Annotated in this window: 47 protein-coding genes and 1 pseudogene (2 of these 48 running past the window's edge); 27 read left to right on the forward strand and 21 right to left on the reverse strand. The window is 64.3% G+C overall.

The annotated features are described in order from the left end of the window. A protein-coding gene (gene tarD, locus IVB36_RS36385) for a D(-)-tartrate dehydratase (protein WP_085361487.1) crosses the window boundary here: on the forward strand, nucleotides 1-556 show its end. It extends 614 nt beyond the left edge of the window; only the last 556 of its 1170 coding nucleotides appear in the window; its start codon lies beyond the left edge, outside the window; it ends in the stop codon at nucleotides 554-556. A 189-nt stretch (nucleotides 557-745) separates the two neighbouring features. On the opposite strand, the gene IVB36_RS36390 is transcribed toward tarD, so the two are convergent. Further along, nucleotides 746-2098 (reverse strand): malonyl-CoA decarboxylase, encoded by a 1353-nt coding sequence (locus tag IVB36_RS36390; RefSeq protein WP_247394783.1) that lies wholly within the window; start codon nucleotides 2096-2098, stop codon nucleotides 746-748. A gap of 171 nt (nucleotides 2099-2269) precedes the next feature. After that, nucleotides 2270-3121 carry a helix-turn-helix transcriptional regulator gene (locus tag IVB36_RS36395; RefSeq protein WP_026232669.1) on the reverse strand — a complete coding sequence of 284 codons (852 nt, stop codon included), beginning with the start codon at nucleotides 3119-3121 and terminating at the stop codon, nucleotides 2270-2272. A 59-nt stretch (nucleotides 3122-3180) separates the two neighbouring features. On the opposite strand from IVB36_RS36395, the gene IVB36_RS36400 reads away from it, so the two are divergent. Further along, a complete protein-coding gene (locus IVB36_RS36400) occupies nucleotides 3181-4353 on the forward strand; it encodes an MFS transporter (protein WP_018454089.1) in 1173 nt (390 codons plus the stop codon). Nucleotides 4354-4785: 432 nt separating this feature from the next. Continuing rightward, entirely contained in the window at nucleotides 4786-7053 is a 2268-nt protein-coding gene (locus IVB36_RS36405) for a cation:proton antiporter (protein WP_247394786.1), read from the forward strand. Here IVB36_RS36405 and IVB36_RS36410 read toward each other — a convergent pair. Continuing rightward, the gene (locus IVB36_RS36410) at nucleotides 7050-10208 is read right to left on the reverse strand and encodes a multidrug efflux RND transporter permease subunit (RefSeq protein WP_247294998.1); all 3159 of its coding nucleotides are present in this window, start codon (nucleotides 10206-10208) and stop codon (nucleotides 7050-7052) included. The two genes, IVB36_RS36405 and IVB36_RS36410, sit on opposite strands and share 4 nt — an antisense overlap. 15 nt (nucleotides 10209-10223) lie before the next feature. Beyond that, nucleotides 10224-11417 (reverse strand): efflux RND transporter periplasmic adaptor subunit, encoded by a 1194-nt coding sequence (locus IVB36_RS36415; RefSeq protein WP_247294996.1) that lies wholly within the window; start codon nucleotides 11415-11417, stop codon nucleotides 10224-10226. Between the two features lie 255 nt (nucleotides 11418-11672). Here IVB36_RS36415 and IVB36_RS36420 point away from each other — a divergent pair, with 255 nt between their 5' ends. Beyond that, complete coding sequence (locus IVB36_RS36420; RefSeq protein ID WP_247394789.1) at nucleotides 11673-12467, forward strand: ABC transporter substrate-binding protein; 795 nt, start codon at nucleotides 11673-11675, stop codon at nucleotides 12465-12467. Between the two features lie 36 nt (nucleotides 12468-12503). On the opposite strand, the pseudogene IVB36_RS36425 reads toward IVB36_RS36420, so the two are convergent. The 5 genes and pseudogenes from IVB36_RS36425 to IVB36_RS36445 all read right to left on the reverse strand — a co-directional run. Next, nucleotides 12504-13112, reverse strand: a pseudogene (locus IVB36_RS36425) (YncE family protein); the annotation flags it as partial. A 24-nt stretch (nucleotides 13113-13136) separates the two neighbouring features. Then, complete coding sequence (locus IVB36_RS36430) at nucleotides 13137-13634, reverse strand: hypothetical protein (protein WP_231190411.1); 498 nt, start codon at nucleotides 13632-13634, stop codon at nucleotides 13137-13139. 199 nt (nucleotides 13635-13833) lie between these two features. Further along, nucleotides 13834-14907 carry a hypothetical protein gene (locus tag IVB36_RS36435; protein ID WP_018454095.1) on the reverse strand — a complete coding sequence of 358 codons (1074 nt, stop codon included), beginning with the start codon at nucleotides 14905-14907 and terminating at the stop codon, nucleotides 13834-13836. Between the two features lie 102 nt (nucleotides 14908-15009). Next, nucleotides 15010-16500, reverse strand: a complete 1491-nt coding sequence (locus IVB36_RS36440; protein ID WP_085351881.1) for an NAD(P)/FAD-dependent oxidoreductase — start codon at nucleotides 16498-16500, stop codon at nucleotides 15010-15012. A gap of 106 nt (nucleotides 16501-16606) precedes the next feature. Beyond that, complete coding sequence (locus tag IVB36_RS36445) at nucleotides 16607-17056, reverse strand: cupin domain-containing protein (protein ID WP_018454097.1); 450 nt, start codon at nucleotides 17054-17056, stop codon at nucleotides 16607-16609. Nucleotides 17057-17243: 187 nt separating this feature from the next. On the opposite strand from IVB36_RS36445, the gene IVB36_RS36450 reads away from it, so the two are divergent. Continuing rightward, nucleotides 17244-18263 (forward strand): AraC family transcriptional regulator, encoded by a 1020-nt coding sequence (locus IVB36_RS36450; RefSeq protein WP_018454098.1) that lies wholly within the window; start codon nucleotides 17244-17246, stop codon nucleotides 18261-18263. 176 nt (nucleotides 18264-18439) lie between these two features. Here the strand turns inward: IVB36_RS36450 and IVB36_RS36455 are convergent, their stop codons facing one another. Next, nucleotides 18440-20299, reverse strand: a complete 1860-nt coding sequence (locus IVB36_RS36455; protein ID WP_247294990.1) for an ATP-binding protein — start codon at nucleotides 20297-20299, stop codon at nucleotides 18440-18442. Nucleotides 20300-20441: 142 nt separating this feature from the next. Next, complete coding sequence (locus IVB36_RS36460) at nucleotides 20442-21074, reverse strand: cupin domain-containing protein (protein ID WP_018454100.1); 633 nt, start codon at nucleotides 21072-21074, stop codon at nucleotides 20442-20444. A 216-nt stretch (nucleotides 21075-21290) separates the two neighbouring features. Here IVB36_RS36460 and IVB36_RS36465 point away from each other — a divergent pair, with 216 nt between their 5' ends. From IVB36_RS36465 to IVB36_RS36495, 7 genes are all read left to right on the forward strand, one after another. Beyond that, nucleotides 21291-22982 (forward strand): peptide ABC transporter substrate-binding protein, encoded by a 1692-nt coding sequence (locus IVB36_RS36465; RefSeq protein WP_085351879.1) that lies wholly within the window; start codon nucleotides 21291-21293, stop codon nucleotides 22980-22982. Between the two features lie 27 nt (nucleotides 22983-23009). Further along, nucleotides 23010-23960 carry an ABC transporter permease gene (locus IVB36_RS36470; RefSeq protein WP_204512119.1) on the forward strand — a complete coding sequence of 317 codons (951 nt, stop codon included), beginning with the start codon at nucleotides 23010-23012 and terminating at the stop codon, nucleotides 23958-23960. 2 nt (nucleotides 23961-23962) lie between these two features. After that, nucleotides 23963-24838, forward strand: coding sequence for an ABC transporter permease (locus IVB36_RS36475; protein WP_085361475.1), 876 nt, complete (start codon nucleotides 23963-23965; stop codon nucleotides 24836-24838). A 58-nt stretch (nucleotides 24839-24896) separates the two neighbouring features. Next, nucleotides 24897-26225 carry an FAD-binding oxidoreductase gene (locus IVB36_RS36480; protein WP_247294987.1) on the forward strand — a complete coding sequence of 443 codons (1329 nt, stop codon included), beginning with the start codon at nucleotides 24897-24899 and terminating at the stop codon, nucleotides 26223-26225. 13 nt (nucleotides 26226-26238) lie between these two features. Then, nucleotides 26239-27165 carry a glyoxylate/hydroxypyruvate reductase A gene (locus IVB36_RS36485; RefSeq protein WP_204512117.1) on the forward strand — a complete coding sequence of 309 codons (927 nt, stop codon included), beginning with the start codon at nucleotides 26239-26241 and terminating at the stop codon, nucleotides 27163-27165. A 9-nt stretch (nucleotides 27166-27174) separates the two neighbouring features. Further along, complete coding sequence (locus IVB36_RS36490; RefSeq protein WP_204512116.1) at nucleotides 27175-29043, forward strand: ABC transporter ATP-binding protein; 1869 nt, start codon at nucleotides 27175-27177, stop codon at nucleotides 29041-29043. 270 nt (nucleotides 29044-29313) lie between these two features. Next, the gene (locus IVB36_RS36495; protein ID WP_085385352.1) at nucleotides 29314-30240 is read left to right on the forward strand and encodes an AraC family transcriptional regulator; all 927 of its coding nucleotides are present in this window, start codon (nucleotides 29314-29316) and stop codon (nucleotides 30238-30240) included. A 2-nt stretch (nucleotides 30241-30242) separates the two neighbouring features. On the opposite strand, the gene IVB36_RS36500 is transcribed toward IVB36_RS36495, so the two are convergent. Next, nucleotides 30243-31169: a catalase family peroxidase gene (locus IVB36_RS36500; RefSeq protein WP_085361470.1), complete on the reverse strand. Its 927-nt coding sequence runs from the start codon at nucleotides 31167-31169 to the stop codon at nucleotides 30243-30245. Nucleotides 31170-31739: 570 nt separating this feature from the next. On the opposite strand from IVB36_RS36500, the gene IVB36_RS36505 reads away from it, so the two are divergent. Continuing rightward, entirely contained in the window at nucleotides 31740-32255 is a 516-nt protein-coding gene (locus IVB36_RS36505) for a hypothetical protein (protein WP_204512115.1), read from the forward strand. 317 nt (nucleotides 32256-32572) lie between these two features. Further along, nucleotides 32573-35902 (forward strand): adenylate/guanylate cyclase domain-containing protein, encoded by a 3330-nt coding sequence (locus tag IVB36_RS36510; protein ID WP_247294985.1) that lies wholly within the window; start codon nucleotides 32573-32575, stop codon nucleotides 35900-35902. A gap of 127 nt (nucleotides 35903-36029) precedes the next feature. Here IVB36_RS36510 and phaZ read toward each other — a convergent pair whose 3' ends face one another. Next, the gene (gene phaZ / locus IVB36_RS36515; protein WP_247394792.1) at nucleotides 36030-37253 is read right to left on the reverse strand and encodes a polyhydroxyalkanoate depolymerase; all 1224 of its coding nucleotides are present in this window, start codon (nucleotides 37251-37253) and stop codon (nucleotides 36030-36032) included. A gap of 169 nt (nucleotides 37254-37422) precedes the next feature. Between phaZ and IVB36_RS36520 the strand changes: the two genes are divergently transcribed. Continuing rightward, complete coding sequence (locus tag IVB36_RS36520; protein ID WP_085395676.1) at nucleotides 37423-38079, forward strand: glutathione S-transferase family protein; 657 nt, start codon at nucleotides 37423-37425, stop codon at nucleotides 38077-38079. Between the two features lie 279 nt (nucleotides 38080-38358). On the opposite strand, the gene IVB36_RS36525 is transcribed toward IVB36_RS36520, so the two are convergent. Next, nucleotides 38359-38583, reverse strand: coding sequence for a hypothetical protein (locus tag IVB36_RS36525; RefSeq protein ID WP_018454113.1), 225 nt, complete (start codon nucleotides 38581-38583; stop codon nucleotides 38359-38361). Between the two features lie 182 nt (nucleotides 38584-38765). Here IVB36_RS36525 and IVB36_RS36530 point away from each other — a divergent pair, with 182 nt between their 5' ends. After that, complete coding sequence (locus IVB36_RS36530; protein WP_085395675.1) at nucleotides 38766-39122, forward strand: hypothetical protein; 357 nt, start codon at nucleotides 38766-38768, stop codon at nucleotides 39120-39122. A 9-nt stretch (nucleotides 39123-39131) separates the two neighbouring features. Here the strand turns inward: IVB36_RS36530 and IVB36_RS36535 are convergent, their stop codons facing one another. Beyond that, complete coding sequence (locus tag IVB36_RS36535) at nucleotides 39132-40235, reverse strand: mandelate racemase/muconate lactonizing enzyme family protein (RefSeq protein WP_085395674.1); 1104 nt, start codon at nucleotides 40233-40235, stop codon at nucleotides 39132-39134. A gap of 177 nt (nucleotides 40236-40412) precedes the next feature. On the opposite strand from IVB36_RS36535, the gene IVB36_RS36540 reads away from it, so the two are divergent. The 4 genes from IVB36_RS36540 (at nucleotide 40413) to IVB36_RS36555 (ending at nucleotide 44682) form a co-directional block, all read left to right on the forward strand. After that, on the forward strand, nucleotides 40413-41246 hold the full coding sequence (locus tag IVB36_RS36540) for an AraC family transcriptional regulator (protein ID WP_162496389.1): 834 nt from the start codon (nucleotides 40413-40415) through the stop codon (nucleotides 41244-41246). Nucleotides 41247-41381: 135 nt separating this feature from the next. After that, nucleotides 41382-42308: an SMP-30/gluconolactonase/LRE family protein gene (locus tag IVB36_RS36545; protein WP_085395672.1), complete on the forward strand. Its 927-nt coding sequence runs from the start codon at nucleotides 41382-41384 to the stop codon at nucleotides 42306-42308. A 117-nt stretch (nucleotides 42309-42425) separates the two neighbouring features. Beyond that, nucleotides 42426-43019: a GNAT family protein gene (locus tag IVB36_RS36550; RefSeq protein ID WP_018454118.1), complete on the forward strand. Its 594-nt coding sequence runs from the start codon at nucleotides 42426-42428 to the stop codon at nucleotides 43017-43019. A 16-nt stretch (nucleotides 43020-43035) separates the two neighbouring features. Beyond that, entirely contained in the window at nucleotides 43036-44682 is a 1647-nt protein-coding gene (locus IVB36_RS36555) for a GMC family oxidoreductase N-terminal domain-containing protein (RefSeq protein ID WP_018454119.1), read from the forward strand. Between the two features lie 408 nt (nucleotides 44683-45090). Here IVB36_RS36555 and IVB36_RS36560 read toward each other — a convergent pair whose 3' ends face one another. Further along, entirely contained in the window at nucleotides 45091-45933 is an 843-nt protein-coding gene (locus IVB36_RS36560) for a MoxR family ATPase (protein ID WP_007600695.1), read from the reverse strand. A 248-nt stretch (nucleotides 45934-46181) separates the two neighbouring features. Here IVB36_RS36560 and IVB36_RS36565 point away from each other — a divergent pair, with 248 nt between their 5' ends. From IVB36_RS36565 to sseA, 3 genes are all read left to right on the forward strand, one after another. Continuing rightward, entirely contained in the window at nucleotides 46182-47357 is a 1176-nt protein-coding gene (locus IVB36_RS36565; RefSeq protein ID WP_018454121.1) for a VWA domain-containing protein, read from the forward strand. A 42-nt stretch (nucleotides 47358-47399) separates the two neighbouring features. Next, the gene (locus tag IVB36_RS36570; protein WP_018454122.1) at nucleotides 47400-47813 is read left to right on the forward strand and encodes a rhodanese-like domain-containing protein; all 414 of its coding nucleotides are present in this window, start codon (nucleotides 47400-47402) and stop codon (nucleotides 47811-47813) included. A 222-nt stretch (nucleotides 47814-48035) separates the two neighbouring features. Then, a complete protein-coding gene (gene sseA, locus IVB36_RS36575) occupies nucleotides 48036-48887 on the forward strand; it encodes a 3-mercaptopyruvate sulfurtransferase (RefSeq protein WP_018454123.1) in 852 nt (283 codons plus the stop codon). A gap of 2 nt (nucleotides 48888-48889) precedes the next feature. Here sseA and IVB36_RS36580 read toward each other — a convergent pair whose 3' ends face one another. Further along, nucleotides 48890-49732: a hypothetical protein gene (locus tag IVB36_RS36580; protein WP_247394795.1), complete on the reverse strand. Its 843-nt coding sequence runs from the start codon at nucleotides 49730-49732 to the stop codon at nucleotides 48890-48892. Nucleotides 49733-50053: 321 nt separating this feature from the next. Here IVB36_RS36580 and IVB36_RS36585 point away from each other — a divergent pair, with 321 nt between their 5' ends. Both IVB36_RS36585 and IVB36_RS36590 read left to right on the forward strand, forming a co-directional pair. Further along, the gene (locus IVB36_RS36585; RefSeq protein ID WP_247394860.1) at nucleotides 50054-51244 is read left to right on the forward strand and encodes a L,D-transpeptidase; all 1191 of its coding nucleotides are present in this window, start codon (nucleotides 50054-50056) and stop codon (nucleotides 51242-51244) included. Nucleotides 51245-51400: 156 nt separating this feature from the next. Continuing rightward, nucleotides 51401-52369: an NAD-dependent epimerase/dehydratase family protein gene (locus IVB36_RS36590; RefSeq protein ID WP_247361146.1), complete on the forward strand. Its 969-nt coding sequence runs from the start codon at nucleotides 51401-51403 to the stop codon at nucleotides 52367-52369. 4 nt (nucleotides 52370-52373) lie between these two features. Here the strand turns inward: IVB36_RS36590 and IVB36_RS36595 are convergent, their stop codons facing one another. After that, nucleotides 52374-53336, reverse strand: a complete 963-nt coding sequence (locus IVB36_RS36595) for a D-2-hydroxyacid dehydrogenase family protein (RefSeq protein ID WP_247294971.1) — start codon at nucleotides 53334-53336, stop codon at nucleotides 52374-52376. Nucleotides 53337-53440: 104 nt separating this feature from the next. Then, nucleotides 53441-53656 (reverse strand): hypothetical protein, encoded by a 216-nt coding sequence (locus IVB36_RS36600; RefSeq protein ID WP_018454129.1) that lies wholly within the window; start codon nucleotides 53654-53656, stop codon nucleotides 53441-53443. Between the two features lie 232 nt (nucleotides 53657-53888). Between IVB36_RS36600 and ettA the strand changes: the two genes are divergently transcribed. Together ettA and IVB36_RS36610 are read left to right on the forward strand one after the other, a co-directional pair. After that, complete coding sequence (gene ettA / locus IVB36_RS36605) at nucleotides 53889-55538, forward strand: energy-dependent translational throttle protein EttA (RefSeq protein ID WP_018454130.1); 1650 nt, start codon at nucleotides 53889-53891, stop codon at nucleotides 55536-55538. Between the two features lie 7 nt (nucleotides 55539-55545). Further along, nucleotides 55546-56772 (forward strand): lytic murein transglycosylase, encoded by a 1227-nt coding sequence (locus tag IVB36_RS36610; protein WP_085351863.1) that lies wholly within the window; start codon nucleotides 55546-55548, stop codon nucleotides 56770-56772. Nucleotides 56773-56859: 87 nt separating this feature from the next. Here IVB36_RS36610 and IVB36_RS36615 read toward each other — a convergent pair whose 3' ends face one another. Together IVB36_RS36615 and IVB36_RS36620 are read right to left on the reverse strand one after the other, a co-directional pair. Further along, nucleotides 56860-57144, reverse strand: coding sequence for a hypothetical protein (locus IVB36_RS36615; protein WP_007613695.1), 285 nt, complete (start codon nucleotides 57142-57144; stop codon nucleotides 56860-56862). Nucleotides 57145-57356: 212 nt separating this feature from the next. Beyond that, on the reverse strand, nucleotides 57357-57671 hold the 3' portion of the coding sequence (locus IVB36_RS36620; protein WP_018454132.1) for a hypothetical protein. 30 nt of this gene lie beyond the right edge of the window; the window shows 315 of its 345 coding nt (coding positions 31-345); its start codon lies beyond the right edge, outside the window; it ends in the stop codon at nucleotides 57357-57359.

Raw genomic sequence — 57671 nt, forward strand, 5'->3', positions numbered from 1 at the left:
CAAGGACGCGCAGCTCGCCGTCGACGCCAACGGCCGCTTCGATCTCGAGACCGGCATCGCCTATGCCAAGATGCTGCGGGATTATCCCTTGTTCTGGTACGAAGAAGTCGGCGATCCCCTGGATTACGCGCTGCAGGCAGCCCTCGCCGAATTCTATCCGGGCCCGATGGCAACAGGCGAAAACCTGTTCAGCCACCAGGATGCCCGCAATTTGATTCGCTACGGCGGCATGCGCCCCGACCGCGACTGGCTGCAATTCGATTGCGCGCTGTCCTACGGCCTGTGCGAATACCAGCGCACGCTGGAGGTGCTGAAAACTCATGGCTGGTCGCCGAGCCGCTGCATCCCCCACGGCGGCCACCAGATGTCGCTCAACATCGCAGCCGGCTTAGGCCTTGGCGGCAACGAGAGCTACCCCGACCTGTTCCAGCCCTATGGTGGCTTCCCCGACGGCGTCCGCGTCGAGAACGGCCACATCACCATGCCGGAGCTGTCAGGCATCGGCTTCGAAGGCAAGTCGGATCTCTACAAGGAGATGAAGGCGCTGGCGGAGTAGGGGGCGCGACGGCCACGCCATGCTTTCCGCTGTCATGCCCCGGCTTGACCGGGGCATCCAGTACGCCGTGGCGAATGTGGCGAGAGCGAGCGCTTCAACGGAGGCCTCTGGAATACTGGATCGCCCGGTCAAGCCGGGCGATGACACCGAGATTGTGGACGAACCAACGCAATCAGCCGAGGTCGTCCCTTACGACAGTCGCATATCCAACAGCCGCCGCCCTTCGCCCTTCAAGAGCTTCTTCACCGCGCTCGAGGCCACGACTTCGCCGTCATTGGCGTAGGCTTCGTGGTTCTTCTCGATGTCGTCGAGGCGGTAGAGGTAGTTGACCATCACGCCGGCGGACTCGCGCACGCCCTTCGGCGAGAGATCGCCTAACCAATTGATGCGCTCGAGGCGGGCGCCATTGCCGAGATGGAAGCGCGCGACGGAGTCGATCAGCTTGCCTTTGGGTGTGCGCGCCTTCAGGAAATAGTGCGCCGCGAGCGGTTCGATCACGCCACGTAGCAGTGTCGTTGTCTCGGGGTTCTCGAACCATTTGGGATCGTCGAGGCGCTTCAGGATCTCGCGGTCCTCGTCCGACAGCGGCAAATCCTTGTCCTGCTTCACCCATGGCATGAAGCCCGGCACCGGCGACAGCGTCACGAAATTGTCGAGCTTGGGCAATTCGCGGCGCAGCTCCTCCACCACCTGCTTGATCAGGAAGCTGCCGAAGGAGATGCCGCCCAGACCGCGCTGGGTGTTGGAGATCGAGTAGAACACGGCGGTACGGGCGCGCTCGATCGGGACGGATGGGCGATCGACCGCGAGCAGCGGCGCGATCGCGCCGGGGATCGTCTCGGTCAACGCGACCTCGACGAAGATCAGGGGCTCGTCCACCATCGCGGGATGGAAGAAGGCGTAGCAGCGGCGGTCGACCGGATCGATGCGGCGGCGCAGATCGTCCCAGTCGCTGATCTCGTGCACGGCCTCATAACGGATGATCTTTTCGAGGATGTTGGCCGGGGTCGACCAGTCGATCCTGCGCAGCACGAGAAACCCCCTGTTGAACCATGACGAGAGAAGATGCGAAACGTCGCGATCGAGTGCGGCGAGATCGGCGTGCCTGTCCATCATGTCGAGCAGGTCGGCGCGCATCTTGACGAGATCGCCGGTGCCGCCGGGTGCGCGGTTGAGGCGGCGGATCAGCTCCTGCCGGCGCGGCTCGGAGGCGAAGTGCAGGGCGCTGGCATCCTCGTCGGCCGGCTTGGCGCGCCATGTCTCGATCGCCTTGGACAGGCGTTCCCGATCCGGGCCGAAATCGCGCACCAGGGCTTCGAAAAAGGCGCGACGTCCCGCCGCATCCAGGTCCTGGTAGATGTCGAGCACCTCACGCGCCATGGCGGTGCCGGAAGCTTCACCCCGGCCCGACAGCAGCGCGCCACAGAGCTCGATCAGCCCATCGGCGTCCGGCTTGGTGTCGGCAGAATCCCCGCGGCGAAGCAGCGTGCGGCCGCGCTCGGAGATGGTAGTAAGTAAGTCGGAGAAGAAGGCGTTGGCCATCGGGGCTTTCGTGTCGGGTTTGTGCGGTGCGGGAATCTTACACGGGATTTGGGCGGAATCCGATCACAATCAAGCGGGGGATTTTGGCAAGTTTAGCGGGGCTATGCGCCCCAAGTGAGTTGTCATGCCCCGGCTTGACCGGGGCATCCAGTACGCCGCAGCTTTTCGCTTCTAGCCGCGCCGTCTCGGAGTACTGGATCGCCCGGTCAAGCCGGGCGATGACACCGAGTGTGTGGCAAACTCCGTCGGCGTCCGTCCCGTCACCTGACGGAACGCGGCCGAAAACGCCGGTACGCTGGCATAGCCGAGCTGGGTCGCGAGCTGCTTCACGGACACATTGGCATCGGTGGACAGCCGCTGGATCGCCGCCGCAATCCTCGCACGCTGGCACCAGCTCTTGAAGCTCAGCTGCGTCTCTGTCGAAAACAGCCGCGACAGTGTGCGCGCGGAGGTTCCGACCTCGCGCGCCAGCGCGTCGATGTCGTGCAGGCCGGTGGGATCGTCGAGCACGATCATGGCCGCGCGCCGGCAGCGCGGCTCGTGTGGCAGCGGCACGAAGGTCGCGGAATCCTCGGCCCGGACCAGTTCCAGCATCACTAGCCGAACCAGCAGATCGGTCCGCTCCTCGGTATTTTGCGCGTCGAACAGCGCGAGGATCGCCTGGTTCAGCAGCGGCGACACCCGCACCACGAATTCCTTGGTCAGTCCCTCATGGCGCTGCGCGCGCTTCAGCCAGGCCAAGTCGAAATACAGCGTCCGCATCTCGATGTCGGCGAGCAGATCGATGGCGTGCTGGAGCCCGGCGGGGACCCAGACCGCGCGGTCCGGCGGCACCAGCCAGCGCCCTCCGGGCGTCGTCACCTGCATGGTGCCCCTGGCGGCATAGATCAGCTGTGCCTCGCGGTGCATATGCGGATCGATCCGCATGCCCTTGGGATAGTCGCGTGCGACCAGATGCACGCCCGCGGGCGAGCGATGATTGCTCCGGACCGCCCGGAGGATTGGCGTCTCGACGACAGTCATTGGCAGCATCCCGTCATGCCCAAGACATATAACTCATTTCGGAGCAGGAGAGGATTCCCATGAACAGCCCCAGCCGGGTGATCAGTTTCGTCAACGCGGGCCATTTCATCGACCATTACGCGATGCTGATTTTCGCCGCCGCGGTGATCATCATGGGACCGGCGCTCGGCATGGCCTATTCGGAACTCCTGCCTTACGCGACGCCGGGCTTCGTCGCCTTCGGCGCGGGCTCGCTGCTCACCGGCTGGCTCGGCGACCGCTGGAGCCGTCGCCACATGATGCTGATCTTCTTCGTCGGCATCGGCGCCTCCATGATCTCGGTTGGCTTCGTGCAGACCCCGGCCCAACTCGGCGCGGCGCTGTTCGCGATCGGCATTTTTGCCTCGATCTATCATCCCGTCGGCACTGCCATGATCGTCTCCTACGCTGACAGGCTCGGCCGCGAGATGGGCATCAACGGCGTCTGGGGCAATCTCGGCGTCGCTTCGTCGGCGCTGGTCACCGGCGTGATCGGCCAGTATCTCGGCTGGCGCTTCGCCTTCATCGTCCCCGGCATCGTCACCATCCTGATCGGCATCGCGTTCGCGACGATGGTCGTTCACGAGGACCGCAAGGGCTCGAAGCAGGCGGCAGCGCAGGCGCGGGTCGCCAAGCAGGACATGTGGCGCGTGATCCTGTCGCTGCTGATCGTGGTGATCGCGATCTCCACGACGTTCAACGCCGTCACCGTGGCGCTGCCAAAGCTGTTCGCGGAGCGGCTTGCCGATCTCACCAAAAGCCCGGCGCTGCTCGGCGTCATCGCGGCCTGCGTCTACGTGTTCGGCGCGATGACGCAGTATACGATCGGCCGGCTGCTCGACCGCTATTCGCTGAAGACAGTGGCGCTGCCGCTGTCCTTCATGCTGGCGCCGTTCCTGTATCTCGCCGCGAGCCTGTCCAATCTGCCGCTGATCCTGGTCTCGATCGGCATCGTCATGGGCGCGTTCGGACAGGTCACGGTCAACGACGCCATGGTCGGCAAATACACCAGCGAGGAATGGCGCTCGCGCGCCTATGCCGTGCGCTATTTCATCGGCTTCACCGCGGCCGGCGCCTCGGTCGGCCTGGTCGCCTGGCTCTACGAGCAGGGCGGCTTCGTCACCATGCTGCATGCCTTCGCCGCACTCTGCCTGCTCGCGATCGCAGCCGCGATCATTCTCCCGCGCGAGATCAGGACACCGCAGGCGGTGTGAGGGATCGGCGTGAGGCGCGCGCCCGTTTCAATCCCGTCATTGCGAGGAGCGTAGCGACGAAGCAATCCAGAATCTTTCGGCGGACGGATTCTGGATTGCTTCCGCCTTCGCTAAAGGTTCGGCTGTCAAGTCGCCGCGCCCGCAATGACGTGGGAGTGGCGGCGGCTCGCGTAGTCTGCCGATGATGCCATCATGCCAGTGTTTTGCCCGACGGGGCAAGCATTTTCGGCAAAGCGAAATTAGATTTCGGCAAAGACGAAATTTTCTCCAGTCTTTTCAACCTCATCTCTACTGTGCATGGGGTTGTTTTCGCGTTTTTTTGTTGAGGCCCCTTACCCGCCGCGAAGTCAAGGAACTCCTGTTGCCTGCCGCGGGTTCTATCCCCGTCATCCCGGCACCTCGCCGGGGCAGATGAAGGGGTAAAATTCCTGCATGCAGTGGAGCCTGCTCCGACCGGTCGGCCTTGTCCCCGCGGCGCTTGTCCTCACCACCGTTGCGGCCAGCGCCGAGGGCGGCAAATCGGCCGGTCCCTCGGAATTCCTGCTGGTGGCCCAGATCGTGCTGTTGATCGCGGTCGGCCGCGGTCTCGGCGAGATCATGCAGCGCCTCGGCCAGCCCTCGGTGATCGGCGAATTGCTCGCCGGCATCCTGCTCGGTCCCTCGCTGTTCGGTTGGGTCTGGCCTGACGCACAGCAGGCAATCTTCCCCAAAACGCCCGAGCAGAAAGCGATGATCGACGGCATCGCGCAGTTCGGCATCCTGCTGCTGTTGCTGCTGACCGGCATGGAGACCGACCTCAAGCTGGTCAGGAAGGTCGGCAAGGCCGCGATCGCGATCTCGATTGCCGGCATCCTCGTGCCCTTTGCCTGCGGTTTTGCGCTCGGCGAATTCCTGCCAGATGCGCTGTTGCCGAATCCGCAAGCCCGCCTGGTTGCGTCGCTGTTCATGGGCACGGCGCTGTCAATCTCCTCGGTGAAGATCGTCGCGGTGGTTGTGCGCGAGATGAACTTCATGCGCCGCAATGTCGGCCAGATCATCGTCGCCACCGCCGTCATCGACGACACCATCGGCTGGATCATCATCGCCGTCATCTTCAGCCTCGCTTCGCACGGCGCGCTGGATATCGCCTCGGTGGCGAAAGCTGTGCTGGGCACGCTGGCCTTCCTCGCGATTAGCTTCACCATCGGCCGCCGCATCGTGTTCCAGCTCATTCGATGGGCCAACGACAATCTCGTCAGCACCGCCCCGGTCATCACGGTGATCCTGCTGCTGATGTGCGCGATGGCGCTGGTCACGCATCTGATCGGCGTCCACACCGTGCTCGGTGCCTTCGTCGCCGGCATTCTGGTCGGGCAGTCCCCGATCCTGACGCGGCAGATCGACGAGCGGCTGCGCGGGCTGATCTCGAGCTTCTTCATGCCGGTGTTCTTCGGTTTGGCCGGCCTGAGCGCCGACCTCACGGTGCTGCGCGATCCCCATCTGCTGATGCTCACCGGCCTGCTGGTCGTGATCGCCAGCGTCGGCAAGTTCGGCGGCGCCTTCGTCGGCGGAACCGTGGGCGGGCTGAACACAAGGGAGTCGCTGGCCCTCGCAAGCGGGATGAACGCGCGCGGCTCGACCGAGGTGATCATCGCCACCATCGGTCTTTCGATCGGCGTGCTCAGCCAGAACCTGTTCACGATGATTGTGACCATGGCGATCGTGACCACGATGGCGATGCCGCCGATGCTGCGCGCCGCGCTGGCAAAGCTGCCGATGAACAAGGACGAGCAAGAGCGCCTGGAGCGGGAAGAATTCGAGAAGCGCGGCTTCGTCGGCAATCTCGAACGCCCCTTGCTCGCCGTGGACGAGAGCGTGAACGCCACCTTCGCTGCCCACATCGCCGGCCTGATCGCCGGCATGCGCGGCTTGCCAATCACCGTGCTGCACATCGGCAAGCGCGCCAAGGATCAGGAGAAGGGCCGCGATGAAGAGGAAAGCGCGGAAACCGTGGTGAAGAAGGCCGCCGAGATCGTATCGGCCCATGGCGATGGCGATGTCGGCAGCGTCGACGTCGTCACCCGGGCAAGGCGTGCGGAGCTCGGCGAGTCCATCGCCGACGAAGCGCGCAAGGGCTTCGATCTTCTGGTCATCGGCGTCGACAAGGTTGCTGCCGCCAAGGATCGCTTCGATCGGAGGATCGAGGACATCGCAGCGAAGTTCGAGGGACCGCTCGCGGTCGTGGCGGCCAAGGGCAAGCACCTGAAGCAGCCGACGCCCGAGGCGCTCAACATCCTCGTTCCGGTCTCCGGCAGCGGCGTCTCCAAGCGCGGCGCCGAGGTCGCGGTCGCGCTGGCGCAGGCGGGATCAGGCTCGCTCCGGGTGATCTATGTCGCGACGACGCGCGACAAGGGCGCGCAGCGCGGCGCCTCGCGTGGTCTGAACCAGGAGGCCGGCATCCTGAAGGACGCCAGCGATCTCGCCGCCCGTTACGAGGTCGACATCACCACGACCTTGCGCGCGAACCGGGCGCCTGAAGCGGCGATCCTGCGCGAGATCGAGACCACCGCCGTCGATCTCGTGGTGATGGGGGTCGATCGCATCCAGGCCGATCATCTCTCCTTCGGCGGCGTCGCCGACGCCGTGCTCAGGCAAGCGAAGGTGTCGGTGCTCCTGGTCTCGAGCGGGGAGGCGCGGCCGACGTCCACGGAGAAAGCCTAGGATTTCACTTCGGCCACTGCCACCGCCTTCGGCGTTTTCTTCGACGCACGCCAGTTCTCGAAGCGCTGCACCACCACGAAGAACGCCGGCACGAACAGCACCGCGAGGCAGGTCGAGGCCAGCATGCCCGAGAACACCGTGATGCCGATCGACTTGCGCGCGCTGGCACCGGCGCCGGTCGCGATCACCAGCGGCACCACGCCGAGGATGAAGGCGAACGACGTCATCAGGATCGGGCGGAAGCGGGCGCGCGCAGCTTCGACCGCGGATTCCAGCACCGGCTTGCCATCGCGGCCGTGCAGCTCGAGCCCGACCTCGACGATCAGGATGGCGTTCTTGGCCGACAGCGCGATCAGCAGGATCAGGCCGATCTGGCAATAGAGGTTGTTGTCGATCTTCAGTGCGTTGAGGATCAGCATGGGGCCGAGCAACGACAGCGGCACCGCCAGGATTACCGAGATCGGCGCGTACCAGCTCTCGTACTGGCCGGCGAGCACGAGATAGACCAGCAGCATGGCGAGCCCGAACACCCAGTAGATCTGGTTGGAGACGGCCTTCTCCTGATAGGACATCGCGGTCCATTCGAAGCCGGTGCCCGGCGGCAGCGTCTTGTCCGCGATCTCCTCCATCAGCTTCAGCGACTGGCCAGAGGAGTAGCCCTGCGCCGGCAGGCCGATCACGGTCGACGATGGATAGAGATTGTAGAGGCTGATCAGCGACGGGCCGGTGGCGGGCGTGATCGTGGCAACCGTGCCGATCGGGATCATGTCGCCGTTCGAGTTGCGCACCATCATGTTGGCGATGTCGCGCTCGGTGACGCGGAAGGCGGGATCGGCCTGGGTGTAGACCTGGAACACGCGGCCGAACTTGTTGAACTGGTTGACATAGGACGAGCCGAGATAGGTCGAGAGCGCCGCGAACACCTGGTCCGTCGTCACGTGCAGCGTCTGGGTCTTGATGCGGTCGATCTCGACGTTGAATTGCGGCACCGAGGAGCGGAACGAGGATTGGACGCGCTGCAGCGCGCTCTGGCTCTGGCCATTGCTGACCATCGCGCCCGTGATGGCCTGGAGCTTGGCGAAATCGCTGTTGCCGTCGCGCAGCTCGACCTGCATCGAGAAGCCGGCCGCGTTGCCGATGCCCTGGATCGGCGGCGGCGGCAGCACCAGCGTGCGCGCTTCCATGATGGCCGCGAGCTTGTCGTTCAGCCCGTAGACCAGTGAGCGCAGATCCTCGCCCGGTCCTTTGCGCGCGTCCCAATCTTTCAGGATAATGTAGGCGACGCCGGCATTGGCAAGGCTGGCGCTGTTGTCCAGCGCGGAGATGCCGGCGATGGTGATGACTTGCTGGACTCCGGGCGTGTCCTTGATCAGCTCGCTCGCTCTGTCGAGCACCTTCTGGGTCCGTTCCAGCGCGGCACCGTCAGGCAGTTGCACGGCGGCGATCAGGTAGCCCTGGTCCTCGATCGGCAGGAAGCCGGTCGGTACCCGGGACAGCCCGTAGCCGCCGATCCCGATCAGCACCAGCGCGATCGCGACCGAGATCGTGCTGTTCCTGCACAGCACGCCGATCAGTCGGATGTAGCCGCGCTCGACGCGGTTGTAGACCGCGTTGAAGCCGCGATAGAAGAAGTTGCGCTGCTCCGGCGGCACCGTCGGCCGCAGCCAGAGAGCGCATTGCGTCGGCTTCAGCGTCGCCGCGTTGATGGCGGACAGAAGCGCGGTCGCCGCGATCACCAGCGCAAATTGCGAATAGATGCGGCCGGTGAGCCCGGCGAGGAACGACGCTGGCAAAAACACCGAGATCAACACCAGCGTGATGCCGACGATCGGCGCGAACAGCTGGTCCATCGCCTTGATCGCGGCGTCATGGCCGTTCATGCCCTGCTCGATGTTGTGGGCCGCGCCTTCCACCACGACGATGGCATCGTCGACGACGATGCCGATCGCTAGCACGATCGCGAACAGCGTCGACATGTTGATGGTGAAGCCGAGCGCGGCCATGGCGGCGAAGGCGCCGATGATGGTCACCGGCACAGTGGTCGCCGGCACCAGCATCGCGCGCCAGTCCTGCAGGAACACCAGGATCACGACCAGCACCAGCAGGCCGGCCTCGATCAGCGTCATGTAGACCTCGTGCACCGAGGCCTGCACGAATTTGGTGGTGTCGAACGGCGTGTCGTACTTCATGCCCTGCGGGAAGGCCTTGGCGAGCTGCGCCATCTTCTTCTCGACAGCCTGCTCGACCTGGAGTGCGTTGGCGCCGGGTGACTGGAACACGCCGATGCCGGTGGCAGGCTGCTTGTTGAGCGAGAAGATCTGGCTGTAGGTCTGCGCGCCCAATTCGACCCAGCCGACGTCGCGCACCCGCGTGACGTCGCCGCTGGTGCCTGATTTGACAATGATGTTCTCGAACTCGGTGGTATCGTCGAGCCTGCCGTTGACGTTGAGGGTGTACTGGAACGCCTGACCCGGCGGCGTCGGCGGTGCGCCGACCTGGCCGGCGGAGACCTGCTGGCTCTGCTGCTGGATCGCCTGGATGACGTCCTGCGGCACCAGGCCCCGGACCTGCAGCTTGTTCGGATCGAGCCACACCCGCATCGAATACTGGCCGGCGCCGAACACGGTGACGTTGCCGACGCCGGGCAGGCGCGAGAGTTCGTCGCGGAGGTTGATGGTGGCGTAGTTGCTCAAATAAAGGCTGTCGAACGTCTTGTCGGGCGAGGTCAGCGTCACGAACAGCAGGATCGACGTCGACCGCTTCTGTACGGTGACGCCCTGGTTCTGCACCGACTGGGGCAATTGCGACAGCGCGCTGGAGACGCGGTTCTGCACCAGCACTTGCGCGAAGTTCAGGTCGGTGCCGATCTTGAAGGTCACGGTCAGCGTATAGGTGCCGTCGGAGCCGCTGTAGGACTGCATGTAGAGCATGTCCTCGACGCCGTTGACCTGTTGTTCGATCGGCAAGGCAACTGTGTCGATCACGGTCTTGGCGCTGGCGCCGGGATAGCGTGTGGTGACCTGCACTGTCGGCGGCACCACGTCGGGATATTGCGCGATCGCGAGGTTGAACAGCGCGACGCCGCCGATCAGGATCATCAGCAGCGCGATGACGTTCGAGAGGACCGGCCGCTCGATGAAGAACTTTGAGATCATGGCAGGCGCTCCTACTTACTTGGCAGACGCCTGCGGCTGCTCGATCTTCGTCACCTGCGGCTCGATCTTCTGGCCCGGAATCACCCGCAGCAGCCCTGCGATCACCACGCGATCATCCGGCTTCAAGCCGCTTTCGATCACGCGCAAACCGTTGTCCACGGGACCGATCTGCACCTTGCGCTGCTCGACAACGTTGTCGCCATTGACGACGAGGAGATAGCGGCCGCCCTGATCGCTGCCGAGCGCGGTGTCGGGCACGAGCAGGGCGTCCTTCTCCTGAGTGAAGGGCACGCGAACGCGGACGAAATAGCCGGGCAGCAGCACCCGCTTGTCGTTGGGGACAAGGCCCCGCACTGCGAGCGTGCCCGTCGACTGGGTGAGGGTCGGGGCGACATAGTCAAGCTTGCCCTCATGCGGATAACCGGCCTCGGTCTGCAAACCGACTTGAATCGGAAATTGCTTCATGTCTGCGGCGGTGAGCCCGCGGCGGGCGGCCTCGGCACGGATGCGCAGCACGTCCTGCTCGTTGACGGTGAAATTCACATAGATCGGGTCCATCGCGACGATGGACGCGAGTTGAGTTGGAGAGGAGACGCCGACGAGTTCGCCGACCGAGACCATGTGAGCGCTGACGATGCCGTCGAAAGGCGCGGTCACGTTGGTGTAGCCGTAGTTGACCTGGGCGAGCTTGGTGTTGGCCTCGGCCTGCTGGAGATTGGCCTGCGCGTTATCGCGCGTCGATGTCGAGGTGTCGAGCGTGGCCTGCGAGACGGCCTGGCGCTGCACCAGCTCAGCCTGCCGTTTGTAGTCGGCTTCCGCCTGCCGGACTGAGGCCTGCGCGCCGGCCTCGGCCGCCCGCGCCTGGTCGAGCTTGAGCTTGTAGGTCTCGGGCTCGATCGTGAACAGCTGGGTGCCCTGCTTGACGAAGGCGCCGTCCTGGTAGTCGATCGATTGCAGGAATCCCTGCACGCGCGCGACGAGATCGACATTCTTGAACGGCGCGGTGTTGCCGGTGGCCTCGACATACCGCGTCACCGGGCGCTGCACCGGCGCGGCGACGTCCACCTTGGGCGGCGGCGGAGCGACGAAACTGTTCTTGTCCTCGCAGCCGGCGAGCGCGGCCACGGCCATCGCGGCGGCCAGTGCCTGCCCGACATGTCTCCACGCTTCGTTGCGCCGTGCGGGAGATGCGGGATTCGCGCAGGTCATTCGGTGGCCCCCGGTTGCTGTCTATCGAGGCGGGAGGCTACCAACAAATGCCCGGACGTGGAACACCATAGCCATGGCAGTCGTCGGCCTTGCGCTGCGGACCGCGCTGTGGCCTTTGGCAGTTTTGCCATCACAAACCGCTTTTTATCGCGCACCCGATCGACCAGAACTATGTCACAGGCCGAGCGACGGCGCGCGAAGCGGTCGGGACGAACAAGAGAAGAATACAAGAAGAAAAGGTCGGGAGATCATGACATGCCCACGTCGGTCCTTAAGTCGGTCCTTGCCGGCCTCATTCTCGCAGCGGCGGTCGTCATGCCCGCGCTAGGCGATGGACTTAAGGACGAGATCGCACCGACCGGCAAGCTGCGGGTCGCGATTGCGATCAGCCTGGCTGGCGGCGCGTTCTGGTCCACCAAGACCGGAGACGGCTATGCCGGCGTGCCGGTCGATCTCGGCAGGGAGATGGCCGGGCAACTCGGCGTGCCCGTTGAATATGTCGTGTACCAGAATTCAGGGCAGATCACTGACGCGGCATCGAACGGCAACTGGGACGTCACCTGGTTGCCCAAAGATCCTGAGCGCGAGAGCAGGATGATGTTCGGCCCGATCTACGAGGTCGCGGACGCCACCTACATCGTCAAATCAGGCTCGAACGTCACCAATTTCGCCACGCTCGATCAGGGGGGCATCAAGGTCGCGGCCGTGAACGCCACGACCACGATGCGCGGCGCGGCCGCGCATCTGAAGAATGCGAAGGTCACGGGCTATCAGACCTATGACGAGATCTTCGGCCTCCTCAGCAGCGGCCAGATCGATGCGTTTGCGCTGTCGCGCGACCAGCTCAACAAGATGGCGCAGAAGATCCCGGGCACGCGCGTGCTCGACGAGACCTTCAAGAAGACCGTCACGGCGGTCGCTGTACCGCTCGGCCACCCCCAAGCGCTGACCTTCGTCACCAAATTCATGAACGAGGCGGTGACGAATGGCACCTTGCGCAAGGCCTACGACAGCAATGGCCTGAAGGACGCGCCGATCTGCACCGAATAGGACGGCGGCGCAGGATGACTGCGCCGCGCTCCGGCCCTACGGCTCCGCGGTGCGGATGCCCGCGGGGCTCACTTGCATCTTGAGCGTGGATGTCTTGTTCAGCGCCTTGCCATCGAACGAGAAGGCGATCAGCTCGTTTTCGACCATGCACTGGGCCACGACATATTTGGACTCCTTGGACCACACCATGCCCTGGCACCAATGGCCGATCTTCGCTTCCGTCACCGGCGTAAGGTCAGTGCCCGAAATCTTGTAGACCTTGAGCAGGCCGAAATCGTTGAAGAACGGCGACGCCGACGGCTTGTTCGAACCGTTCATGACGGTCACGGCCACGTAGTTGCCGTCCGGGGACATCTTCACGGCTTCCGGCGTCTGCCCGACGGTGACTGTCGTGACGACGCGGATCGGTTTCGCCGTCATGTCGATCAGGCTGATCGAGTCGTTGTCGCCGCTGCTGGCGCCGACATTGCCGACGATGGCGGCGGCGCTGCCGGTGACATCGATGTCGTAGGGGCGGATGCCCGCGGAGAGATCGCGCTTGGCGTACTCGACCTTGCTCCCGTCCACAGTCAGAAGCGAGATCTTGCTGTCTCCGTCGCGCGTGACCAGCGCGGTCGCGCCGTCATGGGAAAAGACCGCGTGGCTGGGGCCTGATTTGGCGTCGCCGAGCTAGATCTTGCCGACGGGCGCAAGCGTGCCCCCGCTGATGGTGAAGACCGAGACCGTTCCTTCGCTGCGGTTCGCAACCAGCGCCAGCGTGCCCGCGCGGTTGATCGAAACGCCGGCAGCGCCCGCGCCGGCTTGCAAGGTCGCCAGTACTTTGGGCGGCGTGGATTTCAGGTCGATGACCGAAAGCTTGTCGTCGGGCACCGTCTTGGTCGGATCCGCGGGATCGAGCTTCATCGCGCCGGTAACGAGGGCGAACGCGCCATCCGGCGCAATTGCCACGCTCGGCGGCGGTCCGACGACGCTGGCCGGGGCGGGCACCTCGCCTAGAAGTTTCAAGGCACCGTCGGTGAAGTCGATGACGCTCACCGTGTCCGGCAGTGGTTGCTTGCGCACCAGGGCGCTGCCGTTCTCGAGCACCATCTTGCCGTCATTGGCCGTGACGACGATCTCGGCGTGCGCGGCGAAATTGGCGAGGCCCGCCAGGGATGTTGAGATCAAAGCACATGCGGCACGGCGCGTGCGCTTGCGAAGAGCGGCTGTCATATGTCCCCCCGAGATTTGTTCTTGTCCGGAGAAGCTAAATGCACCGGGCGCAGGACGCAATGACCAGGTGGCGAGCGTTTGCCTTTGAAGACGCCGACGGACGGCTACAAGGCGGGAGCTAGCCTCTCAGTCGCGTGCCACGCGGCGAGGCCCCTCAGCGTGGCTTGATCTCCGCGTATTTCGCCATCGCCTTCTCGAACTTCCGCTTGAACAGCCACATCGCGCCAAGGATTTCCCGGAAGCTTGCCGAGGTGCGCGCCCGGTCGGCCTGTCCGAATGCGAAGATGCTGTTGTTGCGCAGGTGCTTCATGATCGTCGGACTGGACACCCTGTAGTTCAGGAGATCGCCGGACCTGAGCGCCGCCCGCGTCGGCGTGGGAACGATCTGGATCAGCTCGAACAGCTTCATTTGGTCGATCGGGTCGGGCAGCGTCTTCACGATTCCTGGGATCTCCCGGAAAATATCCGCATGCGCGTTCATCAGGCCGTCGCGCACGTTGGTCCAGTGATTGAAGCGATGATCGGTGCCGCGGGCCCGCGCCTCCTCCTTGTCGTCGCGCGCGCTCAACCCGGGATCGGCGGCCGCGATCTCGCCCTTGATGGCGTCCCATTTCCTATGGCCGTTGCGGTCCTCGGACGGGCCGGTCTGGAAGCTGCCCATATAGGTGTTCGAGCGCCCGTTGCGGACGTTCTGCTTGCCGTTGGTCTCGGCGAAGAACAGCCCCAGACTGATCCGGCCCGCGGCTTCGGCGTGGTCAGGCGCCAACCCCTTGGCGCGTGCGATCGCGACCGCGAGATCCACCACGTCCTTGAACGGTGTCGCCGAGTTCTGCGCGCCGGCCGGCGGCGCTTCCATGATCTCGAACAGCTTTGAGTATTCGTCCACCAGCGGTTCGATGTCGGCATCGAAATAGGCCGGCGGGATCTCGAACTTGTTGGGCCTGCCGGTCCGCGACGGCATGACGTCGGTGAGATCCTTGTAAGCACTGATCACGGCGACGCGTGCCAGATAGAGCGCCTGGCCCGGCAGGTTCGGCAGCGGCTGTTTGGCGTCGATCTGGCGGCGCCGCTCGGAGAGAATCGCTTTGAAATCGCCGAGCGCACGCTCGTAGGTCGCAACCGCCTCCGATTGCCTGGCCGTGAGCGTTTGCGCCAGGCTCGGGACGAAGGTCGCAAGGATCAGCCCAAGCGCCGTTATGACTGCGGCGGCGCGATGTCGTGCTCTCATGGCCGGTTCCCTGGGCCTGTCGATTCGATGGCCAAGGGGATCGTAAGCATCGGAGGCGAGGGCTGGCGAGCGGCAAATCCCACTCGGCCCGAATTCGCGGCCTCACGCCGCTTGGTAATCCGGCGCGGAGGCGAGAAACCGCGCATAGGCGTCCGCGTCCGGCGGCCGGAAGTGGCCCGCGAGCCCGCCGCGCTTCTGCTCCTTGGCGCCGATGTCGGCCATCAGCTCGTCGAAGTGACGGTAGTGATAGGGCGCGACGCAGAGGCCGCCATAGACGCCCGCAGCCGGCCGTTCGACCCGCTTGAAGTGCAGCATCATCTCGATGTTGTCGCGCATCTGTTGCGCGGTCGGCTGGCGTGCGAGCTGTCCGTCGGCGTAACGGACCAGCCAGTTGGCGGCGAGGTCGGCGCAGAGCACGGTGCAGAACGAGGAGTTGAAACCGACGAAACCGAGCTCCGGCAGGTCGGGATTGGCGATCAGGCGATAGAGCCGGTACTGCCCATCCGCATCGACCAGTTTTGCCTGGTACGCGGCGGGCAGGAATGGCACGCCGAGCTTGTAGCCGATCGCGAGCACCGCGACATCGGCCGCCACGCGCTCGCCGCCGCTCATCACGATGGTGTCACCGTCGTAATGATCGAAGCTGCCGAACACGGCCTTGATGCGGCCGTCGGCTACCATCGGATGGAAGCCGGGTGTTGCGATCGGCACCGAGCAGTTGACTCCGTCCTCGATCCGCTCCTTCGGCACCATGTTGCATTGCTTCAGCTTGAGCTGCGCCTTCAACAGGCTTTCCAGCCCGCGCCAGTTTGCCCAGACGAACGGTGCTGCGATGCGATGCGCAAGGCGCGACATCGCGCCGATGCCCCAGCCCGGAAACATCTCCTCCTGCGCACGGATGTAGAGGATGCGCTTGAAGTTCACGAGACCGCCGATGAAATAAGGAATGCGCCAGACCGGCTCGCGCATCACGATCGTCACCTCACGCGCGCCCGCTTTCACGGCGTTCACCGCGATGTCGGTTGCCGATTTCGATCCGCCGAGCACGACGACGCGCCGTCCTTTCACCACTTGAGGATCGTTGTATTTCGATGAATGCAGGATCTGCCCGCCCTGTGCTAGAAAGCCGTCTTCGCCTGGGCAGTGCAGCTCCCGCGGCTCGTTGAACTGTCCGGTGCAGACCGCGACGAAGTCGAAATCCTCAGCTGTGCTGGCGCCGCTCTTGTCCGAGAGCGCGAGCGTCCAGCCTGGTCTGCCGTCGGCGCGTCGCGCCATGCCCGACACGCTGGTGTTGAAACGCAGCATACGGTCGAGGCCAAAAATTCGTGCGTAGTCGGCGAGGTAGGCGTGGACTTGCGATCCGGTCGGCCATTCCGGATAGGCTTCGGGCATGGCGCGGTCGGTGTAGCGGTAGAGCTCCTTCGGGCTCTGGGTCTGCACCTCCGGATAGGAGCGCGCCGGCTCCCAGACGCCGCCGAGATCGGCGCTGCGTTCAATGATGGTGACCCGGTGACCGCGGGTCGAGAACGCCTTTGCGGCGGCAAGGCCGGAGACGCCGGCGCCGATCACGCAGACATGCTTTGGGTTGACCATGGGATTGCTCGCGAGCTCGAATGTTCTGGGCACAGCAGGCCGCGTTCGGCCGCGCTGCGCCGCCGCTGGACCTGCGACGAAACAGAAATGGGAGTGGGGCGGCCGCCTAGTCGTTGGCTTCAGGCGGCAGGAAGTCGACCTCGTGCAGGGCCGAGATGCGCACGACCTCGGCGGGGTCGGCCAGATTGTGGAGCTGGTTGAACAGCGCCTCCAGCTTCTGCATCGGCGAGACCCAGAACAGCGCGCGGGCCGGCTTGTCGGACTTGTTGAAATAGCCGTGCGGGATGCCGCGCGGCAGGCGCACGAGATCGCCGGCGTTGGCCTTGACCCATTTGCCGTCGAGCTTGAGGTCGAGCGTGCCCTCCTGCACCAGGATGAATTCGTCCTGGGTCGGATGGATGTGCACTGGCACGAACTGGCCCGGCTCGCTGTTGGTCTCGAAGGCAAAGGTGGAATCGGTGACGGCCTTGGGAAAATAGACCTGGCCCAGAATATTCCAGGTCTTGCCGCCATAGCCCGTGCCGTTCGCGGTAATGCCCTTCTCGAGTGCAGTCATGGCTCGCCTCCATCGTGGATCCCGACGAGGGTGGAGCTTCGGTCAGGCGCGGGCTGCTGTCTATCCGCTAAACGAATCCGGACACGTCCTGTGCCGTGCGGCACGACGTTTTTGCGACAGGGCTCTTTCCGGGGACGGGGAACTATTATAGGTTTAAAATATTCCGTGATGCCAAGCGTGGTCGGCGATGTCCGCAGCCGAGCTGGAAATGAGCACGCCTCGATCCGCGGCCGAAAGGCTCGCGGCTTTCGCCCGCGTCACCACCGACGACGCCGACGAGGCGGCCGAGCAGGTCGGGCGCATCTTCTGCCCGCATGATCTGACGCCGATGCGGAGGTCGGGCTTCTCGGCCAGGCACAATTGTGCCGCCTTCGACGGCTTTTCCATCAACTATGTCGCCTATGGCGGATCCGTCACCATCGATCCCGGCTGCCTCGACCGCTTCTTCCTGGTGCAGATCCCGCTCGCCGGCACGGCCCGTATCCGCGCAGGTACCCGCGAACTCGACACAGCGCCGGAACGGACGGCGTCGCTGTTGTCGCCGACCATCCCGACCCGGATGATCTGGACCGAGTCGGCGCAAGCGATCCTGCTGCTCGACCGCCGCATGGTCGAGCAGCGCGCAGCGGCATTGTCGGGCAGGGCGACCGGCGCGGTCGAGTTCGACCCTACGCTCGACCTGAACGTGCCGGCCGCGCGCGGCCTCGCGGCGAAGCTCGTCGAGCTGATGATGCTCGCCGAAGGTCTCGGACCGTCCGGCAGGCTTTCACCGGTCGCGACCGCGGGCTGGCGCGAGGCGCTGCTTCATTACCTCCTCGACGGCCAGCGGCACGGCCTGTCCGACGCGATCAGAACGTTCTCGGGCCAGGGCGAGCGTCTGCCGCGCGCGCTGCACACTGCGCGGGACTGCCTCGCGGCGAATGCCTGCGAGCCGCTCGACGTTGCGCACCTCGCCTGTGAGTCCGGGATCGGCATCCGCGCGCTACAGCTCGGTTTCCGCCGTCATTTCGGCGTGTCGATCTCGCAGATGCTGCTCGACATGCGCCTCGCCAATCTCCACACCCGGCTCACGCAAGCCGAGCTGGACACTTCGATCACCGAGATCGCCTTCGATCTCGGCTTCACCCATCTCGGCCGCATGGCCGGCGCCTATCGCGAAAAATTCGGCGAGACGCCGTCAGCGACGCTGCGGCGGAAGATGAGCTGATGCGCCGGCGGCTTCCCGATGTCGGTTGGGGAGCGCGCGGCGCGAAGACGCGGCATCATTTGAACGTCGTCGCCTGAGTAACATCGCCCCAGCAATACTGATCGTCGCAGTCTTTTAGCTTGTCGTTGATTGACCATTCAACCATGCCACCCGCGTTGGAATTCGCAGCGGATGGCCTAGGTCTTCCGCGACCTTGTCGCGCCATCGCGTTCAGCCGCCTGCCTGCGCAGAAAGCCTTCGAGATCGGCCTGCACGGAATAGGGCGTCGGGATCGGATCGCCCGCGTCGTCGACAGCGGTGTCGAGAGAGCGGCGCAGCATGCGCGCGAGCTCGGCCTTGCGGTAGGGCTTTGTCAGAAGCGGTGCGCCCTTGGTGGCGCGCCCCTGCGCATGCGGGGCGTCGTAGGCATAGCCCGACGTGAAGAGCACCCGCAGCGAGGGGCGCGATGCCACCATCTCGTCGGCGAGCTCTCGTCCGTTCAAGCTGCCGGCCATCACGATGTCGGTGAAAAGCAGGTCGAAGGGCGTGCCTTCGGCCGCGATGGCCAGTGCCTCGGCTGCATTGGCGGCCGAGATGACCTTGTAGCCGAGGCTTTCGAGCTGAACCGTGACGTACTGGCGGACGTCGCGGTCGTCCTCGACACAAAGAATGGTTTCCGTCCCGCCCACGACCTTGCGCTCGTCATAGCCGGTGGGGCGAAGCGTGCTCGCCTCCGCCTTCGGCAGATAGATCGTGAAAGTCGTGCCGCGTCCTTCTTCGGAAGCGACCTTGATTCCGCCACCGGACTGCTTGATGAATCCGAACACCATGCTGAGCCCGAGCCCGGTGCCCTTCCCGATGTCCTTGGTCGAGAAGAAGGGATCGAAGATCCGCTCCAGAATGGCCGGCGGAATGCCAGTGCCGGTATCGCCTATCTCGATCTCGACATAGTCGCCGGCATAGCCGGCCCCGACCGCCACGGCCTCGCGGACGCCGAACACGACGTTGCGCGTCGTCAACGTCAGTCTGCCGCCGTCCAGCATCGCGTCGCGGGCGTTGATCGCGAGGTTGAGAAGCGCCGAGCTCAATTGGCCGCGATCGACGAGGGCGAGCCAAATGTTGCCGTCGAGCCGGGTCACGATCTCGATCTTCTTGTCGAAGGTTGCCAGCAGCAGCTTTGCGAGCTCTTCGAGCAGCTCGTTGATGTCGCTCTCGGCCGGCTTGAGCGCCTGCTTGCGGGCAAAGGACAACAGGCTCGACGTCAGCGCGGCGCCGCGATCGGCGGCGTCGCTGATCAGCTTGGTGATGGTCGCGAGCGGCGGATTATCCTTCACGGCGTCGGCGAGGATCTCGATCGTGCCCGTGATCACGGTGAGCATGTTGTTGAATTCGTGCGCAATGCCGCCGGTGAGCTGACCGATCGCCTCCATCTTCTGGGCCTGGATCAGCTGCTCCTCGGCGGCGCGCTTCTGGGTGACATCCTTGACGAAATTGTTGATGAGGGTGCGCCCCCCGATGTGGAGCGCCGTGCTGGAGGCCTCGATCAGGATCTCGTCGCCGTCCCGGTGCAGCAGGGTCGCTTCGAACCGGATGCCGATCGGCGTATCCGACAATTCCGGCAGCAGCCGCATCATGCGTTGCCTGAAGCCGTCGCGCAGCGGCTCGGCGATGAGGAGATTGACGACGTCCGTGCCGAGCGCCTCCTTGTGCGTCCATCCCGTCAGGGCCTCGGCCTGAAGGCTCCATTCCAGCACGATGCCGTTCTGGTCGGTCTGAACGAAGGCATCGAGCGCGGTCTTGATGACCGCTTGCGTCATCTGTGCGCTGGCCCGCGCCTGCTCGGTCAGTAGCGCGGCGGCCCGTTTTTCCTGCGCCGTTTCGATCGCGCGCGTGCACAGACGAGCGAGCAGGACCGCAATGGCGCCGCTTGCGAGCATGGCGACGATCTGGGCAATGCCGAACCCGGTTCCGGTCGCGGCATAGGAGACGAGGAGAGCCGCCGCGGTCACGATGACCTGCGCGGCCATCGCGAGTGTCAGAAGCCGCCTGAGTTTCATGGTCTCACACCAACGCGTCAGTGGCAGACCCTCGTGTCCGCCCTGTCAATGACCGGCTCCACGTGAGCTACAGATGTGAGCTACAGATTCCGCGCGGCAGCGTCGAGGGGCAATTTGCGGTGGTGCCGGGCTGGCGGCGCTTTCAACCTGCCGGCGAATCGGTCTGGCGCAGCGTCGTCACCCAGATCACGCGGGCCGTCTGCTGGGTCGGGTTGTCGAACATGTGCGGCACGATGCTCGGAAAGCGAAAGCTGTCGCCGGCGTCGAGCAGATGGGCCTGGTTGTCGAGCCACAGCCGCAGGCTGCCTGAGAGGATGTAGCCCGCCTTCTCGCCGGTGTGCTGCAGGAAGTCGGTGCCGGACGAGGCGCCGGGATTGAGCGTGAGCTCGTAGAATTCGAGCTGGCCTTTGTCTGCCGGCGTCAGCGCTTCCTTGACGACGCCGCTGGCGGTGAGCCGCAGCAGGCGCCGGCCGTTCTTGCGCACGATATAGCGCTGCACGTCGGCGGGATCGGTGGTCTCGAAGAAATAGGAGATGGGAACGTCGAGCGCGATGCTGAGCAGGCGCAGCGTGCGTATCGACGGCATGGCGCGCGCGCGTTCGAGCTGGCTGATCATGCCGTTGGAGAGGCCGGTCTTCTTGGCGACGTCCTGGATCGACAGGCCCGCGCGCTGCCGCAGCAGCCGCACGGTCTCGCCGAGGCGCTGGTCGACGGCATCGTCGGCTTCGGTCGGCGGGGCATCCTTCGGATCGTTGATCTCGCCGCGACCATCCATGTCGCTCTCCCATGCATCATCTCAGCCCGGACAATGACGTTCCGGAGCTTCAGTCGGAGTGAAAAGGTCGCGCATCCTAGCAATATGATTGACAGCTGTATTTAGTCGTGATGAACTTTTGATAGAAAATTTAGAAGCACTAAAGCCCATTCCTGTCCCTTTGCCGGGGTCTCGGGGCCCGGGAGACGGTGCCGCGTGCGACAACGGAGAGTGGTCATGGCGGACGACACCGGGAAGTTCGGCGTTGGGGCACTGCATCTCGGCAATCCGAATCGCCGTCAGATCTTTCAGCTCGGGGCCGGCGCCGCGGCGGGATGGACGCTATCGGGCAACGCATTTGCGCAGACAGAACGCCCGACCAATCCGCCGGACAAGCCGCGCGGACAGGTGATCGCGGCGCTGTCGCAGGAGCCGACGGTCTTTCATCCCCTGATGCCGGGCATCGAAGTCGATCAGGGCATCTGGTGGCAGGTGTTCTCGCCGCTCTGGTTCATCGATCCCGACGGCAAGTTCGTTCCCGACCTCGCCCGCGAAGTCCCGACGGTCGAGAATGGCGGCCTCTCGGCCGACGGCCTGACCTGGAAGATCAAGCTCCGCAGCGACGTGAAATGGCACGACGGCACGCCGTTCACGGCCGAGGACGTGAAGTTCTCGCTCGAGCTGATCAACAACCCCGATTTTCGCGCGCGCAGCCGCGTCGGCCATAGTCTCGTCAAGGACATCAAGATCGTCGCGCCCGACGAGATTCACTGGCGCATGGAAGCTCCCTATTCGCCCTATATGTCGATCCTGGGATCGCTGACCTTCATCGTGCCCAAGCACATCCTGGAGAAGGTGACCGATCCGAACGCCTCGCCGTTCCACAATGCGCCTGTCGGCACCGGACCGTTCCGCTGGGGCGAGCGCGTGCCGGGCGACCACATTCAGTTGAATGCCCATACCGGCTATCACGCCAAGGGACCCTACGTTGAGCGCGTGGTGTTCAAATACATTCCAGACCTGACCGTGCTCTACACCCAGTTCCGCACCGGCCAGGTCGATTACACCGGCCTGCAAGGCATTCTGCCGAACTTCGTGCAGGAAGCGAAGACGCTGAAGGGCCGCAAGATCTTCGTCTCATCCACGTCGTCGGTGGAGCACATCGCGCCCAATCTGGAGTTCGGCGCGTTGGCGGACCGCACGGTGCGCGAGGCGCTGTATCTCGCGATCAACAAGCAGGCGATCATCGACGCGCTGAACTACGGCTTGCCGACGCAGACCGAAAGCTTCGTGCCGCAACAGGCCTGGTCGTTCCAGCAGGGACTGCCGCAGCACAAATACGATCCGGCCAAGGCCAACACGCTGCTCGATGCGGCCGGTTGGGTCCGCGGCGCCGGCGGCGTGCGCGAGAAAGGCGGCGTCAAGCTCGAATTCACCAATTCAACGACGTCGGGCAATGCGGTGCGTGAGCAGACCCAGCAGCTGCTGATCCAGGACTGGCGCGCGATCGGTGCCGCGATGCGCGTCAACAACATGCCGGCCGCCGTGATCTGGGGCGACTTCTGGCAGCAATCGAAATTCAATTCGGTGATCGTGGGAGTGAATTTCATGCTCGGCAGCGACCCCGACGTGACGCCCCGCTTCGGCTCCGGCGCCATTCCTGCCAAAGGTGGCCGCGGCTACAACACCTATCAGTATCGCAACCCGGAGGCGGATCGGCTTCTCGCCGAAGGTGCCAAGCAGTTCGATCTGGCGCAGCGCAAGACGACCTATGGCGCTCTGCAAAAGCTCATCCGCGACGACCTCGCGATCCTGCCGCTGTTCCAGGGCTTCATCGCCGAAGGTGTGAAGGAAGGGCTGCAAGGCTTCCGTCCCAACATCAACATGTCGATCAACTGCTGGAACATTCGCGAATGGTATTGGGCCTGATGGTTCAGGCGCGCGAGATCGCCTGAGATGGCCCGTTACGTCGCCAATCGCCTGGCGCAGGCGATCATGCTGCTGGTGATCGTGTCCGCGATCGGCTTCGCCATCCTGCATCTGGCGCCCGGCGGTCCGCTCTCGCAATTCGCGGCGTCCGCGCAGATGACGCAGGAGGATCTCGACCGCGTCACGCGGCAACTCGGCCTCGATCGTTCGCTGCCGATCCAGTATCTCGATTGGTTCGGCCGGATGCTGAGGGGCGATTGGGGCCGCTCGTATCGTGACGGCGAGGCGGTGCTGGCGGTGATCTCGTCGCATCTCGGCGCCACGCTGGAACTGATGGCGACTGCGACCATCATCGCGGTGCTGCTCGGCTGCTGGATTGGCGTGCTCGGTGCGCTGCGCCGCTATTCGCTGTTCGATTCGCTCGCAACCGTCGGCGCCATGATCGCATTGTCGATCCCGACCTTCTGGTTCGGCCTCGTCACCATCTATGTGTTCTCGGTGAAGCTCGGCTGGCTGCCGGCCGGCAACCGGCAGACCGTCGGCGATGGCTCCCTGCTCGATCTGCTCCATCATCTCATTGCGCCGGCGCTGGTGCTGGCGCTGGTGGAGACCGCGATGTGGGGCCGCTTCATGCGCTCCTCGATGCTCGAAGTCATCAACCAGGACTACATTCGCACCGCGCGCGCCAAGGGCATGCCGGAATGGCGAATCCTTACGGTTCACGCCTTGCGTAACGCGCTGCTGCCGATGATCACGATGGGCGGCCTTCAGTTTCCGACGCTGCTCGGTGGTGCGCTGGTCGCTGAAACCGTGTTCACCTGGCCCGGCATGGGCCGGCTGTTCCTCGATTCCATCGGATATCGCGACTATCCCGTGGTGATGGGCATTCTGATGTTCTCGGCGATCATGGTGCTGATCGGGTCGCTGCTGGCCGACATCCTCTATGCGGTCGTCGATCCGCGCATCCGGGTGGGCTAGGGATGACGACCGTAGACTTGTCCAGCGCTCAACCCGCACCCGGCCAGGCCGCGTGGCGGCGATTTCGTCGGCACCGGCTTGCACTTGCAGGCGCGGTGATCATTCTCGTCCTTGTTCTCGGTTCGGCATTCGGCCCGTACCTCCTGCCGTTCGACGACACCTACATCGATATCATGAAGCGGTTCGCACCGCCGCTGTCGGGCGCGCACATCCTCGGCACCGACGAACTCGGCCGCGACGTGCTGGCGCGGCTGATGATGGGCGCGCGCGTCTCGCTGTCGATCGGCTTCGTCGCGATGGTGATGGCGATGGCGGTGGGCATCGTCGTCGGGGCCTTCGCCGGCTTCTATGGCGGCGTGGTCGGCGCGGTGCTGATGCGGCTCGTCGATGCCATGCTCTGCTTTCCGACCATCTTCCTGCTGCTTGCGCTCGCGGCGCTCATCGAGCCCGGCTTCATCACCACCACCGTGCTGATCGCGGCAACCGCCTGGATGTGGGTGGCCCGCGTCGTCGAGGCCCAGGTGCGCTCGCTGCGGGAGCGCGAGTTTGCGGTTGCTGCACTCGCGTTCGGCTCGTCGAATCTGCGGATCATGTTCCGCGAGCTCGTACCCAATGCGATCGCGCCGATCGTGGTGGCGGCGACGCTGAACGTGGCCAAGGCCATTCTGCTCGAATCCTATCTCAGCTATCTCGGTTACGGCATCCAACCGCCGGCCGCGAGCCTCGGCAACATGCTCAATAACGCGCAGATCTATCTCACCAGCGCGCCCTGGCTCGCGATTGCACCGGGCCTCGCCATCACGCTTGCGGTGACGAGCTTCAACTTCCTCGGCGACGGCCTGCGCGACGCGCTCGATCCGCGGATGAACATCCCATGATCTGCAAACTAGCGACGAGCCGAGCTGTCTCGATCGAACTGAATATCTGGAGTTTCCCATGTCCCCGCCGCTCACCCGCATAAACAGTGACGAGCGCCTGCCAGCGCAGGTGGATGTCGTCGTCATCGGCGGCGGCGTCATTGGCGTCTCCGCGGCCTATCATCTCGCAAAGAAGGGCCTCTCCGTCGCCTTGGTCGAGAAGGGCCATGTCGGCGGCGAGCAGTCGAGCCGCAATTGGGGCTGGTGCCGCCAGCAGGGCCGCGCGCGTGAGGAGATCCCGCTGGCCCGCGAGGCGCTGCGGCTGTGGGAAGACATGCAAAACGATGCCGGCGTCGATGCCGGCTTCCGCCGTACCGGCGTGCTGTTCCTGACCAAGAGCAAGGACGAGCTCGCCAGCTGGGAGCGATGGGCCGCAACGGCGCGCGAGATGCAGGTTCACTCGACCGTGCTGACGCCGGCGGAGGTCGCCGAGCGCCTGCCCGGCAATGCCGAGACATGGGTTGGCGGATTGCACACGCCGAGCGACGGGCGCGCCGAGCCCTCAATGGCCGTGCCGGCGCTTGCGACCGCCGCGCGAAAGCACGGCGTCACGATTCATCAGGGCTGCGCCGCGCGTGGGTTGGAGACGCAAGGTGGACGGGTGAGCGCCGTCGTCACCGAGAAGGGCACCGTTCGCACGCAATCGGTGCTGCTGTCCGGCGGCGCCTGGTCGTCGCTATTCTGCCGTCGCCACGGCATCGAGCTGCCGATCGGCCTCGTCAATGCGACCGCGTGCCGGACCACGCCGGGGCCGGAGATCACCTCCGGTGCGCTCGGCACCGATTTCTATTGCATCCGCCGCCGCCTCGACGGCGGCTTTACCCTGGCGCTACGCAACCGCGGCACGGTCGAACTGTCGCCTGATCTGTTCCGGTACGCGCGAACTTTCTGGCCGACCTATCTGCATCGCAAGAATGGGTTGAAACTGTCGTTCGGCAAATCCTTCTTCGACCAGCTCATGCGCGGCACGAACTGGAGCTTGGACAAGCCGTCGCCATTCGAGACCGAGCGGGTGCGCGATCCCGCGCCTGACATGTCGCTGGTCAATGCCGCGCTGGCTTCGCTGATCAAGTCGAACCCTGAATTGAAGGACATCGAGATCGCGGAAGCCTGGGGCGGGACGATCGACTGCACGCCGGATACCATTCCGGTCATCTCGCCGGTCGATGCCATGCCTGGCTTCTTCCTTGCCACCGGCTTCTCCGGCCACGGCTTTGGCATCGGTCCTGCGGCCGGCAAGCTCGCGGCGGACATCGTGACGGGCGCGACGCCGCTGGTCGATCCCGCGGCCTACAGCCACAAGCGCCTGATCGACGGCCGCCGGCTCGCGCCGGTCAGCCCGTTCTGAGAGTTTTGGCGGCATGACGGTTCTCTACAAGGCCAACATGGTTCGGGGCGCTGAATGGGCGGGCTTCTTCGCCGAGCGCGCGCCCGATGTGCCATTCCGGCTCTGGCCCGACATCGGCGATCCCGCCGACATCCGCTATCTCGTGGCGTGGGTGCCGCCCGACGACATCGCGACGACTTTCCCAAATCTCGAGCTGGTCTTCTCGGTCGGTGCGGGTGTCGATCAGTTCGACGCGAAAAAACTTCCAGCGCACATTCCGCTCGTTCGCATGCTGGAGCCTGGCATCGCCGAGACCATGGTCGAATACGTCACCATGGCGGTGCTCGCCCTGCATCGCGATCTCCTGCACTTCATCGCCCAGCAGAAGGCGCAGGTCTGGCGCGAGATCCGGATCACGCCGGCGAAGCGGCGGCGCGTCGGCGTGATGGGTCTCGGCCAACTCGGCCAGGCCGTGCTCGAACGCCTCACGGCTTTCGACTTTCCACTACTCGGCTGGAACCGATCGATGCGCGAGATCGACGGCGTCACCTGTTATACGGGCATGGGGACGTTGCCGGATTTCCTTGCGCAGACCGACATTCTCGTCTGCCTGTTGCCTCTGACGGATGAGACCCGCGGCATCCTCAATGCGGACTTGTTCGCGCGCCTGCCGCGCGGCGCGTCGCTCGTCAACGTCGGGCGTGGCCCGCATCTGGTCGAAGCCGACTTTCTCGCGGCGCTCGACAGCGGCGCGTTGTCGGGTGCTGTCCTCGATGTCGCCGAGCCGGAGCCGCTGTCTGCGGGTCACCCTTTCTGGAGCCATCCGCGCATCCTGGTCACGCCGCACAATGCCAGCATGACGACGCCGGATACGGCGGTCGATTTCGTGCTGGATGTGATTGCGCGCCACCGCCGCGGTGAAGAATTGCCGGGGCGTGTCGATCGTAGTCGCGGCTATTAGGACACTGGCATGAGCATGGGCGCAAGCGGAGCTGATCAAATCGCTGCCAACGCGCAGTCGCCGGTGCTGTCGGTTTCCGGCCTGACGACGTCCTTCCTGCGTGAGCGGCGATGGATTCCCGTCGTCTGCGACGTGTCGTTCGATATTGCCTCGCGGGAAACCGTGGCGATCGTCGGCGAGTCCGGTTCGGGCAAGAGCGTCACTGCGCTCTCGATCATGCGGCTCATTCCGAAGGAGAACGGCCGCGTCGAAGGCAGCGTCCGGCTTGCCGGTCGCGACCTGCTGACGCTGCCCGAAGCGAGCATGAAGGATGTTCGTGGCAACGAAATCGCCATGATCTTCCAGGAGCCAATGACGAGCCTCAATCCGGTGCTGACCATCGGCTTCCAGATTGCGGAAGCACTGATCCAGCACCGCGGCCTGTCGCGCGCGGCGGCGGAGGTCGAGACCATATGCCTGCTCGACCGCGTGCGGATACCTGCGGCGAAATCGCGCTTCCACGAGCATCCGCATCGCTTCTCCGGCGGCATGCGCCAGCGCGTAATGATCGCGATGGCGCTGGCCTGCAAGCCGAGGCTGCTGATCGCAGACGAGCCGACCACCGCGCTCGACGTCACGATCCAGGCCCAGATCCTGGAGCTTCTGAAGGAGCTTCAGCAGGAAGAGGAGATGTCGATCCTCTTCATCACCCACGACATGGGGGTGGTGGCCGAGATCGCGGACCGCACCGTGGTGATGTATGGCGGCCAGGCAGTGGAAACCGATGCGACCGCGCGCATCTTTGCTTCACCCTCGCATCCTTATACCCGCTCGCTGCTCGCGGCCGTGCCACGCCTCGGCTCGATGGACGGGCGGACGCGGCCGATGCGTTTTCCGACCGTCGACAAGGTGACGGGGACCTCTGACGAGCCGGCGGAGACGCCCGATACGGTCTCGATTGCCGAGCGACCGCTGCTCGAGGTCTCCAACCTCACGACGCGCTTTCCAATCCGCTCGGGCCTGTTCGGCAAGGTCTCGGGCCGCGTCCATGCGGTCGAGAACATCTCCTTCACCTTGCGCGCCGGGGAGACGCTGGCGCTGGTCGGCGAATCCGGCTGCGGCAAGTCGACGACGGGCCGCTCCATTCTCAAGCTGACGGAGCCGGACAGCGGCACCGTTCTGGTGGACGGGCAGGATGTGCTGGCGATGAATGCCCGCACCTTGCGTGACTTTCGCAAGCAGATGCAGATCGTGTTCCAGGATCCGTTCGCGAGCCTCAACCCGCGCATGTCGGTGGGAACGGCGATTGCGGCCCCATTGCTCGCCAACGGGCTCGTCACGGCGTCGCAGGCACGGGAGAAGGTCGCCGACCTGCTTGTCCGCGTTGGTCTCACCGCCGACATGGCCGCGCGCTTTCCGCACGAATTCTCCGGTGGCCAGCGCCAGCGCATCTGCATTGCCCGCGCGCTCGCGCTCGGACCGAAGCTGATCGTCGCGGACGAAGCGGTCTCGGCGCTCGACGTTTCGGTCAAGGCGCAGGTCGTCAATCTGATGCTGGACCTTCAGGCCAGCATGGGACTTGCCTATCTCTTCATTTCCCACGATATCGCGGTGGTCGAGCGCATGAGCCATCGCGTCGCGGTGATGTATCTCGGCGAGATCGTCGAAACCGGTCCACGCGCGGCCCTGTTCGGAAATCCGCAGCATCCCTATACGAAGAAGCTGATGGCGGCCGTGCCAGTGCCCGATCCAGCGCGCCGCGGCACCAGGCGCGAGGCCACGAATGACGAGATCAGAAGCCCGGTGCGCGCGCCCGATTACCAGCCGCCCGTGCGTCAATTTCGTGAGGTGTCGCCGGGCCATGTCGTCCAGCTCTGGGGCGAGGAATGGTCCAACTGACGTGCGCAGGCCGCAAATTATTTCCAAAATGCACGATGAAGTCGCCCCGCGATCTGCCGGGCAGGTCAACGGTGGTGTCCTTCGCGACGCCAGGCCGGTGACATCACGCTGAAATCACAATGAAATCATCGCGGCACGGCCCGGTGCGACGGCTGGCCGCGCCAGCTTCGTGTTATGCGCTGCAGCTGGACCGTCGGCCGGCGATCTCCGATAATGCGCGGATCTCGGGAAGGCCGGCGAAGACGTGCCTTTACGGATGGATTTACTAGAATGACACAAGCAGGCGTCTACGGGCAGAGGCTCGGGCAGGGCCTTCGCTCCAAGCAAGCACCGGTCCTGATCACGCGTTCGCTGCACAGCGCCGAGCTCGCGGTCACCGAAGTCCGCAACGACGATCCGACACCGGATATTTCCGGATCGCTGGCTGCGGAAGATGCCTATCTCCTCAGCCTGAAACTCCGCGACTATCCGGATTGCGAATGCTGGGAGGAGGGCCGCTGTGTCACCAAGGCGGATGTTCGCGCAGGTGCGACTTATCTGTACGACCTCAAGCGTGACCCGCGCTATGTGATCGACAAGCCGTTTCACTCGCTCTTCTTCTATTTGCCGCGCTCGGCGCTCAACAGCGTTGCCAGGCAACCGGGCGGGCCGCGCGTAGGCGAGCTCAGCTACGAGCCCGGTGTCGGTCATGACGACGAGGTCGTTCGACATGTCGGTGCCTCGTTGCGGCAAGGACTGTGTCGGCCCGACGAGACCAACCAGCTTTTCGTCGATCACATGATGCTCGCGCTCACCGCCCATGTCGCCCAGACCTATGGTGGGCTGAAGCCGGCCGCGGAACCGAGCCGCGGCGGTCTCGCGCCATGGCAGGTGAAGCGTGCGTGTGACCGGCTCGATTCCGATCTCTCGGGCAAGATCGCGCTGCAGCTGATCGCGACCGAGCTTGGCCTGTCAGTCAGCCACTTCTCACGCGCATTCCGGATCTCCACCGGCCTGCCGCCGCATCAATGGCTGCTCCAACAGCGCGTCAAGGCGGCCAAGCAACTGATGACAGTCCGCGACCTGCCGTTATCCGAGATTGCCATCTCGGCCGGATTTGCCAATCAGAGCCATTTCACGCGGGTGTTCTCGTCCATCGTCGGCGTCAGTCCGGGCGCATGGCGCCGAGAAACGGATGGTGGACGGGACAAGACTTGAAGTTACCGACGCTTCGCCAGCGAGATCGTGTAGGCCGTGCGGCGCGCCGCAAAAATCTCGTCCGGCGGATGGCCGATGCCGTCGGCAAGATTGGCTGGATTGAAGATGGAGCCGTCGCAGGCCGCGTTGGCTTCGAGGCTGGTGATGACGATCGTCCCCAGCCGCACCTGCTCACGGTTGTCCTCGTCCGGCCATCGCAGGGTCACGTCCATAGTGGGATCGCCGGGACGGTCGAGCAAGGCCATCACGTTGAATCGGACGTCGCCGGCTACGATCCTCCGCGCGAGATCGTCATGCAGGAAATCGGCCGACTTCGCCCTCGCTTCGTCCTCGCTCAAGGTGACGTCGCCGCCGACCGGCGAGACCTTGAACTTGATGAAGCGGGTCTCATCCTTCGCGTTCGTCGCGGGAAAGGAGTGCACGCCCCAATAGGTCGTGCCGGCAAAGCTGCCGGGCAGCCGGCGTGCCGCGACGTAATTCGCCTGGTTCAGTGTTTCAGGATTGGCTGCCGAAAAGGCCCGGACCTTCTCGATGTCAGGCTTGCCGTCCGCACCCGGAATGCGCGCCTCGAGGAAGGCGAGCATCTGGTCGAGCGTCCGTGCAAAATGCACCGGAGCGGTTTCCGTCAGGATGTCCGAGCGATGGGCGTCGTCGCCCAGCCTGAAGCTGAAGCCGCGCAGCACGAGGTTGTTGGTGTCGGTCACCCCGGGATTGCCGCCGCCGACGGAGAAGCGCGCCAGCACGCGCGACGGTTTTGTGAAGCTCAGCGATCGCGTAATCTCTGCCGCGCGGTCGGACGGGGCATAGGTCCCGCGCACACATCGACCCTTGGCGAAGCTCGCGCGCACCTTCGGCGGATTGCCTGCGACCGCCTTCAATGCATCGACGACCGCGGCGGGTGTTGCAGCGGGGGTGGGAAGTTCGGACATGGCTTGGCCTCCGGCAAAAGCGGCATGTCCGTGTGTTAGGGCTGGCGGAGCGCCGGCGTCTTTCCTAAAGCCGCGCTGCCTTGTCCGATCCTGCTGATTGCTTGCTCGCGCTTCAGGAATTCACGTGCACGAAACACGGTATGAGGGGATAGATCTGATGTCGGCGAGACGCGGGACAACTTGTTTACTGATTCAGCTCCCGTGCTCCCGTGCTCCCGGGTCTCGCGACGATGCAGACTTGTCCTCCGGAAATTGTGATCGGATAGAGCGACGGGGAACCGCGTTATGTGAACCGTCTCATATTTCATCACTCTCTTTCGAGCTATCACTCCCGCAAGAAATTGCCGCACCCGGACCTAACTGACCGACACGGGTGAGATGCAATGCCTGCGTAGCCGCGTGCTCGCAGCTTTGGATTGGCTCTCGTCTTGCTCACGAGCAAGCCAGCCCCATCACTCAGCACAGATTTTTCAGAAATTGGAATCAAGGCAATCGCAAAACGCGTCCACGAGGCTGCCTCTATTCGGGGTCGGCCGGTAGGCCGCTACTTACCTAAGAAGGAGACCCCCAATGAAAATTAGTGATGCAGTTTCCAGCGCATTTTCCCTAACGAGGGGCTCCGGCAATCTTCGGATCGCTCGTTCCGGTCTGATCAGGTCGGCCCATCTTCTTGAAAGAATTGGGCTCGCAGCCGTTGGGGCCTCCTGTGGCCTCTATGTGGGTGCGACCCTGTTGCGTGAGAAAGGCGGACTGTTTGAAAGCGGCTGGATCGTGCTGATAACGATGCTCTATGGAGCTCTCAGCTATTATGTCGGAATTGATTTGTCTCGCAGTGTCGCGCGGAAGTCGATCTCGAGCAACTCGGAAGAGTGGAATGGTTCCGAGCCGGCTGAGATCATGAGTGCGGCTGGAACGTTCGGCGCCGCGATTGCCGCAACTCTGTCCGTCAGCATCCTTGTCCTTGATCAAAACCCAGCCAATGGCCTGATAACCTTTGTTGCCGGCTGTTGGGTGGTTGGTTCCTCGCTCCAAGTTGCGGCGGGCATGATGGCTCGCAACTACGAAGCGCGCATGGACAAGCAATGAAGGAATTGTCCTCACGCAAGAACGTCTGCTTGGCGTCATGACGAGTGCACAAGCCGCAGTGTTGGATTCGATTTCAGGTCCGGAGTGAGTAGTGACCACTCATCGCAACCTCTGTCGTCCAACGCTGCGGGAAGACGATTTTTGGTAGCGCAGTCGTTCGCATCGGGCGGCGACCCGGCTTGGAAGCCGTGTCGGTACTGAGTAACCTAAATTATCGCACAACAAACAAGACGTGCCATCATGGCGGTGTTGGGATATCGTCCCCGCGCCGTGGTCCAAAATCCTGCTAACCGCCAACCACACGATCGGTGGAGCCAATGCAGATTGCGGAGTGGCTCGAGAAACTGGGGCTTGGGCAATACGCAGAGCGTTTTGCCCAGAATGGAATCGACGTGGGCGTCCTCCCCGAACTGATGGACGAGGACTTTGAAAAGCTCGGAGTCCTGCTAGGCCATCGCCGCAAAATGCTGCGTGCTATTGCCGACCTCGATCCAGCCGCGTTGATCGCATCGCCGACCCCTCCTCAGGACGCCGAGCGGCGCCACCTCACCGTTATGTTTTGCGATCTGGTCGGCTCGACCGCGCTCTCGGCGCGTCTCGATCCCGAGGATATGTGGGAAGTGATCCGGGCCTACCGCGCCGCCTGCGCGAGCGTCATTGCCGCTTATGACGGCAGGATAGCCAGGTTCGTTGGCGACGGAATACTCGTCTATTTCGGCTATCCTCGCGCGCATGAGGATGATGCGGAGCGCGCAGTACGAGCTGCCCTCGACACTATCTCCGCAATTGGGCAGCTCAAAACGGGCGCCGACGAACGGGTTGAACTGCGCATCGCAATTGCGACAGGGCTTGTGGTGGTCGGTGACCTCATCAGTGGAGATGCATCAGAGGAGCAGGCAACCGTCGGCGACACACCAAACCTCGCCGCTCGGCTCCAGAGCCTGGCGGAACCGGGCGCGGTCGTCGTTGCTTCGTCGACGCGCCGGCTGCTTGGTGATCTCTTCACGTTTCGCAATCTCGGCCGCCGTGAGGTCAAGGGGATAGCCGAACCAATCGCAGTCTGGGCGGTGGAGGGGGCGATCGCATCCGAGAGTCGCTTCGAGGCGGTCCGCGCGGTACGCTCGATCGGTTTTGTCGGCCGCAGGGACGAGATCGAGTTCACTCTCTCGCGCCAGCGGCTGGCATGGCAGGGGCAGGGCCAGATGGTATTGATTTCTGGCGAAGCGGGCATCGGCAAGTCGCGCATTGTCGCAACCCTGTCCGAAAGCCCCTCGTTGGGGGCGCACCGCCGGGTGCGATATCAGTGTTCGCCCTACCATACCAACAGTGTGCTCCATCCCTTTGTCGCGCAGCTCGAGCGCGCCGCCGGCATCCGGTCGCACGACACGCCTGGGCAAAAGCTCGACAAGCTCGAGGCAATGCTGTCGCTTGGAACACAGCAGGTCGCCCAAGCGACACCGCTCATTGCGGCTCTCCTTTCGATTCCCACCGGCGACCATTGTCCGCCGCTGGCTTTGAGCCCGGCGCAGCAGCGGCGACAGACATTTGCCGCCCTTCTGGATCAGCTTGAGGGGTTGGCGCGAGAGCAACCCCTGCTGATTATCTGCGAGGATATGCATTGGGCCGATGCCACGACACTTGAACTGTTCGATCTCGCGGTCGATCGTATCAGAGGACTGCCGATACTCGTGCTCATGACATCCCGGCCAGAGTTCGAGCCCTCCTGGTCGGGCCTTGCCAACGTCAGTCTGTTGCGGCTCGACCGACTCGATCGGCGGGACTCGCGCGCGCTGGTCGAACAGGTGGCCGTTGGTCGCCAGCTGCCACGCGAGATGATGAAGCAGATCATCGATAGGACGGATGGCATCCCACTATTCGTCGAGGAATTGACCAAGATGGTGCTGGAGTCCGGGCTACTCCTCGAAGATGCCGGGCGCTATCGTCTCGATAATCCGCTCCCGCCGCTCGCTATTCCCGCGACGCTGCAGGATTCGCTGATGGCGCGGCTTGACCGGCTGGCCCCCGTCAAGGAGTTAGCGCAGATAGGCGCCGCCATCGGTCGCGACTTTTCATACGCGCTGCTGAGATATGTGGCGGGACGCGATGATCTGACGCTGAGCGCTGCGCTAGCGCAACTCGAAGAGGCCGAACTGCTGGTGCGTCGCGGGGCTCCGCCCGAAGCAAACTATAGTTTCAAGCACGCCCTCGTTCAGGAAGCGGCCTACGAGAGCCTGCTCAAGAGCAAACGGCAGGTGCTTCACAAGCGCATCGGCGATGTCCTGCGCGAGAAGTTTCCAGTCGTCGCCGAGACTGAGCCGGAAGTTCTGGCACACCACTTCACTGAGGCGGGGCTGAACGAGGTCGCCCTCGAATGGTGGCGCAAGGCGGGCCTGCAGGCGCTGAAACGCTCCGCTTATTCCGAGGCGATTGCACATCTCGGCAAGGCGATTGCCATCGCCGATGACCTGCCCGATGAGCACGACCGGATGATGGGTAGGCTACATCTTCAAATCGCATATGGCCGTGCATTACGGGGCAGCCTCGGGCACAGCGCTCCCGAAACGGTCGCCGCATGGACGCGCGCCCGACAGTTCGCAGCCGACATCAATGATCCGGTTGAACTTGCGCCGGTCCATTCGGGTCTCTTCAATGCCTGCCTGACACACGGCGAACTCGCGCCGATGCAGGCGCTGGTGGATGCCATCGTGAACGCCGCTGACCGGCGACCGGCCTCACCGGTGGCCGCCGTCGTTGCACATTGGACGGGCGGGGTTACCTGCTGGTTCGGGGGCGACTACTTGAACGCGAGATTACATCTTGAGAAGGCACTAGAGATCTATGGTGACGAGCCGGATCCCGCGACGTTCAGGGGCTCGGCGCTGGATCTCCCATTCGTGATCATGAGGTTTCTTGCCCTGGTGCTTTGGCCCCTTGGCAGGATCGCCCGCGCACGCCGCCTCGCCGCGGAAGCGATAAGGGCTTCCGGAGAAAAACGGGCGCTTTCTCAGGCCAATGCGCTTGTTCATCGAGCTGTGTTCGACGGACTATGCGGGGGCATGTTGCAGCAAACAGAGACGATCCTGGCGCTTGGTCTCGCTCGCGACCACACGATGCCGCTGTATGTGGCCGCCGGCACTTACCTGAATGGCCTGGCCAAGTGGCGCGCTGGCGACGGAATGGCCGGGCTAACGGAAATGCGTCGCGGCTGGACCTTGCTGCACGAGAATGACTGCTACCTCTGTGAGCCGTTTTGGGGGATGCATGTCGCCATGGCGGATGCAGAGTCGGGCCAACTCGAAAACGGGCTGGAAATCTTGAGCGGATTGATCGCATGGGCGGGGCAATCCGGTCAGCATTGGCTTGATGCCGAGCTGCATCGCGTCTACGGGGAGCTTTTGTTGCGTCATGATCCTTCGGACCTAGCCAGGGCCGAAACTGCGCTAAGCCGAGCGCTTGAAATCGCACGGCACCAACGGGTGAAGACTTTCGAGCTGCGCAGCGCCATTGGACTTGCACGCCTGCATAAGACAAATGGCGGAGCGGGCGCGGTATCCGAGGTGCTCGCTCCCGTGCTCGCTGAATTCGATGCGGAGCGCAATCTTCCCGAAGTCGTTGAAGCCAGAGAGCTGCTCAAGCAAGTGCATTAGGCACGTGCGGTTTGTTTAGCTAGCCGTTTGGTCAGGAGAGACGTCTCGATCCTGACCCATCTCCGGTCGCCTCACTGCAATTGCGCGTTGAGGTTCGCACGTGACGTACGGGCCAGGGGCTGACGGGTTACGAATTCACGTGCACGAAATCCCGCAAGAGCGGGTAGATCTCGTTGTTCCAGCGTTTGCCCGAGAACACGCCGTAATGGCCGACGCCGGCCTGCATGTGGTGGACGCGGCGGTAGGCGCGTACGCCGGTGCAGAGGTCTTGCGCGGCCAGCGTCTGGCCGATCGAGCAGATGTCGTCCTTCTCGCCCTCGACCGTCATCAGCCCCATGCGGCTGACGGCCTTGGTGTTCACCGGACGTCCCCGATGCATCAGCTTGCCCTGGGGCAGAAGATGCTCCTGGAACACGTCTCGCACGGTCTCGATGTAGAATTCCGCGGGCAGGTCCATCACGGCGAAATATTCGTCGTAGAAGGTCTTGATGCTGGCCGCCTTCTCCTTCTCGCCCTTGGCGATGTGATCGGCGAGATCGATGTGCTGCTTGATATGGCGCTCGAGATTCATCGAGACGAAGGCGGTGAGCTGCACGAAGCCGGGATAGACTTTCCGCAGGGCACCGCGGCACTGCATCGGCACGTAGTTGATCAGGTTCTGCTCGAACCAGTCGATTGGCCTGCTCTTGGCGAATTCGTTGACCCTCGTCGGCTGGATGCGCGTGTCGATCGGGCCGGCCATCAGCGTCAGCGTCGCCGGCCGCGAAGGATGGTTGCCCTCGCACATGATCGCGGCGGCCGCGAGTGCGGAGACCGAGGGCTGGCAGATCGCGACCATATGCGGGCGGGGGCCTAATTGGCCGAGGAAGTCGATGAGATGCTCGGTGTAGTCGTCGAGCCCGAAACGGCCCTCGCTGCGGGGAATGTCGCGTGGATTGTGCCAGTCGGTGATGTAGACGTCGTGATCCTGCAGCAGCGTCTTCACGGTGCCGCGCAGCAGCGTCGAAAAATGGCCGGACATCGGCGCCACCAGGAGCATGCGCGGCTGCTCGCCCACGCCTTCCTTCTTGAAACGCAGCAGCGAGCCGAACGGGGTCGCGTAAGCGATCTCCTCGGTTACGGCGACCTCGCGATTGCCGACCATGACGCTGTCGATGCCGTAGGCGGGGCGGTGATAGGTGAAGGTGGAGCGGGAGATCAACTCCAGCGCGGCCGACAGCCGGCCGACGACCTGATCCGATAAGCCCTGCGGCACCAGATTGAGGAATTTGAGTGCGGACGAAGCCCCCGACCGCCACGGCGCCGTCAGGTCCATATGGTTCTGAAAGGCCTGATAATACATCGACATCATACTGAAACGCCCACCTGTCCCCGTGCTGCTATGCAATATCGGAGCCAAACCGGAGATGGGCCGTCCTCAAGATTGGCACGTCGCTTGCTGCTCTTTTGGCGGGAAGCACAGGCGGTGCGCACTCCCGCAGTCCAGGCGGGTGCAAGTCTTAGGCGTGAGGGAAGGCCATATGGCGAAGGCGACACTGACCATCAGCAGCAAGAACTATTCGTCCTGGTCGCTGCGTGGCTGGCTGCTGACGAAATTTTCCGGGCTCGATTTCGATGAGATCGTCACCGCGCCGGACGACGCGTCGGCGCGTGCCGAAATCCTGCTATTGTCGTCGTCGATCCTGGTGCCGTGCCTGCGGCACGACGGCGCGATCGTCTGGGATACGCTGGCGATCGCCGAATATCTCAACGAGGCGATGCCGGATGCCGGGCTGCTGCCCGCGGATCGCGTTCAGCGCGCGCATTGCCGCTCGATCTGCGGCGAAATCCATTCCGGCTTCACCACCTTGCGCGCCTCGCTGCCGGTCAATCTGAAGGGGCACTTCCCCGGCTTCAAGATCTGGTCGCGCGCGCAGGCCGACATCGATCGCGTCTGGGCGATCTGGCGCGACTGCCTGGACAAATCGGGCGGCCCCTTCCTGTTCGGCGAGACCCGCACCATGGCTGACGCGATGTACGCCCCGGTGGTGACGCGCTTCGTGACCTATAACGTCAAGCTCGAGCCACAGCTGCAAGCCTATGCCGATACCATCATCGCCATGCCGGAGATGAAGGAATGGATCGCGGCGGCACGGGATGAGCCGGCCGAGATCGAGGAGCTCGAGGTCGAATATTAGGCAGGCCGGGTGCCATCTGCCTGTTTTGGGAGCGAGCATCCAACCGCCGCACCCCGCGGTCATGTCATTGAAGGCGTTAACGTTTGACGCCCGTGGTGGGCTGAGCCCGCTCACGCGCTGTGCAGATATTGTATGCGCGCGCTGGCCGGTTGCGACATCTAGCCGTGAACAGGCGCGTACGGGGCGCTACGGCTGATTCGGACGTGATTCGTTCGGGCCGCGTTCCGAAGGTTAAAGCCGGGACGCGGCCCCGTTGCATTTTGAGACAGAAATCAGTGCTCAGGCCACGCCCGAATGCTTCATGCGCGGGACGCGCCAGCCGATGACGGTTGCTTCAACTGCGACGCCGGCCGCGTGGTTCTGCCAGCGTCCCTCGATATAGCGGCAGGCGAACGGCAGCTGATACGTTCCGCTGTGGTCCTCGCACAGCACTTCGACTGCAAGGCCGGGCGGCGGTTCTCCGGCGCCGTCGAATTCCGCCAGTCGTCTGTCGCGCGTTGCCATCAAAAAACTCCCTTAAACAAAGCCGCGGAAAGAGTGCCCATTTCCTCCGCGTGCAGATCATCGCTCCCCGTGCGAGGGAACAGCCGCAAGCTCAACGCGAGAATGCGGTGCGAGTGTGGTAGCCTCGACAGGCTGCGTGCAAAAAGCGCACATTGCCGTGATTGATTTGACAAGGAACCTGTATGCTGCTTCGAAGCGCCGTCGTTTGTTTCGCGATGTTGCTGCTCGCTACGCTGGCGATTGTGCCGGTCCGCGCGCAGGACGTGCCCGGTATCGAGATCTGCACCGTCGAGAAGACCATGGAGCGCCGCACCAGCTGCCTCCAGAGCAACGTCGACTTCCTCCAGAAGACGATCACCAAGTTCAACCTCGATCACCAGCAGAAGCTGGACGCCGCGGCTCGCCAGATCGATGCGTTGAAGACGACCGTGGCCGGCTTGCAGAAGATGCTCGGCGATCTCCAGGCCGCGCAGGCGAAGACCGCGGAGGATGTGAAGAAGAAACAGGATGCGCCGCCGCCGAAGGATGCGGCGAAATAGGCGCCGCGCTCAGGCGACGCGATATCGCTCCATGACGCTGCGGGCGGGCTCATAGCCGAGCCCAGGTCCGGTCGGCACCGCGACATGGCCGGTGGCATCGACATCGGCGCGGCCGCCCCAGAGGCAGGCCTCGCGCTTCAGGTAAAACATCTCGACCAACCCGTCGTCGCGCCCCGCCAGGAGATGCAAGGTCGCCAGCAGGCCGGGGCCGAAATACGGGGAGTGCGGAACGATCTTGACGTCTTGCCGATCCGCGAGCGCCGCAACCTTCAGAAATTCCGTGATGCCGCCGACCTTGATCACCGACGGCTGGGCGTGGCTGACCGCGCCCGCCTCCATCATCTGGCGGAATTGATATTCCGTGCAGGCGTTCTCGCCGGCGGCGACGCCGAGCCCGCCCTTGCTGCGGACCTCGGCGAGCGCCGCAAAATCCTCCGGCGGCCAGACCGGCTCTTCCAGGAACATCGGCTGCGCGTCCCCGCATGTCCTGGCGAACGCGACCGCCTGCTCGCCTGACAGCGGGCAGTTCATGTCCACCATCAGCGGAATGCCGGGCCCGATCGCCGCGCGCGCGGCAAACACCGCCGGCGCCGTGGTCTCGTGCAGCTTGATGGCGCCATAGCCGAGTGCGAGCGCCTTCTTGCATTCGGCGGCGATGTTGTCGGGCGAACCGATCCGCAACAGGCTCGCATAGGCCGGAATGGCCGAGCGCCTGGTGTCGCCGAGCAGGCGGTTCAGCGGCACGCCCTCGATCTTGGCGGCGAGGTCCCACAGCGCGATGTCGAGCCCGGAGATCGCGAACATGGTGATGCCGTAACGGCCGAACAGATGCAGATTGCGCTGGATCTGGTCCATCACCGCGGGGATGCCGGCGGCATCGGGAACCTGCAGCCCATGGGCTTGTGGTGCGATCATTTCCTCGACGGCACTGCGCGTGGTGCGGGGGCAGACATAGGCGAAGGCATCGCCCCAGCCGGTGAGCCCGGCGTCGGTGGTGACCTCGAGGATCACCATGTCGAGGGCGGTGATGGCGGAGGCGCCCTGACGGAAGCTCGCGACACCAGCGTCATAGGGGATGCGGATATGGTGCGCCCGCACATCGGTGATTTTCATGACGCGGTTCCTCCTGCTTTCTTGTGAGCGGTTTCAAGGACGTCCCGAGTGTAGCCATGAACGCCCGGACGTTGCCAGTGGCTGTTCCGGCGTTATCCTCCTGCGGGACCGCAACGCCGATCAAGCGAAACCCGCGGACTTCCGTGCATCATGGTCGCGCTTCGAACGAGAAACGCCATGAACCCAGCCCAGCGCGCGCTCTGGTATGTCGAGAGCCATCTGGCCGAGCCGATGACGCTCGACGAGATCGCTGCGATATCGGGCGTGTCGCGGTTCCACATCGTGCGCGCGTTTGCCGTAGCCACCGGCCTGCCGGTGATGCGGTACGTGCGCGCGCGGCGGCTGAGCGAAGCGGCGCGCAGTCTTGCGAATGGCGCGCCGGACATCCTGTCGCTGGCGCTGGAGGCCGATTACGGCTCGCACGAAGCATTCACCCGCGCGTTCCGCGACCAGTTCGGCACCACGCCCGAAGCGGTGCGCGCCGCGCAATGCACCGGCCATCTCAAGCTTCAGGAGCCGATCCTCATGGATTCAACCATCTCGGACAAACTCGCCAACCCGCGCTTCGAAACCACAAAGGCCTTCCTCGTCGCAGGCATCAGCGAGCGCATCTCCTGCGACAACGGCGCGGCCATTCCTGGACTGTGGCAGCGCTTCCACCAGGAGGTCGCCGACATTCCCGCGCGCGTTGGACCGGTCGCCTATGGCGTCTGCTGCAACGGCGACGATGCCGGCAATTTCGACTACATTGCCGGCGTCGAGGTCGCCGATTTCTCCGAACTGCCGCGCCCCTTCGGCCGTATCCGCATCCCCGAGCAGCGCTATGCGGTGTTCACCCACACCGACCACGTCGCCTCGATCAGGCGCACCGTCAACGCGATCTGGAATCAGTGGCTGCCGGCCTCCGGCCTGAAGGCTGCCGATGCGCCGAACTTCGAGCGCTACGACGAGAAATTCGATCCCGCCACCGGCAATGGCGGCCTGGAGATTTGGATACCCGTGCGAGATTAGCGCGCAACGCTGGCATACCATCCGGCTTGCTTGGCAAGCCCCGGTGACTTTGTCATAACCGCAGGCAATCTTGCGTGTGGGGCCCGTGCCGGACATCCCGCGCAAGTCATAACAAGCAGCCGGGAGGGTCCCCACATGTCCAACGTCCGCGTTCTCGCCACCGACCTCGAATTTCCCGAAGGGCCGGTCGTGATGCCGGACGGCTCGGTCGTGCTGGTGGAAATCCGCGGCCAGCGCCTGACCCGAATCCATCCCGACGGGCGCAAGGAGGTCGTCGCGAAGATTCCGGGCGGCCCGAACGGCGCAGCCCTCGGCCCCGACGGCAAGATCTACATCTGCAACAATGGCGGCTTCTCCTGGATCCCGACCCGCAACATGATCATGCCGGGTCCGCAGCCCGACGGCTATCTCGGCGGCTCGATCCAGCGCGTCGATCTGCAATCCGGCCAGATCGAAACCGTCGTGACCAGATGCGCCGAGCACGATCTGCGCGGGCCGAACGATCTGGTGTTCGACAAGCAGGGCGGCCTCTGGTTCTCCGATCTCGGCAAGCGCCGCGCGCGCGAGATGGACGTCGGCGGCATGTACTATCTCAAGCCCGGCATGAAGGAGATCGTCGAGGTCGTCCACGGCGTGTTGCCGGCGAACGGCATCGGCCTCTCGCCGGACGAGACCACCGTCTACATCGCGGAGACGCCGACGGGCCGGCTCTGGGCCTACGAGCTCTCCGCGCCCGGCACGCTCAAGCCGCGCGACGCGATCTATCGCGGCGAGCGGGGCAAACCGATCTGCGGCCTCGGCGGCTACCAGATGTTCGATTCGCTGGCGGTCGAAGCCAACGGCAATGTCTGCGTCGCCACCCTCGTCTCCGGCTGCATCTCGGTGATCGCGCCCGATGGCACGCTGGTCGAGCAGATCCCGACCGGCGACCGCGTCACCACCAACATCGCCTTCGGCGGCCCCGAGCTGAAGACCGCCTACATCACCCTCTCCGGCAAGGGCGAGCTGATCGCCATGGACTGGCCGCGCAGCGGTTTGCCGTTGAATTTCCTTAACAAGTAAACGGTGCTAGTGACCATCATTGCAACCGAAGCGAAGCAATCCAGGAATGCGTCCGCGGTGACAGTCTGGATTGCTTCGTCGCTTCGCTCCTCGCAATGACAAAGGAGAGAGTTTCAAATGCCCTGGCCTGATCCCATCACCCTGCGCGGACAGCATGCCGCTCTGGAGCCGCTGTCGCATCAGCACCGCGAGGGGCTGAGCGAGGCCGTGAAGGATGGTGAGCTCTCCACCATCTGGTACACCGCAATCCCGACGCCGGACAACATGGGCAAGGAAATCGACCGCCGGCTCGGTCTTCAGGCCGCCGGCTCGATGCTCCCCTTCACCGTATTCGATGGCAGCGGCAAGATCGTGGGCATGACGACCTACATGAACATCGATGCGGCCAACCGCCGCGTCGAGATCGGCTCGACCTGGTATGGTAAGAGCGCGCAACGCGGCCCGCTCAACACGCAGTGCAAATTGCTGCTGCTCACCCACGCCTTCGAAACCCTGGACTGCATCGCGGTGGAATTCCGCACCCACTTCTTCAATCACCAGAGCCGCCGCGCCATCGAGCGCCTGGGCGCCAAGCAGGACGGCATCCTGCGCAGCCACCAGGTCGCGCCGAACGGCACGCTACGCGACACCGTGGTCTACAGCATCACCGCGGCCGAATGGCCTACGGTGCGAACGCATTTGAATTATCAACTCAACGACAAGCCGCGCTAGAGGCGGCCGAGGCACCATGGACAGATTTGATTATGTGATCGTCGGCGCGGGCTCCGCCGGTTGCGTGCTCACCAGCCGGCTGAGCGAAAACCCTGCGACCAGCGTTTGCGTGCTCGAGGCCGGCCCGAGCGACTGGCATCCCTACATCCATCTGCCGGCCGGCTTCATCAAGACCTTCCACATGAAGAGCATCAACTGGGCCTACCAGCAGGAGGTCGGACCCTGGACCGGCGGCCGCAGCATCTACGCGCCGCGCGGCAAGACGCTCGGCGGTTCGTCCTCGATCAACGGCCACATCTACAACCGCGGCCAGCGCATGGATTTCGACACCTGGGCGCAGATGGGCAATCGCGGCTGGGGCTATGCCGACGTGCTGCCCTACTTCCGGCGGCTGGAGAAGCGGGTCGGCGAGGGCGAGGACATTTATCGCGGCCGCGAAGGCAATCTCACCGTCACCACCATGAACTGGCGCGATCCGCTTTGCGAAGCCTTCATGGAAGGCGCGGTGAGCCTCGGCATTCCGCGCAACCCCGACTACAACGGCAAGACCCAGGAAGGCGTCTCCTATTGCCAGCGCACCATCGACAAGGGCTTGCGCGTCTCCGGCGCCACCGCTTTCCTCAAGCCCGCGATGAAGCGGCCGAACGTGCATGTCCGCACCCACGCGCATGCGACCGAGATCATCTTCGAGGGCAAGCGCGCCGTCGGCGTGCGCTACATGAAGGGCGGTCATGGCGGCACGCCGGTCGAGGTCCGCGCCAACAAGGAAGTGATCCTCTCCGGCGGCACCTATAATTCGCCGCAGCTGCTCCAGTTGTCCGGCATCGGCTCACCGGATCTGTTGCAGGCCCACGGCATCGCCGTGCGTCACGCGCTTCCGGTCGGCGAAGGCCTGCAAGATCACTACGCCCCGCGCACGGTCGCGCGCGTCAAGGACATCAGGACCATCAACGAGCTCCGCCGCGGCTGGCGTCTCTGGGTCGAGGCGATGAAATGGGCGACCGCGCGCAAAGGCCTGCTGTCGCTGTCGCCGACCATGGTCTACTGCTTCTGGCACTCCGGCGAGAGTGCGGAGAGCTCCGACCTCCAGCTCACCTTCACACCGGCGAGCTACAAGGAAGGCGTGCAGGGCCAGCTCGAGGACGAGCCCGGCATGACGGTGGCGTCCTGGCAGCAGCGCCCCGAGAGCCGCGGCTATGTCCGCATCCGCTCGGCAGATCCGTTTGCGCCGCCGATCATCCAGACCAACTATCTTGACGCCGAGCTCGACCGCCGGGTCATCGTCGGCGGCATGAAGCTCGCGCGCAGGCTTTTGAAGAGCGCGCCGCTGTCGCCCTATTACGCCTACGAGGATTTCCCCGGACCCAACGTCAATACCGACGACGAGTTTTTGGCGGCCGCCACCGAGCGCGGCACCACCACCTTCCACCCCGGCTGCACCTGCCGCATGGGCCCGGCGGATTCCACCTGGGCGGTGGTCGACGATCAGCTCCGCGTTCACGGGTTGCAAGGTCTCCGCGTCATCGATGCCTCCGTGATGCCGCGCATGATCTCGGCGAACCTCAATGCCTCAACCATGATGATCGCCGACCGCGCCTCGGACTTGATCCGCGGCAAGAAGCCGATGGAAGCCGCGCGCGTGCCGGATGCGGCGGTGGCGTAGCAAGGTCTCGTGCTCCGGACGCAGCGCTGCGCTTCCCCGGCGATGCGAAGCATCGTCCGGTGCAGCTGTGCGCTGCAGAGCCGGAGGCCCATCTCACGCGACCTTGGTCGCCCCTCGCGATTTGAAGCGCGAGTTGGAGAGGGCGATGCTCACCCTTGCTCCGTCATCGCGAGCGCAGCGATGCAATCCAGGATCTTTCCGCGGAGGCAGCCTGGATTGCTTCGCTGCGCTCGCAATGACGAGGTGGAGAGAGTGCGCCACACTCTCGGTGTCATCGCCCGGTTTGACCGGGCGATCCAGTATTCCAGAGGCGGTTATGATTGATTCGAGAAGCCGCGGCGTACTGGATTCCCCGCCTTCGCGGGGAATGACACCGGAAGGTGGGGCGGCAGCGGAGTGCGCTCGAACCTACACTTCCCTCCGGCTCAGGAACGCCAATCGCTCGAACAGATGCACGTCCTGCTCGTTCTTGAGCAGCGCACCGTGCAGTGGTGGGATCAGCTTGCGCGGGTCGCGCTCGCGCAACTGCTCGACGCTCATGTCTTCGTTGAGCAGCAGTTTGAGCCAGTCCAGAAGCTCTGAGGTGGAGGGCTTCTTCTTCAACCCGGGCACTTCGCGGACCTCGAAGAAGATGCGCAGGGCTTCCTCGACCAGCCGCTTCTTGATGCCGGGGAAGTGGACGTCGACGATCCGGGTCATGGTGTCGGCATCGGGGAACTTGATGTAGTGGAAGAAGCAGCGGCGCAGGAACGCGTCCGGCAGCTCCTTCTCGTTGTTGGAGGTGATCATCATGATCGGGCGCTGCTTGGCCTTGATCGTCTCGCCGGTCTCGTAGACGTGGAATTCCATGCGGTCGAGCTCAAGCAGGAGATCATTTGGGAATTCGATGTCGGCCTTGTCGATCTCGTCGATCAGCAGCACCGGGCGCTGCTCGGCGGTGAAGGCATCCCACAGCTTGCCGCGCTTGATGTAGTTCTTGATGTCGGACACGCGGGCATCGCCAAGCTGGCTGTCGCGAAGGCGCGATACCGCGTCGTATTCATAGAGGCCTTGCTGTGCCTTGGTGGTGGACTTGATGTGCCAGGTCAGAAGCGGGGCGTTCAGCGCCTTCGCCACTTCCTCCGCCAGCACCGTCTTGCCGGTGCCGGGCTCGCCCTTGATGAGCAGCGGGCGCTCCAGCACGATCGAGGCATTGACCGCGACCTTGAGATCGTCGGTCGCAACATAGTCCTTGGTGCCGGTAAATTTCATCGCGCGTCCTTGTTGGTCGTCGTCCCAGGAATTGCCAGTTTCATGGCCCTGGTCCAACAAACGGAACGGCCGCGCGTGGCGGCCGTTCCTGGTTCGGTCAGGCTTTCAGACCCGTTTTATCAGCGAAAGGATGACGAGCACAATCGCTCCGCCAATCCCGCCTGGCGGACAATCCTGCCCAGAGCTCGTCGGGTGGGGTCTCCGAGGCGCCCCTTGACGCCGACAATCCAAAGGGCAATCTGTCACCCATGTTCCTGCAATTCTTCACTTCTCTGCGCGATGCGCAGGTCCCCGTGACGCTGCGCGAATACCTCACGCTGATGGAGGCGCTCGACGCCGACCTCGCGGACTACTCGGTCGAGAATTTCTACTATCTCTCGCGCACCTCCCTGGTGAAGGACGAGCGCAACCTCGACAAGTTCGACCGCGTCTTCGGCACCGTCTTCAAGGGGCTGGAAAGCCTGCTCGACGCCATGGAGGGGGCCGAGATCCCCGAGGAGTGGCTGAAGAAGCTCGCCGAGAAATACCTGACCGACGAAGAGAAGAAGCAGATCGAGGCCATGGGCTGGGACAAGCTCATGGAGACCCTGAAGAAGCGTCTCGAGGAGCAGAAGGGCCGTCATCAGGGCGGCTCGAAGTGGATCGGCACCGCCGGCACCTCGCCGTTCGGCGCTCATGGTTACAATCCCGAAGGCATTCGCATCGGCCAGGACAAGAACCGCAACAACCGCGCCGTCAAGGTGTGGGACAAGCGCGAGTTCAAGGATCTGGACGGCAATGTCGAGCTCGGCATCCGCAACATCAAGGTGGCATTGCGCCGCCTGCGCAAATTCGCGCGCACCGGCGCGCCGGATGAACTCGATCTCGACACCACCATCCGCGAGACCGCCAATCACGGCTATCTCGACGTGCACATGCGGCCCGAGCGCCGCAACGCGGTGAAGCTGCTAGTGTTCTTCGACATCGGCGGCTCGATGGACGCGCATATCGAGCAGGTCGAGGAGTTGTTCTCGGCGGCGAAGAGCGAGTTCAAGCACATGGAGTATTTCTACTTCCACAATTGCCTCTATGAAGGCGTGTGGAAGCAGAACAAGCGGCGCTTTACCGACCGCACCCCGACCTGGGACGTGCTGCACAAATACCCGCACGATTACAAGATCGTGTTCGTCGGCGACGCCTCGATGTCGCCCTACGAGATCATGGTGCCCGGCGGCTCGGTCGAGCACGTCAACGAGGAGCCCGGCTCGGTCTGGCTCGACCGCATCATCCGTACCTATCCGCATTCGGTGTGGCTGAACCCCGTGCAACAGAAGCACTGGGACTATTCGGAATCCACCACCATCATCAAACGCATTTTCGCCAACCGCATGTATCCGATCACGATCGAGGGACTTGAAGGTGCGATGAAGGAATTAACGCACTAGCTCGCGCTCCGCGCCGGGAATGACTACAAGAGGGAGAACCACGTGCCCCAGACCATCACCCGTGGCATCAAGGCTCTGATCGACGAGGCCAATGCCGAGATCGAGACGCTCACCGCCAAAGACGCCATCGAGATCTCCAAGAACGGCGACGTCGTCATCGTCGACATCCGCGATCCCCGCGAGATCGAGCGCGACGGCCGCATCCCCGGCGCGTTCGCCTGCACCCGCGGCATGCTCGAATTCTGGATCGATCCGCAGAGCCCTTATGCCAAGCCGGTGTTCCAGGAGGACAAGAAGTTCGTCTTCCATTGCGCCGGCGGCTTGCGCTCTGCGCTCGCCGCCAAGACTGCGCAGGACATGGGCCTCAAGCCCGTCGCCCACATCGCGGGCGGCTACGCCGCCTGGCGCGACGCCGGCGGGCCGACCCAACAGTGGGAGCCGAAGAAGAAGGGGTGAGGGTGCTGCGCTGCCGCTCCAATCTCCGGCGTCATTCCCCGCGAAAGCGGGGAATCCAGTACGCCGCGGCCTCTCGGCTCAATTACAATCGCCTCTGGAATACTGGATCGCCCGGTCCTAGTGCGCAATTGCGCACTGGCCGGGCGATGACAGCGGAGTTGGATGCGCACTGCTTCAACCTCGCTCACGTTGCGCTCGCCCGGAATAATAGAAAGATCTCGCATGCCCACCGATCCCCTCATCTCTACCGAATGGCTCGCCGCCCACATCAATGACGCCAACGTCAAGGTGCTCGACGCCAGCTTCAAGCTGCCGGGTGTGCTGCCATTGCCGAAGGACGATTATCTCGCCGCGCATCTGCCGGGCGCGGTGTTCTTCGACGTCGATGCGATCTCGGACCATTCCAACCCGCTGCCGCACATGTATCCGAGTGCCGAGCAGTTCGGCCGCGACGTCGGTCATCTCGGCATCTCCAATGCCGACACCGTCGTGATCTATGATGCCGGCGGCTGGGTCGCTGCTCCCCGCGCGTGGTGGATGTTCCTGGCTTTCGGGCACGGCAATGTGCGCATCCTCAATGGCGGCCTGAAGAAGTGGCGCGCCGAGGGGCGTCCGGTCGAGAGTGGCGAGGCGAAGCCGAAGCCTGCGACGTTCACGGCCAGCTACGATTCAAAACGCGTGCGCAGCATGCAGCAATTGATCGCCAACGTCGAAAGCCGTGCCGAGCAGGTGATCGACGCGCGCGCCGCCGACCGGTTCGAGGGCCGGGCGCCGGAGCCGCGCGCAGGCATCCGCTCCGGCCATATCCCGGGCGCGCGCAACGTGCCCTACAATCTCCTGTTCGACGCCGCGACCGGCACGATGAAGCCGCTTGATGATCTCCGCGCTGCCTTTACCAACGCCGGCGTCAGGCTCGATGCGCCGATCGTGACGAGCTGCGGCTCCGGGGTCTCCGCCGGCGTGCTGACATTGGCGCTCTATCGCCTCGGCATCACCGACACCGCGCTCTACGATGGCTCATGGTCGGAATGGGGCCAGGAAAAGGGACCGCCGATCGCAACCGGGCCGGCGTAACCCTACTGACGTGCGCGCGCGGTCGTCGTTGCGGCGAGCGTGGGTTGCGGTTGTCCGAACGGATCGAGTTGCTGAACCGGCGGCGGCGCGCGCCAGACAATGCGGCGGCGCTTCTTGACGCGATGCGCCCGCGGCTTGGTCGCCTTGCTCTCCGGCGACCTGCTGTCGGCCTTAGAGCCGGCCTTGGCCTTCGCCGGCGGACCCTCCCAGGCCGTGGTCGCCGGGTCGTTCAATGCGGCGAACTTCGCGCTCGCCATGTCGAACCTGGACGAAGCCGAGGCTCCGCTGGGGGCGGCAGGTGTTGGTTTGCTCGCGAGAGCGATCGAAACGGGCTTGGCCTCGGCGATGGATGCGCTGGCGTCGGCCGGAGTAAGCGTGTTGCTTGAGGCCTGCACCGCGGCGTCCGTCGTCGTCTCGGCCTTGGTCTTCGCATTGGCCGGTTCGGCCGGGACGTCAGCCGGAGGGGCAACGACCTGCGGCTGACCGTCGGTCTCAGTCGTCAGCGCGACCACTTGTTCGGGCTCGCTCATCGGCAGTGCGATGGTCGGGACTTGATCGCGCAGCGACGGCGTCGGATCGGTGGCCGCTTCCGGCTCGGCGCGGAGGACCGCGAGCACCGGCTGGGCCGGCTCGGGAGCTTGTGCAAACACCTGCTCCTGCGGGCCGTTCCGCCAGGAGGGGTTGCTGACATACTGCTCGTGGCTCGCCCGCAGCAGCGCGGCGGCGCCCAGGCCCAATACCAGGATGGAGGCTGACAGCAGGATCGCGGCAAACAGGAAGCGAAAGCCGGGAAGCATCGAGGGATTGCGAATTTCCGCCCCGGCGGTGAAGTGGCCAGGGCCCATGAGCCATCTGAACGCGGTGACGGTACTGCTTGCCGCGTTCGCCACGCGGGGATCGAAGCTCAAAGCGGAGGCGAATCAGGCTGATTCGAACATACCGCAACGATTCCGCGCCGTTCCGTAAAAAACGGAGCCGGCGACTCCGGCGATCTCGGGCGTGGGCTGATTTTCGCCCCATGATGCAAGGAGGCAACGGTAGTCTTGCGGATCACAAATCGGCAAATCAGGCACAAATCCGCCTGTAATGTCTTGAATGTGCCGCTATCTTCCGTCATCTGGCCGTTAACGGTCCGGACGGGGCCCGGGGACTATACAAGAGCGATGATGATCAAACATTTTCTGATGATATGCGCTGCCGCAACAGTCGCTGCGGCGGGAACCTCGCTCGCACAGGCCCAGAGCTATCCGGTCCAGCAGGCGCCGAGCTATGGCGGGCCGCCGGCCGAATATCGGCCCGGCGACCGCGCGCCGAGTTTCGACGCGCTCGACGATGAAGATGACGCGATGCCGCAGGCAGCGCTGCCGCCGCCCGGTCCGGATCCGCGTTACGGCCGTCCGCCCGGCGCTCCCCCGGTGTATTCCGCCGCGCCGCCGCAGGGTCCGGTGATGTCGCCCGATGATCCGCGTTATGGCCGTCCCGCAGGTGCCCCCGTCTACTCGGCCGCGCCACCGCAGGGTCCCGTGACGTCGCCCGACGACCCGCGCTACGGCCGCCCTGCCGGCCCGCCCGCGGTGATCTACGCCGATCGTCCGACTCAGGCGCCCGGCAGTGACGGCCTGCGTCCGCCCGAGGCGGTCGGTGGTCCCGCCGCGACCGGAACGGTCCAGGCCGGGCAGCCGCCCGTTGGTGCCGACGGCCGGCCGATGGTGATCGCGTCGCTGCCGCCCGAGGAGCAGCCTGACGCTGCTCCGGCGCAGCTGCCGCAGAACCTGCGCCGCCAGGAGGTCTCGCTGGCGACCAAGGAGCCGGCCGGAACACTCATCGTCGATACCCCGAACACCTATCTCTATTACGTGCTGGGCAATGGCCGTGCGATCCGCTACGGCGTCCGCGTCGGCCGCGACGGCTTCACCTGGACCGGCGTGCAGAAGATCACTCGCAAGGCCGAGTGGCCGGATTGGCATCCGCCGACCGAGATGATCGAGCGCCAGCCCTATCTGCCGCGTTTCATGGCCGGCGGTCCCGGCAATCCGCTCGGCGCCCGTGCGATGTATCTCGGCTCGACCGTCTACCGCATCCACGGCACCAACCAGCCCTCGACCATCGGCAAGTTCGTGTCGTCCGGCTGCATCGGCATGCTGAACGAGGACGTCTCCGACTTGTTCGATCGCGTCAAGGTCGGCACCCGCGTGGTCGTGATGCCGGGTGGTCCGCCGCCGGGAACGGCGACCGCATCCGCCGCGCCCATGCCCGGCACTGCCGGCCCCGCACCAATGGCCGCGCAGGCCGGCCCGGTCGGAGGCACCCAGCTGACAGTGGTGCCGCCGCTGCCCGCGCCCGTCACCGTGCGCTGAATCGGCTTCGCAAGAATTGATCTGATGACGGCGCGTGGCCTTCGGTCACGCGCCGTCATCATTTGACGCATGCGTGCAAGTCTCACTTGCGCATACTTGAACGGCTCCGCACCTCGATTACGTCCGGGAGGATTGCAACGAATTGAGGAGCACAGGATGCGCATCTTTGTTGCGGGCGCGACCGGCGCGGTCGGTCAGTATCTTGTTCAGGCGCTGGTCGCCGCGGGTCATTCGGTGATCGGCACGACACGGAGTGCGGCAAAAACAGACCTTGTGCGGCGATTGGGTGCGGAGACGGTCGTTGCCGACGGCCTCGATGCCGACAGCATGCGCGCTGCGGTGATTGCGGCAAAGCCCAACGCCGTCATCCACCAGATGACAGATCTCGCGGCCGCCACGGACCTCCGGCATTTCGATCGCGCTTTCAAGCGAACCAACGAGCTCCGCACCCGCGGAACCGACATTCTGCTCAACGCCGCGCGCGAGGCCGGCGCCAAGCGCTTCATCGCGCAAAGCTTCTGCGGCTGGACCTTCAGTCGCGCCGGGGGAACGGTCAAGACCGAGACCGATGAACTCGACTCGAATCCACCGCGAGAGCTGCGACGCACGCTTGAGGCAATCCGCTATCTGGAGCGAATCGTCACCGCTTCGACGAAGCCGGAGGGCATCGTGCTACGCTATGGATTCTTCTATGGACCCGGCACCGGCACGCTCTCGCCGGCGATGATCGACCAGCTGCGCCACCGGCGTGTGCCGGTAATCGGTGACGGCGGCGGCACGTGGTCGTTCATTCACACCGAAGATGCAGCCTCTGCCACGCTCGCCGCGCTTGAACGCGGACGCACCGGCAGCATCTACAATATCGTCGACGATCATCCGGCGCCGGTGAAGGATTGGTTGCCCGCGCTGGCCGAACTCCTCGGTGCCAAGCCGCCGCGTCACATCCCCGCCTGGCTCGGGCGCCTGCTTGCGGGCGAGCATATGGTTGCGATGATGACGGAGGTGCGTGGAGCCTCCAACGGCAAGGCCAAGCGCGAGCTCGGTTGGCTGCCGGCGCATGCCTCCTGGCGCGACGGCTTTGCCGATGCGGCACGGCAGCCCACCAGCCAGCGCTCGGCGGCCTGAGGCATCACGCCAGCTTGCGCGGCAGCTCACTGCCCTTGGTGAAGGCGTCGATCGCCTCGACCATCTGGCCGTAATGGATGCGCAAGCCGTCCTCGGTGGCGTAGCCGAGGTGCGGCGTCAGCACGAGGTTGTCGAGCTTGCGGAAGGAATGGTCCGTCGGCAGCGGCTCGACCGAGAATACGTCGATGCCGGCGCCTGCAATCCTCTTCTGCTGCAACGCCTCGAGCAGCGCCTGCTCGTCCACGATCGGCCCGCGCGCGGTGTTGACGAGGAAGGCCGTCGGTTTCATCCGCGCGAGATCGGAAGCCCCGACCAGCCCGCGCGAGCGCTCGCTCAGCACCACATGGATGCTGACGATGTCGGCCTTGGCGAACAGCTCCTCCTTGGTGGCGTAGCCGACGCCGGCATCCTTGCACTTCTCCGGGGTCAGGTTCGGGCTCCAGGCGATCACGTTCATGCCGAACGCCTTCGCGATATCAGCCATCTTGCTGCCGAGCTTGCCGAGCCCGACGACGCCGAGCGTCAATCCCTCGATCTCGACGCCGGCAAAGGCCTGCCAGGGCTCGCCCGCATGCATGCGCGCGTTCTCGCGGCCGATGCCGCGGGTCAGTTCCAGGATCAGGCCCATGGTGAGGGGCGCGGTCGGATCGCGCGAATATTGCGTGCCGCCGATCGTGACGCCCCGCGCCTTGGCGGCCTCCATGTCGATCGAGGCGTTGCGCATGCCTGACGTCAGCAGGAGCTTCAGCTTCGGCAGGCTTTCGAACAGGCTCTTGGGGAACGCGGTGCGCTCGCGCATCGCGCAGACGATCTCGAAATCAGCCAGCGCGCTCGCCGCGGCCTGCTCGGAGGCGAAGGGATGGCTGAACACGGTGACGTCGATGCGGTCGGACAGGCTTTGCCAATCGGCGACGTCGAGGGCGAGGTTGAAATAGTCGTCGAGAATTGCACAGCGCAGCCGCGTCATCAGCGTTCTTCCATGGCGAGAGGTGGAACCAGGCCATGGTTGCGCGCAATCAGGACCGTGCGCAAGCCGTTCGCGTCTTCAAAAATCCGACAGGTGATAAAGGCTCAGAGGTCGCGGGGCTTGAGCCGGAACGGCGCATTCATGCCGTGCTTGGCGCGCCAGGCCGGGCCGGGGCCGCGCATGTAATGCAGTTCGGGCCGGTAGGGGTTGAAAGCGGTGGCAAAGAAGCGCTTCCAGAAGCCCTTGATCTCCGAGGCAAATGCGGAGGCGCTGCCGGCTTCCGCCGGAACGGGAAGGGAGTTGGTCTCGATCATGGCCATGACGCTGTCTCGCTGTGCTCCCCTTCATTCTGAGCGGGTGGCGCTGTTTCCGCGCGAAACCGAGCTTTGGCCTGATTTATTAAAAGATGGTTTCAATTGTCCGGATCGGCGGCGGGATGGTGTCCGTCCCGTATTCATCCGTGGTGAACGGAGGGAAAACATTGCCCTTTCGGGGCGGGATCGCTACATCGGCGGCAAGCAAATTTCCTCAAATCGAAGGTTTTCGGGACCGATGGCGCGCCAGTTCATCTATTTCATGCAGGGCCTGACCAAGAGCTACCCGACCCGGAAGGTGCTCGATAACATCCATCTGAGCTTCTACCCGGACGCCAAGATCGGCGTGCTCGGTGTCAATGGCTCGGGCAAGTCGACGCTGCTCAAAATCATGGCCGGCCTCGACAAGGAGTACAACGGCGAGGCCTGGGTCGCCCAGGGCGCCCGCGTCGGCTATCTCGAGCAGGAGCCGCATCTCGATCCGGCATTGAGCGTGCGCGAGAACGTCATGCTGGGCGTCGCCAAGCAGAAGGCCATCCTCGATCGCTACAACGAGCTGGCGATGAACTACTCCGAGGAGACCGCCGACGAGATGACCAAGCTGCAGGACGAGATCGAGGCCCAGGGCCTCTGGGATCTCGACAGCAAGGTCGACCAGGCCATGGACGCGCTGCGCTGTCCGCCCGACGATGCCGACGTGTCGAAACTCTCCGGCGGTGAGCGCCGCCGCGTCGCGCTCTGCAAGCTGCTGCTCGACCAGCCCGAGCTTCTGCTGCTGGACGAACCGACCAACCATCTCGACGCGGAGTCGGTGTCGTGGCTGGAAGGCCATCTGCGCAACTATCCCGGCGCGATCCTGATCGTCACCCATGACCGCTACTTCCTCGACAACGTCACGAGCTGGATTCTCGAGCTCGATCGCGGCAAGGGCATTCCCTACGAGGGCAATTACTCGTCCTGGCTGCAGCAGAAGCAGAAGCGGCTCGAGCAGGAGGGCCGCGAGGACGCTGCGCATCAGAAGACGCTGGCCCGAGAGCAGGAATGGATCGCGTCCTCGCCGAAAGCCCGCCAGGCCAAGTCCAAGGCGCGCTATCAGCGCTATGACGAACTGCTGAAACAGGCGAGCGAAAAGCAGACACAGACCGCGCAAATCACGATTCCGGTGGCCGAGCGACTCGGTCAGAACGTGGTCGACTTCGAAGGGCTCAGCAAAGGTTTCGGCGATCGCATGCTGATCGACGATCTCACTTTCAAGCTGCCGCCCGGCGGTATCGTCGGCGTGATCGGCGCCAACGGCGCCGGCAAGACCACGCTGTTCAGGATGATCACCAAGCAGGAGGAGCCGGACAAGGGCACCATCACGATCGGCGAGAGCGTTCATCTTGGTTACGTCGACCAGTCGCGCGACGCGCTCGATGGCAGCAAGAACGTGTGGGAGGAGATCTCCGGCGGCAACGAGCTGATCCTGCTCGGCAAGAGGGAAGTCAATTCACGCGGCTATTGTTCGTCGTTCAACTTCAAGGGCGCCGACCAGCAGAAGAAAGTCGGCGCGCTCTCCGGCGGTGAACGCAACCGCGTGCACCTTGCGAAAATGCTGAAATCCGGCGCCAACGTTCTGCTGCTCGACGAGCCGACCAACGACCTCGACGTCGACACCCTGCGTGCGCTCGAAGAGGCGCTGGAGGATTTCGCCGGCTGCGCCGTCATCATCAGCCATGATCGCTGGTTCCTCGACCGCATCGCGACCCACATCCTGGCCTTCGAAGGCGACAGCCATGTCGAATGGTTCGAGGGCAACTTCCAGGACTACGAGAAGGACAAGATGCGCCGGCTCGGCCAGGACAGCATCATCCCGCACCGCGTGAAGTACAAGAAGCTGACGCGGTGATCTCAAAATGATGCGGCGGGTGCTGATAGCTGCGGTGATCGCTATCACCTGCGGCCTGTCGCCCGCGGGCGCTGCCGACGCCGCCTTCGCGCAGTTCATCGCCTCGCTGTGGCCGGAGGCGGAGGCCGCCGGCGTGTCGCGCGCGACGTTCGAGCGAGAGACGCGCGGGCTCGAGCCGGACTACAAGCTGCCGGATCTGATCCTGCCGGGGCGTCCCGCAACGGGGGCGCCGTCACAGGCCGAGTTCGTGCAGGTGCCGGCCGACTATGTCAGGGAAGCCTCGATCGCGCGGCTTGCGGGCGAGGGGCAGCGGTTGCTGCAAAAATATCGCCCCGCGCTGACCGAGATCGAGAAAAACTCCGGCGTGCCTGCTACCGTGATGCTGGCGATCTGGGGCCGCGAGACCGACTATGGCCGCTATACGCTGCCTTACGATCTCGTCCGCGTGCTGGCGACGCAGGCCTATGTCGGCCGCCGCAAGGACAGCTATCGCAACGAGTTCATCCTCTCGCTGAAAATTCTCGGTGACGGCGTAGTGACACGCAAGGACATGCGCTCGTCCTGGGCCGGTGCGACCGGGCTCACGCAATTCCTGCCGTCCGAATATTACAAGCATGGCGTCGATTTCGACCGCGACGGCCGCATCGACATCTGGCACTCGGTGCCGGATGCGCTGGCCTCCGCCGCGCAGCAGCTCGTCAACAAGGGCTGGCAGAGCGGTGTACGCTGGGCCTACGAGGTGCAGGCACCGGCCAAAGTCGATTGCACCGCCGGCGTGCCCGAGGTGACGAAGCCGATCGGCCAATGGCTGCGCGAAGGCTTTGTACCGGTGCGTGGACAAAAGCTCACTGCCGCCGAGCAGGCACAGCCGGCCTCCCTGCTGCAGCCTGAAGGCATCTACGGCCCGTCCTTCCTGACCACGAAGAACTACTTCGTGATCAAGGAATACAATTTTTCCGACCTCTACGTGCTGTTCGTCGGACATCTCGCCGACCGCATGACGAGCCCGCAACCGTTCGCGACCCCATGGTCTGCCTCGAAGCAATTGCGGACCAAGGACGTCGAGGCGATGCAGCGGGGGCTCACGCGCGTCGGGCTCTACAAGGACAAGATCGACGGCAAGGCGGGCATGCAGACGCGCGCTGCGCTCGGCGCCTACCAGAAGTCGGCAGGCCTCAAGGTCGATTGCTGGCCGAGCGAAGAGGTGCTGCGCTCGATCCAGGCGGCGCGATAGGCGCAGGGCTGGCTAAAAGAAAAAAAGCCCGGCCGAGGTGCTCGGCCGGGCTTCGATCGCGGCGCTCATGAACGCCATGCGGTCAGATCAGTAGCAAACGCGAACCGGGCGGACGGTCCAGCCGTAGCCATCCCAGTAGCGCTGGCGCTGCCAGTAGCAGGGCGGGGGCGGCGGGCCGGGCTCGGCCACATAAACCGGTCCACCATAGGCGGGACGGCTCGATGCGATGGCGCCGCCGACGATCGCGCCGCCGATCAGGCCGGCTGCGATGCCGACGCCGACCCCGTCATGGGCCTGGGCGGACGGCGTGGCGGTCACCAGCGAACCGGCGATCGTCGCAACCGTGAGGGCGGCAACTAAAGTCTTCTTCATACTCTTGGCTCTCCTGAGAGATGGATGCTCCTTGTTAGGAGCGCCCGGGGTTCAAAGGTTCACGCAGACTCTGATGGAATTGGCCTTGCAGCTAGGAAGCGCGCAAATGGTCAATCCGCGGTAAACGCACACGGAGCTGTGACGAGAAAAAGCGGTCTTTTTCAGGCCCCTAAATGGACGGCGCATCTGGAATGAGCCGGCTTGGGGCGACTTCAGCCACAGACTCTGGCGCGGCGGACGCGCCAGGCATAACCGTCCCAGAAGCGCTGCTTCTGCCAGACGCAGCCGTTGCCGTAATAGTCGTCCGCGACGTAGCCCGGGCCCGGCGCATAGTAGCGCGGCGGATAGTAGCCGGCGCCATATCCGGGACCATATGCGTAGCCCGGGCCAGGGCCTGGCCCGTAATAATACGGAGAGGCCAGCGCCCCACCGACAATGGCGCCGCCGATGATTCCGGCTGCCACACCCGCGGCGACGCCGCGTTGCGCCTGGGCTGGTGTAATGGCGCTAAGGGCCACAGCGGCGAC

It is taken from the genome of Bradyrhizobium sp. 35, assembly GCF_023073215.1.
GTDB lineage: Bacteria > Pseudomonadota > Alphaproteobacteria > Rhizobiales > Xanthobacteraceae > Bradyrhizobium > Bradyrhizobium canariense_D.

Bases quoted from the DNA above. Each gene is read 5' to 3' on its own strand.
- IVB36_RS36390 (WP_247394783.1), bottom strand. From the start codon at position 2,098: ATGGCCAACGCCTTCTTCTCCGACTTACTTACTACCATCTCCGAGCGC.
- IVB36_RS36395 (WP_026232669.1), bottom strand. From the start codon at position 3,121: ATGACTGTCGTCGAGACGCCAATCCTCCGGGCGGTCCGGAGCAATCAT.
- IVB36_RS36400 (WP_018454089.1), top strand. From the start codon at position 3,181: ATGAACAGCCCCAGCCGGGTGATCAGTTTCGTCAACGCGGGCCATTTC.
- IVB36_RS36405 (WP_247394786.1), top strand. From the start codon at position 4,786: ATGCAGTGGAGCCTGCTCCGACCGGTCGGCCTTGTCCCCGCGGCGCTT.
- IVB36_RS36410 (WP_247294998.1), bottom strand. From the start codon at position 10,208: ATGATCTCAAAGTTCTTCATCGAGCGGCCGGTCCTCTCGAACGTCATC.
- IVB36_RS36415 (WP_247294996.1), bottom strand. From the start codon at position 11,417: ATGACCTGCGCGAATCCCGCATCTCCCGCACGGCGCAACGAAGCGTGG.
- IVB36_RS36420 (WP_247394789.1), top strand. From the start codon at position 11,673: ATGCCCACGTCGGTCCTTAAGTCGGTCCTTGCCGGCCTCATTCTCGCA.
- IVB36_RS36435 (WP_018454095.1), bottom strand. From the start codon at position 14,907: ATGAGAGCACGACATCGCGCCGCCGCAGTCATAACGGCGCTTGGGCTG.
- IVB36_RS36440 (WP_085351881.1), bottom strand. From the start codon at position 16,500: ATGGTCAACCCAAAGCATGTCTGCGTGATCGGCGCCGGCGTCTCCGGC.
- IVB36_RS36445 (WP_018454097.1), bottom strand. From the start codon at position 17,056: ATGACTGCACTCGAGAAGGGCATTACCGCGAACGGCACGGGCTATGGC.
- IVB36_RS36450 (WP_018454098.1), top strand. From the start codon at position 17,244: ATGTCCGCAGCCGAGCTGGAAATGAGCACGCCTCGATCCGCGGCCGAA.
- IVB36_RS36455 (WP_247294990.1), bottom strand. From the start codon at position 20,299: ATGAAACTCAGGCGGCTTCTGACACTCGCGATGGCCGCGCAGGTCATC.
- IVB36_RS36460 (WP_018454100.1), bottom strand. From the start codon at position 21,074: ATGGATGGTCGCGGCGAGATCAACGATCCGAAGGATGCCCCGCCGACC.
- IVB36_RS36465 (WP_085351879.1), top strand. From the start codon at position 21,291: ATGGCGGACGACACCGGGAAGTTCGGCGTTGGGGCACTGCATCTCGGC.
- IVB36_RS36470 (WP_204512119.1), top strand. From the start codon at position 23,010: ATGGCCCGTTACGTCGCCAATCGCCTGGCGCAGGCGATCATGCTGCTG.
- IVB36_RS36475 (WP_085361475.1), top strand. From the start codon at position 23,963: ATGACGACCGTAGACTTGTCCAGCGCTCAACCCGCACCCGGCCAGGCC.
- IVB36_RS36480 (WP_247294987.1), top strand. From the start codon at position 24,897: ATGTCCCCGCCGCTCACCCGCATAAACAGTGACGAGCGCCTGCCAGCG.
- IVB36_RS36485 (WP_204512117.1), top strand. From the start codon at position 26,239: ATGACGGTTCTCTACAAGGCCAACATGGTTCGGGGCGCTGAATGGGCG.
- IVB36_RS36490 (WP_204512116.1), top strand. From the start codon at position 27,175: ATGAGCATGGGCGCAAGCGGAGCTGATCAAATCGCTGCCAACGCGCAG.
- IVB36_RS36495 (WP_085385352.1), top strand. From the start codon at position 29,314: ATGACACAAGCAGGCGTCTACGGGCAGAGGCTCGGGCAGGGCCTTCGC.
- IVB36_RS36500 (WP_085361470.1), bottom strand. From the start codon at position 31,169: ATGTCCGAACTTCCCACCCCCGCTGCAACACCCGCCGCGGTCGTCGAT.
- IVB36_RS36505 (WP_204512115.1), top strand. From the start codon at position 31,740: ATGAAAATTAGTGATGCAGTTTCCAGCGCATTTTCCCTAACGAGGGGC.
- IVB36_RS36510 (WP_247294985.1), top strand. From the start codon at position 32,573: ATGCAGATTGCGGAGTGGCTCGAGAAACTGGGGCTTGGGCAATACGCA.
- phaZ (WP_247394792.1), bottom strand. From the start codon at position 37,253: ATGATGTCGATGTATTATCAGGCCTTTCAGAACCATATGGACCTGACG.
- IVB36_RS36520 (WP_085395676.1), top strand. From the start codon at position 37,423: ATGGCGAAGGCGACACTGACCATCAGCAGCAAGAACTATTCGTCCTGG.
- IVB36_RS36525 (WP_018454113.1), bottom strand. From the start codon at position 38,583: ATGGCAACGCGCGACAGACGACTGGCGGAATTCGACGGCGCCGGAGAA.
- IVB36_RS36530 (WP_085395675.1), top strand. From the start codon at position 38,766: ATGCTGCTTCGAAGCGCCGTCGTTTGTTTCGCGATGTTGCTGCTCGCT.
- IVB36_RS36535 (WP_085395674.1), bottom strand. From the start codon at position 40,235: ATGAAAATCACCGATGTGCGGGCGCACCATATCCGCATCCCCTATGAC.
- IVB36_RS36540 (WP_162496389.1), top strand. From the start codon at position 40,413: ATGAACCCAGCCCAGCGCGCGCTCTGGTATGTCGAGAGCCATCTGGCC.
- IVB36_RS36545 (WP_085395672.1), top strand. From the start codon at position 41,382: ATGTCCAACGTCCGCGTTCTCGCCACCGACCTCGAATTTCCCGAAGGG.
- IVB36_RS36550 (WP_018454118.1), top strand. From the start codon at position 42,426: ATGCCCTGGCCTGATCCCATCACCCTGCGCGGACAGCATGCCGCTCTG.
- IVB36_RS36555 (WP_018454119.1), top strand. From the start codon at position 43,036: ATGGACAGATTTGATTATGTGATCGTCGGCGCGGGCTCCGCCGGTTGC.
- IVB36_RS36560 (WP_007600695.1), bottom strand. From the start codon at position 45,933: ATGAAATTTACCGGCACCAAGGACTATGTTGCGACCGACGATCTCAAG.
- IVB36_RS36565 (WP_018454121.1), top strand. From the start codon at position 46,182: ATGTTCCTGCAATTCTTCACTTCTCTGCGCGATGCGCAGGTCCCCGTG.
- sseA (WP_018454123.1), top strand. From the start codon at position 48,036: ATGCCCACCGATCCCCTCATCTCTACCGAATGGCTCGCCGCCCACATC.
- IVB36_RS36580 (WP_247394795.1), bottom strand. From the start codon at position 49,732: ATGGGCCCTGGCCACTTCACCGCCGGGGCGGAAATTCGCAATCCCTCG.
- IVB36_RS36585 (WP_247394860.1), top strand. From the start codon at position 50,054: ATGATCAAACATTTTCTGATGATATGCGCTGCCGCAACAGTCGCTGCG.
- IVB36_RS36590 (WP_247361146.1), top strand. From the start codon at position 51,401: ATGCGCATCTTTGTTGCGGGCGCGACCGGCGCGGTCGGTCAGTATCTT.
- IVB36_RS36595 (WP_247294971.1), bottom strand. From the start codon at position 53,336: ATGACGCGGCTGCGCTGTGCAATTCTCGACGACTATTTCAACCTCGCC.
- IVB36_RS36600 (WP_018454129.1), bottom strand. From the start codon at position 53,656: ATGGCCATGATCGAGACCAACTCCCTTCCCGTTCCGGCGGAAGCCGGC.
- ettA (WP_018454130.1), top strand. From the start codon at position 53,889: ATGGCGCGCCAGTTCATCTATTTCATGCAGGGCCTGACCAAGAGCTAC.
- IVB36_RS36610 (WP_085351863.1), top strand. From the start codon at position 55,546: ATGATGCGGCGGGTGCTGATAGCTGCGGTGATCGCTATCACCTGCGGC.
- IVB36_RS36615 (WP_007613695.1), bottom strand. From the start codon at position 57,144: ATGAAGAAGACTTTAGTTGCCGCCCTCACGGTTGCGACGATCGCCGGT.